Here is a 57,107-nt window from a genome sequence, read left to right on the forward strand (position 1 = left end):
GTGGCGAGGCTTTCCGCCATGATGCCGATCGCGATGGTGGAGAGCATCCACCCGATCGAGTTGGCCTCCGCAGTGAACGGCCGCACCGCGATCCGCTCGAGCGCGACGCCGAAGGCGCCGCCGGCGAGGATCGAGAGCCCGCAGGCGAGCCAGACCGGCATCCCGGCGTCGACGCCCATCACGGCGAGCACCGCGCCGATCATCAGCGTGTCGCCATGGGCGAAGTTCACCGCCTTCGCCGTCGACCACATGATGTGAAAGCCGAGCGCGACGAGGGCGTAGACGCCGCCGATGGCGAGTCCCGAGAGCGTGTACTGCAGGATTGTGGTCATGGGCCGTCGGTTGCCTGATCTGCGGCGGAGAGGCGAGCGGCGCCGGGAGCGGAGCCACTCGCGTCCGTGCGGTCCGGACGCGGGGGAGCGTCAGGTCCGAAGCCGTACGGAGAGGGCGGCGTCGCCGCCGCCCGCGCGTCTCAGTTGGTTTTGCCGTAGGGCGTCTGCTCGATCGGCAGCAGCTTGCCGTCCTGCCAGGCGGTCAGCTTGTAGTACTTGGGCAGGATGGCGTCCTGGCGCTCCGGATCGGAGGCGTCGAACGCCGGGTCGTAGGTCGCGACCAGGCCGTCGAGCTTCACCTGGTAGAGCGCTTCACGCACCTTCGCCCAGTCGTAGGCGCCGGCCTTCTCGATCGCCTGCGCGATGATGTAGACCGCGTCGTAGGCGTTGCCGACGCCGGACGCCATCTTCACCTCCGACGGATCCTTCAGGCCGTACTTCGCGGAGATCTTGTCCCAGAGCGCCTTCTTCTTCGGGTCCATGTCGCCCATGAAGGTGTAGGTCTGGACGACCTGGACGCCGTTCGCGAGCGGGCCGGCGAGCTCGCCGAGGTTGCCGGCGATGCCCCAGGCGCCGATGATCGTGGGCTTGTAGCCCACCTTGTCCATCGAGCGGACGATCTGGTTGCCTTCGCGATCGAGCGCCCAGAACAGCACGACGTCGGCGCCGGCGTCGCGGGCGCGGATCGCCTGGGGCGTCATGTCCTGGTCGTTCCAGTTGAAGGTCTCAGTGGCGACCAGCTCCTTGCCGGCGGCCTTCATCGCCGCCTGGACATCCGGCAGCGCGCCGTTGCCCCAGCCGGTGTTCTCGTAGAAGAACGCGATCTTGCCGGTCTTGGACTGCGCCGCCGCCTTTTCGACGAGGAAGCGCGCGACCCATTTGTCCTTGGCGGACACGCGGAACATGAAGTTCGGCGACCGCCCGTTCTCGATCGCCTTGGTGTTGGCGGCGAGCACGCCGACGAAGGGAATGCCGATCGTGTTCACCGGTTCGGCCTGCGCCACCGAGACCGTCGAGTGGTAGCCGCCGAGGATCGCGACGCACTTGTCCGCCAGGGCGATGCGGCGGGTGTTGTCGATGCCGCGCGGGGGCGCGCCGGCGTCGTCGTACTGGATCAGCTTGAGCGGCTGGCCCAGCACGCCGCCCTTGGCGTTGATCTCCTCGATCGCAGTCTCGGCGCCCATCTTGATCGCCGCGCCTCCGAAGGCGGCGGGACCCGTGGTGGCGACCGAGTTGCCGATGCAGGGCGCCTTCTGCGCGAGCGCCATGGCGGGCGTCAGCGCGACGGCCGCCGCCAGGCCAAGGCCGTAGGCGCGTGAAACGGTGGTCCTGCGCATGTCCGTGTGCTCCGCCCTCGCGAGAGCCTCCCGGCCGGAAGCTCTTCCTTGCGTACGGGCCGAGGTTCCCGGACCGCCAGCTGACATTCAAAGATCGATTTCCAATCCTCGGCATAGGATTAATCTATGGCTTAAAATCTAAGCAGTCTGCGAGGATCACGTTTCAGGATCAAACCACTGTTTTATATAAGTATATTTGTCATCTTCAGGCATATGTGATACGCATGAGCCAGCGGTGGGCGCGCCGAAAGTTTAAGCGGTCCAGACAAGGAGAGGCGGTCGTCGATGGATCTCCGGCAGCTTCGGTACTTCGTCCAGGTGGCCGAGATCGGCAACATCTCGCGCGCGGCGGAGGTGCTGAGGGTCGCCCAACCCTCGCTCAGCCAGCAGATCCGCAACCTCGAGGAGGAGCTCGGCGTCGACCTCCTGGTGCGCCACGCGCGGGGCGTCACACCCACCGAACTCGGCCAGCGGTTTTGGGATCGCGCGCGCCGGATCCTCGAAGAGGCGGACCGCGCCAAGGACGACCTGCGTTCGCTGGCCGAGAGCCCGAGCGGCCGGATTTCGGTCGGCCTGCCGACCTCGGCGGCGCGCGGCCTGGCGCTCCCGCTCTACCAGGCGGCGGCCGAGCGTCTGCCGAAGATCAGCCTGCATGTGGTCGAGGCCATGAGCGGCTATCTCGATGAGCTGATCCAGGCCGGACGCCTCGACGTCGCCCTGCTGTACGACCACAAGGCGTTCGAGAACGTCGCCTGGACCGAGATGATGGTCGAGGACCTCATGCTGTTCGCTCCCGCCGGACACCCGATCCTGCAGCAGGAGTCGATTCCGTTTGAGAGGCTGTTCGAGCTGCCGCTGGTGCTGCCGGGGAGGCCCAACGTGCTGCGCACCGTCATCGAGCAGCTCGCGGCGCGGCACGAGGTGACGCCGCGCGCTATCGACTGCGACAGCCTGCCGGCGATCGCCAAGATGGTGGTGAGCGCGGGCTTCTTCGCCGTGATGCCGAACTTCGCCTTCGCCGACGAACTCGCCCGCGGCGAACTGGAGACGGTCCGCATCGTCCGACCCACGCCGTCCTGGCGGCTGTCCGTCGTCGTGTCGAAGCGCACCCTGAACATGCGCGGCGCCGACCTCACCGCGCGCCTGATGGCGGACGTGATCGCCGATCTGGTGAAAAGCGGGGTCTGGAAGGCGCGCCTGACAAGCGCCGAGCGCTTGGCTGCGAAATGAGCGCTCAGGCGGTTCAGCGGCCGGCCGCGCTGCGGCTGGGCGCCTCGTCGTGCGCGGAACCTGCTCCTGGCGACAGCACGGACCGGAGCTTCGAGACCGCCGTGGCGATCTGGCGTTCGTCGAGTGAGGAGTATCCGAGCACCAGGGTGTCCTCCGCCGCCTCGCCGTTGAAGTCGAACGCCGCGCCGCTCGAAAGCGCATAGGCGCCGACGCCCGCCTCCCGCGCCATGACCTGGACCTCGCGCGCGCTCGGAAAGCCCCGCGGCAGGCGCCACGCCAGATGGAGGCCGCTGTCGGCGCCCGAGATCGTCGGGGCGTCGAACTGCTCGTTCAGCGCGGCGACGAGGGCGTCGCGTCGGGACTTGTACACCTGGCGAAGCCGGCGCAGGTGGCGGTCGAAGTGCCCTTCGTTGATGAAGACGGCGAGCGCCGCCTGCTCGAGCCAGGACTGGCCGTTGCTCATCCGCGCCTTCAGGAGCCGGGCGTCGTCCCACATCAGCCGCGGCGTCGCCGCGAAGCCGACGCGCAGCCCCGCGCCGACCGACTTCGAGAACGTCCCGACGTAGAACACGCGCCGGCTGCGGTCGAGGCCGGCGAGCGACGTCAGCGGCGGGCCGTCGTAGCGGAAGTCGCTGTCGTAATCGTCCTCGATGATGAAGCTGTCGGTCTCCTCCGCCCACCGCAGGAGCGCCAGGCGCCGCGCCAAGGTCATCAGCACGCCCGTCGGAAACTGGTGCGACGGCGTGACGTAGAGGAGGCTGCCCCGCGCCGCCGGCAGCCGATCGGTCTGGACGCCCTCCTCGTCCACCGGGATCGGGTGGATCGCCAGCGACGTGCTGCCGAAGAGCATCGAGGCGCCGAGATAGCAGGGGTTCTCGATGCACAGCTGCCGAGTGTGGGCCTGCAGCAGGTTCAGGACGAGGTTGAGCGCCTCCTGACCCCCGGCCGTGACGACGATCTGGTCCTCGGTCACCCTCATCCCGCGCGCCCGACCGAGATGGTCGGCGATCGCCCGGCGCAGCTCCGGGAGGCCCGCGGGATCGCAGTAGTCGGTGAGATAGCCGCCGCCGTCGCTCAGCAGCCGGTTGACGATGCGGCGCCACGTCTTCAGCGGGAACGACGCGACGTCCGAGCGGCCGACCCAGAAGTCGAGCGCAGGGCGATCGCCGCCGCCGCCGGGCGAACCGGCGAAGCAGAGCAGCGGCTCGCTCGACGCCTCCGGCGGCGGCCCATTGGGCTCGGCCCGCTGCGCGTTCCGGATCAGGATCAGCGCGTCCGGCGGAATCGAGGTGACGAAGACGCCCGCCGTCCCGCGCGCCTCGGCATAGCCTTCCGAAATCAGCCGCTCGTAGGCGATCAGCGCGGTGTTGCGCGAGATGCCGAACCGCTCGGCAAGCAGCCGGCTTGGCGGGAGCGCCATCCCAGCGCGAAGCCGACCGTCCAGGATCAGCGCGCGCACCTGCTCGCAGATCTGAGCCTGCAAGGATCTGCTGGAGCCGTGGTCCAGCGCGAGCGTCAGTTCCACGTGCGATCCGCCCGACCGTTGGCGCCATCGACGGCCCCCTGAGCCGCCGACTGTGAAAGCCAAGGGCGGCCTTGTCCATGGCGCCAATGGACGACCCCAAAGCCCCCTCGGAGCCCGCTTGGCGCCATCCAATCGGACGCGCTTGGTCCTTTCGCCGTCCAACTATTCGAGCTGTTCTAGTCTCAAAGCGTCATGCGACGGGGGCTGCGCCAGCGCCCGCGCGGAAGGCGCGACCGCCGGCGCTGGAGGGACAGGCATGAACGACCACGTGAAGTCGCTGACGTTTTACGGGGGCTGTCCGCACGATTGTCCGGACACCTGCTCGATGATCTTCGAGGTGGCGGACGGGAAGCTGCTTGGCGTCACCGGCAATCCCGAGCACCCGATGACCCGCGGCACGCTCTGCGTGAAGCTCAAGAACTACGAAGAGCGCCACTATCATCCTGACCGCCTGCTCTACCCGATGAAGCGGGTCGGCCCGAAGGGCTCGAAGCAGTTCGAGCGCATCACATGGGACGAGGCCCTCGACACGATCGTCTCGCGCTGGAAGGCCATCATCGACGAGCACGGCCCGCAGGCGATCGCGCCTTACAGCTACCTCGGCAACCAGGGCCTTATTCACGGGCTCAATGGCGGCGACGCCTTCTTCAACAGGCTCGGCGCGACGGTCATGGAGCGCACCTTCTGCGGCGAGGGCTCCTGCACCGCCTGGCTCATGACCGTGGGCCCGACCGCGGGCCTCGATCCCGAGAGCTACATCCACTCGAAGTACATCGTGATCTGGGCGTGCAACTCGATCAGCACCAACCTGCACCACTGGGCGATCGTGAAGGAGGCGCAGAAGCGCGGCGCCAAGGTCGTGGTGATCGACAGCTACGCCTCGCGCACCGCCAAGGCCGCGGACTGGCACATCGCCCCGAAGCCCGGCACCGACGGCGCGCTCGCCATGGCGCTGATCAATTCGATCATCGCGCAGGGGCGGGTCGACCAGGACTATGTCGACAACCACACGCTCGGCTACGACGAGTTGAAAGAGCGCGCGGCCTCCCGCACGCCGGAGTGGGCTGCGGGGATCACGGGCGTTCCGGCGGACGACATTCGCAAGCTCGCGTTTGAGCTCGCCACCGCCCAGCCGGCGGCGATCCGCATGGGCGTCGCGCTCGAACGGCACTACGGCGGCGGGCAGACCATCCGCGCGGTGACCTCGATCCCGGCGCTCACCGGCGCGTGGCGCCACGTTGGCGGCGGCGTCACGCAGTTCCCGGTCTGGGAGCACCCGTACAAGTTCGACGTGATCTGCCGGCCGGACCTGATCCCGGAAGGCACCCGCGTGGTCTCGAACCTCCACATCGGCCGGGCGCTGCTGGGCGAGGGCCTGTCGGACGGCCCGCCGATCATGTCGCTGATGTGCTGGAATTCGAACCCCGTCACCCAGGCGCCCGAGACCGACAAGATCGTCGAGGGCTTGATGCGCGAGGACCTGTTCCTGGTCTCCGCCGAGCACTTCATCTCGGACACCGCGTCTTACGCCGACATCCTGCTGCCAGCGTCGATGGGCGCCGAGATGGAGGACATGATCCTCTCCTGGGGCCACCTCTACCTGACCTACAACACCAAGTGCGCCGAGAGTCCTGGCGAGGCCATTCCAAACAACGAGATCTTCCGGCGTCTGGCGGCCCGGCTCGGCTTCGAGGAAGACAACTTCAAGTGGTCGGACAGCGAGTGCCTCGAACACTACGTCGACTGGTCGTCGCCGGCCTGCGACGGCGTCGACCTCGACTATCTGCGCAAGCACGGCTTCGCGCGGCTGAAGGTGGGCACACCGGACGACCGGGCGCCGCATAGGGAGGGCAACTTTCCGACGCCTTCGGGCAAATGCGAATTCAAGGTCGAGGGCGCCAAGAACTTCGTGGCCCCGCCGTTCCGCCAGATGTATCTCGACTTCCAGCCCGGCGAGGACCTGGACCCGCTGCCGGACTACGTCGGGGCTCGCGAGAGCGCGACCGCCGATCCCGAACTCGCGAAGCGCTTCCCGCTCAACATCGTGAGCCCGAAGAGCCATGCCTTCCTGAACTCCTGCTACGCCAACATGGCGGACAAGCAGCACGTCCAGGGCGAGCAGTTCGTCATGATCAGCCCCGCGGACGCCCAGGCGCGCGGCATCATCGAGGGCGCCCGGGTCACGGTCGCCAACGACCGCGGCGCCTTCAAGGGCGTGGCGCGCGTCACCGACGACGTGACGTCGGGGATCGTGGTGGCGACGCTCGGCTATTGGCGCCAGCTGAACGACGGCACGGTGAACTCGATCTCGTCGCACAAGTTCGGCGACATGGGGCATTCGCCGACGTTCTCCGACAATCTCGTCGAAGTCTCGCTCTCGAACTGACGATCGCGGGGGCGGCGCGCCGGTCGCGTCGCCCCCGCGCCCCTTCGGGGTTCAGACCGCCGAAAGGCTAGCGCGTCTCCGACGGCCAGCCGGCGAGCGCCAGTTCAACGACCTCGAGAAGCTGCTCGCGGGTGGCGCCCGCCTTGGCCTGGACCGACATGCCCTGCGAAAGGGTCATCACGAACCGCGCCAGCGCAGCCGGATCGGCGTCGTCCCGCAGATCGCCGTCGTCCTTCGCGCGGACGAACCGCTCCGCCAGAACGGCCTCGGCGCCGCGCCTACGGTCCGCCAGCCGGACGCGGATCGATTCCGCGTCGTCCGAACAGGCGAGCGCCCCGTTGATCCCGAGGCAACCCGCAGGGGTGCAGGCCCCCGTATGGACCTCCGCGGCGCCGCGCAGAGCCCGCCTCGCGACGTCGACCGAGCGCGCCTCCCGGAGAGCCGCCGGGAAGAACCCCATGAAAATCTGGTCGTAACGGTCGAGCGCCTTGAGGAACATCTCCTCCTTGTTGCCGAACGCGGCGTAGAGGCCGGGCCGCGCCACGCCCGTCGCCGCGGTGAGGTCGGCGTAGGACGCGCCCTCGAAGCCCTTCGCCCAGAAGACGCCCAGCGCGGCGTCCAGCGCCTTCTCAGTGTCGAACACGCGGCGGCGGCCCATCGATCCCGCTTTCTGTAACGCCCGTTATCTTACGCTTGACGGCCCACGCGGCAAACCATAACGGTCGGTATCGTACCGCACGGTATATTATTTCCAACTTGATAGCCGACTTCAGAGGATCCCTCCATGTCGAACGCACTCGAAGGCAAAATCGCCGTCGTCACCGGAGGCAGCACCGGTATTGGTTTTGGGATCGCCAAGCGCTTCCTGGCGGAGGGCGCGTCGGTGGTCATCACGGGACGGCGCCAGGCCGAGCTCGACGCTGCCGTCGCCGAACTCGGCTCCAAGGCCTCCGCGGTCCGCGCCGACGTCTCCGTCCTCGCCGACCTCGACGCTCTTTATGAGGAGGTCGGGAAGCGGCACGGCCGCATCGACGTCCTGGTCGCCAACGCCGGCGGCGGCAGCTTGATGAAGCTCGGCGAGATCACCGAGGAGCATTACGACCGGACCTTCGCCATCAACGTGAAGGGCGTTCTGTTCTCGGTCCAGAAGGCGCTGCCGCTGATGGAGACGGGCGGTTCGATCATCGTCACCGGCTCGACCACGTCGATCATGGGAACCGAGGCGTTCAGCGTCTACAGCGCGACGAAGGCGGCGGTCCGCAATTTCGTGCGGAGCTGGGTGCTCGATCTCAAGGGCCGGAACATTCGCGTCAACGTGCTCAGCCCCGGGCCGATCGTGACGCCCGCGTTGCTCGGAATCGCGGAGAAAGGTCAGGAGCAGGCCCTGCTTGACCATTTCGCTTCGCTGATCCCGCTCGGCCGGGTGGGCGATCCGGACGAGACGGGCAAGGTCGCGGTTTTCCTGGCCTCGGACGCCTCGAGCTTCGTGAACGGCGCCGAGCTGTTCGTCGACGGCGGCCTGGCCCAAATCTGATCGAGCGTCCGCAGACGCGCGCGGCCGCCTAGAACGCAGACGGCCGCGCCGCGGCGCGCGGCGACCTGGCGCGGGGCTTCGGCTTTCCCGCGCCGGAAGGGCCGGCCTGGGCCTTCGTCCCCAGCCAGATCACATGACGGCTCCCCTTGCCGGCGCGGTGCGCGCGCACGCGGTGCTCCTCGACCTTGAAGCCCGATTTGAACAACCGCGCGCCGAACGACTTGTCCGGCCCCTGCGACCACACCGCCAGCACGCCGCCCCCCTTCAAGGCCGCGCGGGCGTCGCCCAGCCCTTCGGGACCATAGAGGCCGTCGTTCGAGGCGTGCGTCAGGGCCTCCGGTCCGTTGTCGACGTCGAGCAGGATCGCGTCGTAGCCGCCCCGGTCCCCGCGCATCACCGCGGCGACGTCGTCCTGCACGATCGTCACCCGGGGATCGCTCAGGCTCGTCCCGAAGATCTCCGACATCGGCCCGCGCGCCCAGGCGATGACCGCCGGAACCAGCTCCGCCACGACGACCGACGCCCCGGGCGGCAGCGCGCCCAGCGCCGCGCCGAGGGTGAAGCCCATCCCGAGCCCGCCGATCAGCACGCGTGGCCGCGCCCGGTCCCTGATGCGCTCGCAGGCGAGCGTCGCCAGCGCCTTCTCCGAGCCGCTGAGGCGGCTGTTCATCAGCTCGATCTGGCCGATGCGGATCGAAAACTCGTCGCCGCGCCGAGCGAGCTTCAATTCGCCGCCGCCGCCAGGCACCTGCGCCGTGTCCAGATGGATCCAGGGGATCATGGCAGCCTCTTGGGTTCGGCGCGCGCGGCCCGCCGCGCTCGTCGTCGCGCCCCTTCGATTAGGTTCGAAGACCGTGCGCCGTCAAACCGCGCCGAGACCTGCAAGCCCGTCTGGACATTCGAATACGAAGGGCGAGACGCTCGTCATTCCCCGGTTTATCCGGGGAATCCAGACAAGATCGTCTCTCGCCTTGCGCCGAATGGCCTGGATGCCCCGGATAAACCGGGGCATGACGCGCGAAGGTTCGAGGCCGGATCCGAAGTGCAAACAGGCCGAAGATCAAAGCTCCGATCCGACGCCGGCGAGGCGCGATCCGCCCTGCCTGACGATTCAAGCGCTAGCCCGCCGCGGCGGCGATCACGACGAGCACTTCGGCCTGCGTCTCGCCCAGGCTGCGAACTTCGTGCCGTTCTTCGCCGGAGAAGTAGAGGCAATCGCCCCTGGCCATCAGGATCTCCTCGCCGCCGAGCTTCACCGCGACCCGTCCTGAGACCACGAAGATCATCTCTTCGCCGCCATGCGCCCAACGTGGTCCCCCAATCGCGCCGGGGGAATGGGCGGGGCGCATGAGGAAGGGCTCCATCATCTTGCTCGCCCGGCCCGGCGCGAGCGGCGTGAGGCCGAAGCTGCGGTCCGCCGGCCCATGGTCGCTCGCGCGCTGGAGCGTGTAGCGGACGTTGGGCGCGGCGTTGAGGTCGAACAGCTGGGCGATGTTGACCTCGAGGGCTCTCGCGACCCGCAGCAGGGCCGTGATCGAGGGCGTCTTCAGCCCTCGCTCCACCAGCGAAAGATACCCTCGCGTCAGCTCGCTCATGCCGGCGAGCCGATCGAGGGTGAGCCCTCTCTCCTGCCGCAGCGCACGCAGATTTGGACCCAGGCGGTCGCTTTCGGCCGTTTGCAGCACCAATCCTCCGATCGTCGTCCCCATCGGCTCGGACGACGTCCGTAGCACGTCGGCGATTTCAAGCGGAGCCTGCGGCGCTCCGTCCGGCCTCATTCCTACCCCGACAACGCGCTCCGACAGAAAACACACGGCGCGTAATTTTTGATGCGGTTTTTTCAGGCGCCAAACGCGCCCGAAATCCGCGAAATGAAGAAGAAGGCGGCGCCATGGCCGCGGGTGTCACAGGCGGCGCCTAAGGCCTGCGCAGAACCAACAGAATGACGGACCGAGGGCCTTTTGATTTCTGTCAGTAAACATGGTTCGCTCCCTGTGCGGCCCGCGATGGCCGGCCGCATCCAAGGGAGAGCAGCATGGCGCGCTCAATCCATCGTCGCGACCGAACCGGCGCGACCTCCACGGCGGCGACGGCGCCGTCCAGCTTAAGCAGACTTCATACCGCCCGACTCCGGCCTCTTCGATCGGCCGCCGGCATGGCGCCCGCCGACCGAAAGCGCCGTCCGTGATCCGCCGCATCGGGAGCGGACCCCGCCTCTCCGCCGCGACCGTCCATGGCGGCCTCGTCTATGTCTCCGGTCAGGTGCCGGACGATCTGAGCGTCGACGTCCTGGATCAGACCCGGCAGGTGCTCGGCAAGATCGACGCCATCCTCGCCGAGGCCGGGACCGACAAGAGCCGCATCCTGAGCGCCATGGTCTGGCTTCCGGCGATCGGCGATTTCGGGGCTTTCAACAGCGTGTGGGACGGCTGGGTCGCGCCCGGCGCCGCCCCGGCGCGGGCCTGCGTCGAAAGCCGCCTCGCCGATCCGGCCATCAAGGTCGAAGTCGGCTGCATCGCGGCCCTGCCCGCCGACTGATCTTTTTCGAAGCGTCACCCGCGCGTCGCGCGGCTTTGGCCTCCCGGCCGATCGACCGGGCGGCGCCGATCCCCTGCGGCCTGACGCCCCCATGAGCGGGGCGCAAGGAGCGCGGACCGGCCGATCCGACAGCCTGCAATCGAACGACGTCTCCACAACCCAATGGGGGTCATGATGACAGTTGCGGCGGACATCTCACAGGTGACGGCGGCCTCCGCCGGAGAAAAGCTTCCCGACGCCGAGCGGCGCAAGATCGTCTGGTCGAGCGTCATCGGCACGACCGTCGAATGGTACGACTTCCTGATCTACGGAACGGCGGCCGCGCTCGTCTTCAACAAGCTGTTCTTCCCGAGCTTCGACCCGGTGGTGGGCACCATCGCCGCCTTCGGCTCCTACGCCGTCGGCTTCGCGGCGCGCCCGCTCGGCGGCGTGGTCTTCGGCCACTTCGGCGACAAGCTCGGCCGCAAGGCGATGCTCTCGCTGACCCTCCTGATCATGGGCGTCGGCACCTTCCTGATCGGCTGCCTGCCGACCTACGAGCAGATCGGCATCTGGGCGCCCATCCTGCTGGTGGTTCTGCGCCTCGTGCAGGGGCTCGGCATTGGCGGCGAATGGGGCGGGGCGGTGCTGATGGTCGTCGAGAGCGTCCCAGACCGGAAGCGCGGCTTCTACGGCGCGTTGGTGCAGCTCGGCTATCCGCTCGGCGTGATCACGTCGATCGGCGCGTTCCGGATGACGGGCCTCATGTCCGACGAGGACTTCCTGTCCTGGGGCTGGCGCATCCCGTTCCTCGCCAGCGCCCTCCTCGTGGTCGTCGGCCTGTTCATCCGCCTTCGACTGCACGAGTCCCCGGCCTTCCGGCGCGTGAAGGAGCAGAACGTCGTCGCGAAGATGCCGATCGTGGAGATCCTCACCCAGCACACCCGCACCTTCGCCATGGCGGTGGGCCTGAAGGTCTCCGAGATCGCCTATGTCAGCATCGTCACGGTGTTCTCGATCTCCTACGTCACGTCAAAGCTCGGCCTGCCGCGCAGCGTCATCCTGAACGGCATCCTGATCGCGGCGATCATCGAACTCTTCACCCTGCCGCTGTTCGGCATGCTGGCCGATCGCTACGGGCGGAAGCCGATGTTCGTCTTCGCCTGCCTGTTCTCGATCGTCTTCGCCTTCCCGATGTTCAGCCTTCTGAACACCGGCGACCCCACCATCATCATGCTCACGGTGGCGGTCGCGCTGAGCCTGGGCCAGGGCGTGATGTTCGCGATCGGCGCGGCGTGGATGTCCGAGTTGTTCGACGCGCGGCTGCGCTACACCGGGGCCTCGCTCGGCTTCCAGGTCGGCGCGGCGCTCAGCGGCGGCTTCACGCCGATGATCGCCGCCGCGCTCCTCGCCTGGAGCGGCGCCACCTGGCCGATCTCCCTCTACCTGATCGCGCTCGCGCTGATCACGTTGACGGCCACGCTGCGCGCGCCAGAAACCGCGGGCGCGAAGATCGACTGAGGCCCCACGCGGCCGGCGCGATCGCGCGCGGCCGCGCTTCGACGATAAGCGGCGCCCTTGCATCCTCGGAAGCTGGGCGCCCGAGACCAAGGACCGAACGACGGTCTACGAAGGACATCCATCATGAACGACAGTCACCACAGCGCGCCGCCGGACGCAGGCTCCGCGGTGCCCGGGCCGGCGATGGTCGAGGCCTTCGCGCATGCGGCCGGATCGATCGCCCGCCAGGTCCCCGGAGGCGCGTCCGGCTTCAAGGGCGTGCTGCTGCACATCCATGTGGCGCCGGAAGCGAGTTTCGAGATGGAGGAGCTCGCGGAGGCCGAATGCGTGGCCGGCCGCGGGATCGTCGGCGACCGCTACTACGAGGGGACCGGCACCTATTCGCCGAAGCCCGACACCCGCGAGGTGACGCTGATCGAGCAGGAGGCGCTCGACGCGCTCGCGCGCAACGACCCGCCGCTTCAGGGCGGCGCGATCGCCCTCGCGCCCGGCGACCACCGGCGGAACCTCACCGTCCGCGGGGTCCCGCTCAATCACCTCGTCGGCCGCAGGTTTCGGGTGGGCGACGTGATCCTGCGCGGCGGCCGGCTCAACTTTCCCTGCAAGTACCTGGAAGAGTTGCTGGGGCTGCCGGTCTACCTGCCGCTCTACAACCGCTCGGGCCTCAACTGCGGGATCGAGCGCGGCGGCGTGATCCGCCCCGGCGACGCGATCGAGCTGCTGGACGACGACGGCGCATGACGGCGCGTGTCGTCATGAAGCTTCGGGTCGAGGCCGCGCGGCTCGCGACCCAGCAGGTTCTGCATCTCACGCTCGTCCATGCCAGCCGCCCCGAGCTGCCGGCCTGGGAGCCGGGCGCGCACGTCGACCTCCGCCTCCCCGACGGCCGGATCCGGCAGTACTCGCTGTGCGGCGACCCTGGGGACCGGCGGACGTACCAGATCGCGATCAAGCGCGAGGACGCCGGACGGGGAGCGTCACGCTGGGCCCACGACGCGCTGGTCGAGGGCGCGGTCGCGCACGTCTCGGCGCCCCGCAACAATTTTCCGATCCGCCAGGCTGCGCGCCATGTGTTCGTGCTCGGCGGCATCGGCGTGACGCCGGGGCTCCCCATGGCCCGCCGCCTCGCGGCCGAAGGCGCCGACGTCGCCGTGCACTTCTGCGCGCGGAGCGCCTCCGAGGCGCCGCTGCTCGCGGAGTTGTCCGCAGCCTGCGGGGACCGGCTGTCGACATGGTTCTCGGCCGAGGGCCGCCGCTTCGATCCGCGCGCCGTCGGCCCCTATTCGGAGGGCGCCTGCCTCTATGTCTGCGGCCCGCGACGGCTGCTCGACGCTGTGCGGGACGCGGCGGCCGCCCTGGGCTGGCCCGAGACCTCCGTCCACGCGGAAGCCTTCCAGGCGACGCTTGATGAAAACTTCAAACCGGAGCCGTTCGACGCGAAACTCGCCTCGACAGGCGCGACGCTGCACGTCCCCGCCGACCGTTCCCTGCTCGAGGTGCTGCGCGACCACGGGGTGACGATGCCGTCCTCCTGCGAGCTCGGCGTCTGTGGGTCCTGCGTCTGTGGATACAAGGACGGCGTGGTGATCCATCGCGACGCGGTGATCTCCGTCGCGGACCGTCAGGACAGGATCGCGCCCTGCGTGTCGCGCGCGCGCGTCTCGGTCACGCTCGACCTTTAGCCTGCGTACGACGCAGGACTGCGCCGTGAAACGAAGCAATTGACAACCAAACGAGGCTCGCAAAGTATCCACAAAATGGACTAAATGTCCACATTGTGAACAATGAGCCGCGCATGACCAATCCCAACGCCGCCGTCGCGTCGGATCCGATCGACCCGGAAACGTTGCGGCGGATGCCGTTCCAGAAGCCGCAGCCGCTCGGCATGATCCCGGACCTTGTGGTGCCGAGCGCCATCCCGGACGACGAGCGAATCTGGGTGCCTCAGGGCCCGAGCGTCTGGTTCCGCCCGCTCTGCCTCAATCGCTCGCAGGGCTACTGGGTCAATCTGCTGCGCGTCCGCAAGTCGGGCGTGCTCAGCCGCCACCGCCATCCCGGACCCGTCCACGGCTTCGTTCTGAAAGGCCGCTGGCGCTACCTCGAGCATGACTGGGAGGCGACCGAAGGCGGCTACGTGTTCGAGCCGCCGGGAGAGACCCACACGCTGGTGGTCGACGAGGGCGTCGAAGAGATGATCACGCTGTTTCAGGTCACCGGCTCGATGAACTACGTCGATCCCTGGGGCGCGACCACCGGCTACGAGGACGTCTTCACCAAGATCGAGCTCTGCCGGAAGCACTATGGCGAGATCGGACTTGGCGCGGACTACGTCGACCAGTTCATCCGGTGAAACGACCTTCCTTGCGGCCTGCGACGTCGCCGGCCACGGCTGACCGCGTCGCGATCGACGCGGCGTCCATCGCCCGAGCAACGGACGACACCCCCGCGCCTCTCAGGCGGTCGACCTCGCGGGGCGCCGCCGGCACGCCGGCGTGACGGTTCCGGCGGCCGAACACCTCCAGGCGACCTGCTGACGGCCGCCTTCAATCAACAAGAACTTGAGGAAACGCCGACATGACCGACGGCACGATCTCGTCCGCGGGCTACGCGTCGCCTGCCGGAAAGACCTCGCGGCTCGTCCGCATCCAGTGGATCGCCGTGGCGTTCCTGACGGTCGCTGGCATCATCAATTACCTCGACCGCAGTTCGCTCTCGATCGCGAACACCGCGATCCGCGAGGAAATGGGCCTGACGCCCACCGAAATGGGCCTGCTGCTGTCGGCCTTCTCGCTGTCCTACGCCTTCGCGCAATTGCCGATCGGCGCGCTGCTCGACCGCTTCGGCTCCCGCATCATGCTGGGAGCCGGCATGTTCTTCTGGTCGCTCGCGCAGATCGCGTGCGGCCTCGTCGGCAGCTTCCACCAGTTCCTGGTCGCCCGCGCCGTCCTGGGCGTCGGCGAGGCGCCCCAGTTCCCGGCGGGCGCGAAGGTGGTGAGCGAGTGGTTCAACGTGCGCGACCGCGGCACGCCGACCGGCATCTTCGTCGGCGCCTCAACGATCGGTCCCTGCATCGCGCCGCCGGTGCTGACCGCGCTGATGCTCGCCTTCGGCTGGCGCTGGATGTTCATCATCACCGGCCTGGTGGGCGTCATCGTCGCCGTCGGCTGGTATCTGCTCTACCGCAATCGCGCCGAGGTGGACCTCACCCGCGAAGAGACTGCGCATCTCGAAGAGGGCGTGGACATCGGCGGCGTCAACCGCTCGCTGACGTTCCGGGAGTGGCGCGGCCTGTTCGGATACGCCACCACCTGGGGCATGATCCTCGGGTTCATGGGCGTGATCTACATGGTGTGGCTCTACCTCACTTGGCTGCCGAGCTACCTTGAGCACGAGCGCGGCCTGTCGGTGGCGCGCACCGGCTGGGTGGTGGCGATCCCCTACCTGTTCGGCACGCTCGGAATGCTCTGCGCCGGACAGATCGCCGACCGGCTCTACCGGGCCGGCGCAGGCCTGATCGCGAGCCGCAAGTGGCCCGTCTGCGTCGGCCTGCTCGGCGGCGCCGCCTTCACCGTGCCCGCGGCCTTCACGCCGAGCGTCGCCATGGCGGTCGTGTTCCTGTGCTTCGCGATGTTCTTCATCAACATGGCGAGCGCGGCCTGCTGGATGATGGTGAGCGTGATCTCGCCCCAGCGGCAGGTGGCGTCGCTCGGGAGCATCCAGAACTTCGGCGGGTACTTCGCCGGCTCGTTCGCGCCGGTGATCACCGGCTGGATCGTGCAAACCACCGACAGCTACGTCAACGCCCTGCTGGCGAGCGCCGTCGTCGCGGGCGTCGCGGCCGTGGCCTACCTCGTGCTGGTACGGAAGCCTCTGCCCGGCGTCTCCTCCGCGGAGGCGTCGGCGTGACCGCGCCGCGGAGCGCCTGGGCGCCGGACCTGTTCGCCGGGAAGGTCGTCGTCGTCACGGGCGGCACGTCCGGCATCGGCCTCGGCGTCGCGGAAGCTCTGGCCGCCCTCGGCGCGAGCGTCCGCGTCGTCGGCTTCGGCGCGAGCGCGGTCGCGGCGAGCCCCGGCCTGGACCTGACGGCGCGGGAGCTCGACGTCACCGACGCCGCGGGCGTCGCGGACTTCGTCGAAGGGCTCGACCGGCTCGACGTGCTGGTCAACTGCGCCGGCGTGATCCGCCGCGCGGCCGAGCACGATCCGGAGGTGTTCGAGCAGGTGATCGCGATCAATTTGACGGGGACGATGCGGTTCTGCGCGCTGGCCCGGTCGCGGCTCGCGGCAAGCCGCGGCGCGATCGTCAACATGGCGTCGATGCTGAGCTTCTTTGGGGCCGGTCTCGCCCCGGCCTACAGCGCCAGCAAGGGCGGCGTGGCGCAGCTGACCAAGTCGCTCGCGATCGCCTACGCCCCCGACGGAATCCGCGTGAACGCGGTCGCGCCCGGCTGGATCGCGACCCCGTTGACGCAGGCGCTGCAGGACGATCCGGCCCGCGCCGGCGCGATCCTCGCCCGCACGCCGCTCGGCCGGTGGGGCGCTCCCTCCGACGTGGCGGAGGGGGTCGTGTTTCTCGCGAGCCCCGCCGCCGCCTTCGTCACCGGCGTCATTCTGCCGGTGGATGGCGGCTACCTCACCGCTTAAGACAGCAGACATGGAGACCGCGCCGCCGCCCGCCCCGCACGACCGGACCGAGGTGCCCGGCGCCGCCGCCTTCGGCAAGTTCATGCGGGCGGTGCAGGCGATCGCGGACGCGCCGGGCGAGCTGACCGTGGCCTCCCTCGCCCGGCAGACCGGCTTTCCCCGCCCGACCGCGCACCGCATCGTCGCCGCCCTGGTGGCCGAGGGCCTCGCGATCGAGGAGCCCCGCACCGGCCGGCTCGCGCTCGGGCCCCGGCTGATCAGCCTGGCGTTCCGAAGCTGGGACCGCTCAGACCTGCGCCGCGCCGCCCAAGAGCATCTGGTCGCCCTGCGCGACGCGCTGGACGAGACCATCCACCTCGCGATCCCGAGCGGCTCCGAGATGGTCTACATCGACAAGCTGGAGTCCCACCGCAACGTGCGGATGGCGTCGCGGATCGGAACCCGCGTCGCGCTCCATTCGAGCTCGGTCGGCAAGGCGTGGCTCGCGGCGCTGCCGGCCGAAGAGCGCGCCGCGGCGCGGCTGACGCTGGCGGCCCGGACCGCCCGCACCTTCACCGACCGCGCCGCCCTGATGGCCGATGTCGATGCGACGCGGGCGCGCGGCTATTCGCTCGACCTGCAGGAAAACGAACTCGACATCTGCTGCTACGGCGCCGCCATCGTCGGGCGCGACGGCCGCCCGGTCGGCTGCATCAGCGTCAGCCTGCCGCGGTACCGCTTCGAAGAGCAGCCCCCGCAGCCGATCGTCGCCGCGCTCCTCGACTGCGTCCGGAAGATCGCGAACGAGATCGCCTGAGGCCTCGCGCCATCCGCATCCTCAGTCCGCGGCGACCTTTCCGTCCGGCGTGACGCTAAAGGTTTTGGTCTCGCCGCCCTTCAAGACGCTGACCTGATAGGCGAGGCCGCCGTCCTTGCTCTCCACTTCCGCGCCGACGACGGCGCCTGCGCCCGCCTGCCCTTCCACGGCCGCAACAGCCTGGACCATCGAAAGTCTCACGCCGGCCAGCGCCGCGGGATCGATCGAGGAGACGTAGCTTTCGATCGCCTGCTCGGAGACGTTGACCACGGCGCCGTTGTTGGCGTCCACACGGTACTTCACGACCGTCTTGTCCGGCCGCATCACCGTCGCTTCGAGCGCGCCGCCGCCTGATGCGAAGGGCGTGAAGACGGCGCTGATCGCCTTGCCGCGCCCCTCCCGCTCCGCGATCTCGATGGCGTGCGGAAGCTTGAAGCGCACGTCCACATTTCCGGACGGCGCGCCCTGAACGCGGCTCGGACCCGGGCTCTGCGCCAGACCTGCAGTCGGGACAAGAAGCACGCTCGCGCAGATGGCGAGGCGACGGAGGTAGCGCTGGGGATGGTTCATCGGGCTCTTGGGGTGCTGGGCTTCGTCCGCCTTGCCAACCGCCGGCGGACGGGGTTGTTCCATGCCGCGACTAAGCCCCGGCCTGCGTGACCTCGTGTCGCCCGCCGGTTACCGACGCCTCCGCGTCGCCCTATGTGGCCGCGACGTGTGAAGACCCCCGCGTTCAGGAGGCGCTGCATGTCCGCCGCTATCCTCGGCAAGCTCGAGGCCCTACATCCCCTGCCCGACGACGACAGAGCGCTGCTGCACGCCGTCGTGGGGCGTGGGCGGCCGCTGAAGGCCGGCGACGACATCGTCCGCGAGGGCGAGCGGACCGACGTCGTGCACGTGATCCTCGAGGGTCACGGCTACCGCTATAAGACGCTGGCGGACGGGAAGCGCCAGATCATCGGCTATCTCGTGCCGGGCGACTTCTGCGACCTATATGGCTTTCTGCTCGACCGGATGGATCATGGCATGGCGACGCGGACCGCCTGCCGGATCGCGGAGCTGAGCGAGGAGCACATCCTCATGCTGACGTCGCGGCCGGCGCTCGCCCGCGCGCTCTGGTGGTCGGAGCTCGTGAACGCCTCGATCCTGCGGGAGTGGCTCGTGAACATGGGCCGCCGCACCCCGAGCGTCCGGGTGGCGCACATCCTGTGCGAGCTCCTCGTTCGGCTGCAGGTCGTGGGCGAGGCGACGAACGACAGCTTCCGGCTGGAGCTGTCGCAGGCGGAGCTCGGCGACACGGTCGGCCTCACCACCGTGTCGGTGAACCGCGCGTTGCAAAAGCTGCGCAGCGCGGGCCTCATCCAGCAGACGAACCGCGAGATCGCCATTCCCGACGTTGCGGCGCTCAAGGCCTTCGCCGACTTCGACCCCTCTTATCTCCACTTTCGTAAAGATCGTGACGAGTCAGCCGAAGGACGCGCGTGATGGAGTTCCGAGAGATCATGGTCGCAACGGACTCCGCCGACGAGGAAGGACGGCTCGTTCTGCATGAGGGTCGCCTCGTCGCCGTGATTGTCCGGCTCGACGATCCGAGCCACGGCCCGGCCAAAGGGCAGTGGAGCCTCGAAGCCGGCTTCAACGGCGTCGAGAGCACGAAGCCGCCGCTGTTCGCAAATCTGCAGGCGGCCGAGCGCTGGATCGCCTTACAGCTTGGGGATCGTATACGCGTATAACGGAATCCCGGGCCCCCCACTGTTTTTCGCGCGCCTTGGTCCTCCGTTCGGGATTCCGACGGAACACGCGGCCGTCCCAAGCGTCTGTCGAGTCCCCACGCGACAGACACGGGAGCCCCATGTGGCTAAGGAAAAAACCCTCGCGGACGCCTTCCACGAGACGCTGAAGGACGTGTACTACGCCGAGAAGCAATCGGTCCGCGCGCTGAAGACATCCGCCAAGGCGGCGCAGTCTTCGGAGCTGAAGGCGGCCTTCGAAAACCATCTCGAGGAGAGCCAGGAGCAGGTCGAACGCCTGACCCAGGTGTTCGAGATCATCGGCAAGCCCGCGCGCGCCAAGACCTGCGAAGCGATGTCCGGCATCACCTCCGAAATGGAGGAGGATCTCGAGGACTTCGGCGGCACCCAGGCCTCCGACGATGTGCTGATCGGCTGCGCGCAGGCGGTCGAGCATTACGAGATTGCCCGCTACGGCCTGCTGAAGACCTGGGCCGGCAAGCTCGGCTACGACGAAGCCGTGCCGCTGCTCGAAAAGACCCTCGCGGAAGAGAAGAAGGCGGACGAACTTTTGTCTAAGATCGCGCTCGGCCTCGATGTTTCGGGCGAGACTGCAGACAAGCCGGCCGGCGCCAAGTCTTCGACCAAGACCTCCGCCAAGGCCGCCTGAGCCCGTCGCCGAACTTTATTTTCCCTCGCCGCCAACCCGGCGGCGAGGAGCTCATTCATATTTGAAAGTCCCAACATGTTCATGCGAATCGATAAGCTTCAGGCTGAACTTCCGAAGCCGAAAAGGGCCGATCCGAACGCCGCTGCGGCGCTGCAGGAGTTGCTCGGCGGTAAATTTGGTGAAATGTCGACCCTGAATAACTATATGTACCAGAGCTTCAATTTTCGAAATAAATCGAAGGTGATGCCGTTCTACAGCCTCGTGGCCAGCATTACGGCCGAAGAGCTTGGGCACGTCGAGCTGGTCGCGAACGGAATCACGATGCTCGCGAACGGCCCTTCGCCCGAGAAGGAGCATAAGGGAGACATCTCACAGGCTCCGTTCGAGGACATGAAGGACATCCGCTCGGCGGCCTCCTTCCTGCACGCGGGCGGCGGCGCCATGCCGGTCGATTCCAACGGGCTGCCGTGGAACGGCACGTTCGTGTTCTCGACTGGAAATCTCGTGCTCGATCTGCTGCACAACTTCTTCCTCGAGTGCGGCGCGCGGATGCACAAGCTGCGCGTCTACGAGACCCTGTCGGATCCGACCGGCCGCGAAGTCTGCGGGTATCTGCTGGTGCGCGGCTCCGTTCATGCGCACGCCTACGCTCTCGCGCTGAAGAAGCTCACGGGCGTCGAGATGGAGAAGATGCTGCCGACGCCGAACATCGACCTGTCCAAGATCCCTGAGTCGCAGAAGTACCTCGACGAGGGCAGTCACCGGCGCCTCTACACCTGGGGCGAGGAGACCTACCGCGAGATGGAAGCGGTCTGGGGCGGCGGCGAGAAGGCTCTCCCGGGCGATCCGCCCGGCGATCTTGAGGTCGTTTCGGGCCATCCCGACGGCGGCAAGATCGATGAACTGAAGGGCGCGTCGTCCGCCTTCACGACCGACTACGACCCGTCCGAGATCTTCGAGATCGCGTCGAAGCTGCACGCGAAGCTCTGACATCTCGGCTCATGGGAGGGCGCCCGTTCCAGGGCGCCCTTTCGTCTTTCCTCGAGAGCCAGGACCCCCGTTTGCGCATCGCCATCATCGCCCACTTGAAGCATCCGATCCGCGAGCCGTTTGCGGGCGGGCTGGAGACGCACACCCATCTCCTGGCGAGAGGGCTTCGAAGGCGCGATCACGATGTGACCGTGTTCGCGTCGACGCGATCGGACAAAGCGCTCGGGCTCGAGGCGATCTGCGACGAGACCGCGTTGGAGGAAGTTGGCGTGGCGGAAGCGACCGACGTCGCGTTCTTTCGCGAGCACCACGCCTATCTCAGGCTGATGACAGACCTCGCCTCCCGCGACTTCGACATCATTCACAACAACGCCCTGCACTACCTGCCGGTCGCGATGGCCGACACCGTCGCGACGCCGATGGTGACGACGCTGCACACGCCGCCATTTTGTTGGCTCGAAAGCGGCGTGCGGCTGTGCCGCTCCCCCCGCGCCACCTTCGTCGCGGTGTCGGAGGCGCTGCGCCAGTTGTGGAAGCCGATCGCGCCGATCGAGGGCGTCGTGCTGAACGGCATCGACCTCGATCGGTTCGCCTTCCAGGCCGAGCCCGACCCCGACCCCTATTGGGTCTGGTCGGGTCGGATCGTTCCCGAAAAGGGCCTCCATTTCGCCATGGACGCCGCCCGGATCGCGGGCGCGCAGCTACGGATCGCTGGGCCGATCTCCAATCCCGACTATTTCGCCGCCGAGATCGCGCCGCGGCTCGGACGCAGCGCCATCCACCTCGGGCATCTTGAGCACGACCGCCTCGCCGCGGTGATCGGCGGGGCACGCGCGTTGCTGTTCACGCCGTGCTGGGAAGAGCCCTACGGTCTCGTCGCCGCCGAGTCGCTCGCATGCGGGACGCCGGTCGCGGCCTTCGCGCGCGGGGCGATCGCCGAGATCGTCGACCGGACATGCGGCGTGCTGGCGCGTCCGGACCACGCCGAGAGCCTCGCAGAGGCTGCGATCGCGGCCCAGCGGCTCGACCGGCGCGCCTGCCGCGACCGCGCCGAGCGGCACTGCGACGTCGACGTGATGATCGACGTTTACGAGCGCCTCTATAGCCGGCTCGCCGCTGCGCATGACCGGGCGCAACCTACGGCCCCGAACGCCCGGTCCGATCTGGCCGTCGCGGTATGACCACGGGTCACCTCGATCCGCGGCGCGTGGTCGTCTGCGTGCCGGCCCGCGACGAGGCCGAACGCCTGCCCCGGCTGATCGACGCCCTCGCGTCGCAGGACTGGCCGGAGCCGTTTCCGGTGGTCGTCGCGCTCAACAACACGACGGACGCGTCGCGCGAGGTTATGGACGGGCTGACGGCGCGGCTTCGCGGCCGGCTGGCTGTTCACGTCGACGAGACCGTCTTTCCCCCGGAGCTGGCCCATGCGGGCTCCGCCCGTCGCCGGGCGATGGATCTGGGACTGGCGATGCTGGGCAACGACGATGGCGTCCTCGTCACCACCGACGCCGACGCCTGTCCGCCGCCGCACTGGGTGTCCGCGAACGTCGCGGCGATCGAACGCGGCGTCGATCTCGTGGGCGGGGCGCTCGTGCTTGACGAGGCCGAGCCCGTGTCGACGCTTGTGCGCGCGCGGTGGGCGGCGCTCGCGGCCTATTGGGCGGAGGTCCGGCGCATCGAGGACGACTTCGACCCGCGGCCTTGGGACCCGCCGCCGCGGCACGGCGACAACACCGGCGGGAGCCTCGCCGTTACGGCCGCCGCTTACCGCGCGGCTGGCGGCGTGCCGTTGCGCCCCACGGGCGAGGACTGGGCCTTCGTGATGGCGGCGCAAGCGGCGGGAGCTCGGCTGTCGCACCCACCCGACGTCTGGGTTCGGGTTTCGCCGCGAACGGCCGGCCGCGCGAGCGGCGGCATGGCCGCGGCGATGGCGCAGCTCGGCGATCCTACGTCCCACGCCCTGCGCGCGCCCTCCTTCGACCTCTGGCGGGAGCGCGCGCTGTGGCGCCGCGGCCTCCGCAGCCGCGTCGGCGGAGACGCGCTGGTCGCGACCTTGGAGCCCGAGCTCCCGCCGATGCCGTGCGACCTCCGACTGGAGGCGCCTTCGCCCACGGAGGCCGCGGCGTGAGCGGAGCTCCCATCGGCTATTACGTCCATCATCAGGGCGAAGGCCACCGGCGCCGCGCGGCGGCCGTCGCCGCCTTGGCGCCCGGTCGCTTCACGATCATCGGGACGGGGGTCGCCGGCATGCGCGGCCCCTTCAACACGCTCGACATTCCCGACGACCGCCCGCAGGCTGACGGCTTCGACGGCCGCGACACCGCCGCCGAGCGCCCGGAGGCGCTGCATTACGCGCCCTATAATCACGATGGGGTCCGCGCCCGGGCTCTCGCCATCGCCGGCTGGATCGCGGACCGGCGCCCGGCGTTGATCGTGATCGACGTCTCCGTGGAGGTCGCCATGCTCGCCCGCCTGTGCGCCACGCCGACCGTTTACGTGCGGCTGGCCGGCGACCGGTCCGACCCGGCGCACCTCGACGCGTTCCGCGGCGCGCAGGCTCTGCTCGCGCCGTTCGACGAACGGCTGGAGGACCCGCGCACGCCGGACTGGGTGCGGGCCAAGACGCATTACTTCAGCGGGCTGGCCGGCGCTGCGGCGCCGGTCGAGACGGAGGACAACGTCGTCACAGTGGCCTTCGGGCGCGGAGGCTCGCGCGTCACGAGCGCCGACCTCGCGGCGGCCGCGGGCGCGACGCCGAGCCGGGAGTGGCGCGTCATCGGCCCGAGCGAGCCTCCGACGCCGTGCCCCGACAACCTCAACGTCCTCGGCTGGACCGACGAGCCGGAGCGCGCGATCGCCGCCGCGGGCGTTGTGGTGGGCGGCGCCGGCGACGGCGTCCTGGGAGCGGTCGCGGCCGCCGCGCGTCCCTTCGTCTGCGTGCCCGAAGAGCGGGCCTATGGCGAACAGGCGGCCAAGGCCGCGGCGCTCGAAGCGCTCGGCGCGGCCGTCGTTCGGCCGCGCTGGCCAAACGCCGAGGACTGGCCGGCGACGCTCGACGAGGCGCGGCGGCTGGACACACGGCGGATCGCCGGCCTGCACGACCCCGCGGGTCTCGCGAAAGCGGCGGCCTTCATCCTGGATCAGGCGACCTCATGACCAACCTTCCCGCCACCGCGCTGCGCTTCGCCCTGCTCGACGGGGCGCTCGCCGAACTCGGCGCGGCCTACGACGCGAAGGGCGTCTACCCGACCGAGAGCGCCGCGCTCCTGGTCCGGTCCGGGATGCACCGGACCTTCGCGCCCCCGGCCGCCGGCGGCGAGGTCTTTCGATCCCCCCAGGAGGAGAACCGGGCGCTGTTCGACTGCCTCCGGATGGTGGGGCGCGCGGACCTCAGCCTCGGACGGATATTCGAGGGCCACGTCAACGCCTTGAAGCTGTTCGCCTGGTACGGCTCGGACCGGCAGCACAAGCGCCTCGCGCGGGATCTCGCGGCCGGACGGCTGTTCGGCGTGTGGGCGACGGAGCCGCCCCCCGGCGTCACCCTCGCCAAGGACCCGTTCGGCTGGCGGCTCGAGGGCGCCAAGCGTTTCGCCACCGGGGCCGGCAGCCTCCACTACGCCATCGTCACGGCCCGACCCGACGACGGGCCGCGCCGGCTGGCGGTCGTGGCGGCGAACATCGCGGAACGCGCCGACCTGTCCGGCTGGACCATGCGCGGCATGCGCGCCACGGCGAGCGGCGCCTACGACGTCTCCGGCATGCGCCCCGCCGACGACGACCTGCTGGGCGATCCCGGCGTCTACGACCTCGAACCGCGCTTTACCGCCGGCGCGTGGCGGTTCCTCGCCGTGCAGCTCGGCGGCGTCGAGGCGCTGCTGACGGAGACCCGGAAGGCGCTGTCCGAGGCCGCCCGCGCGGACCCGCTGCAGCGCGCGAAGTTCGGAGAGGCCGTCGCCGCGACCCGCGGGGCGGGCCTCTGGGTGCGCGAGGCGGCGGACCGCGCGGCCGACGACCATCCCGACGCCAAGCCCTTCGTGCAGATGACCCGCGGCGTGGTCGAGCGCGCGGCGCTCGACGTGATGGAGATCTCCGCGCGTCTGATCGGCACGCGCAGCGCGGTCGAGGGCGGGCGGATCGACAAGATCATCCGCGACCTCAGTCTCTATCTCCGACAGGCCGGCCCGGACCACGCCCGCGACGAGGCCGCCAAGGCTTGGCTCGACCACGACGTCTGGGGCGAGGGCGACGAGCTGTGGTGACCGCCCCGCCGTCCGCCGCCCGGCTCAACCAAAGCCCTTGGGCCAAGGCCCGCTGGCTGGTGCTCGCGCCGCACGCCGACGACGAGACCATCGGCGCCGGCGCGCTCATCCGCGAGGCGGCGGAGGACGACCGGCTCGCCGGCGTCGCGTTTCTCACCGACGGCGCGGCTTCCCATGGCGACCGCGGCCCGCGGGATCTCGCCGCCATCCGTAGGGCCGAGGCGCGCCGCGCGCTCCGGCGGCTGACGCCCTTCGCGCCGCAGCCGATTTTTCTCGACTGGCCCGACGCCGCCCCGCCGGACGAGGGCGACCCGCGCTGGGCGGGCGCACTCGCGACGCTCGCCGCGCTCTGCCGCAGGAGCCGCATCGACGCCGTCGCGGTCACCAGCGGGCGGGACCCTCATTGTGACCACAAGGCCGCCTGCGCGCTGGCCTATGCGCTCGCCGCCGCCGCGCCCCGGCCGCTCCGCGTGTTCGAATACGTCGTGTGGGCGGAGGAGGCGATGCCGGCGAGCTACCGCGCGTTCCGCACCGAACCCGCGCCGGCCGGGCCGCGCGGGCTCGCCCTCGCCGCCCACCGCAGCCAGATGACGCCGCTCCACGGCGACGGCTTCCGGGTGCCCGAGCGTCTGCGCCGCATGGCGCCAGCCGACGTGCTGTACCTCCGGAGCTTGCGCCATGCGCCCTGAGACGTCTCTGCCGCCGGACTACTTTGAGGGCATGTTCAAGGCCGACCCCGACCCGTGGCGCTTCGAAACCAGCGCCTACGAACAGGCGAAGTACGACCGCACGATCGCGGCGCTCGCCAGCCGCCGCTACGACCGCGCGCTCGAGGTCGGCTGCGCCAACGGCGTGTTGACCCGCCGGCTGGCCGACCTGGCCGACGCGCTGGTCGCGCTCGACGTCAGCGACAGCGCGCTCGCTGGGGCCCGCGCCCGCTGCCAGGGCCTTGAAACCGTAAGCTTCCGCCGCGCGACCTTTCCCGCGGAGGCTCCCGCGGGGGTCTTCGACCTGATCCTCCTGTCCGAGGTCGTCTACTACTGGAGCGACGTGGACATCGTCCTGGCCGGCCGGCGGATCGACGCGGCTCTCGCCCCCGGCGGCGACGTGCTGCTGGTGCACTGGATCGGCGAGACCGACTACCCGCAGACCGGCGACGACGCGGTGGCGAAGCTCGCCGACGCCATCTCGGCTCCGCTCCAGGCTTTGCGGAGCGCGCGGACCGACCGCTACCGCCTCGACCTCTGGCGGCGGACGCCGTGAGCGGCCTCAGCGTTCTGACGCTGGCGCGCGGCCGCACGCCCCACCTGCTCAACCTGCTGGAAGGGCTTCGGCGCTCGCAGCGCCTCCCCCGCGAGCTGATCGTGGTCGACATGAACGACAGCCCGCTCGCCTTGCCGTCCGCACCGTTCCCGATCTCCGTGGCGCGCCTGCCCGGCAGGAGCCTACCGCTCGCCGCCGCCCGCAACCGCGCGGCGCGGCTGGCGACCGGCGACCGGCTGCTGTTCCTCGACGCCGACTGCATCCCCTCCGCGGGCCTGATCGACGCGATCGAGACCGCGCTCGACGAAGCCGACGCGCTGATCTGCCCCGAGGCGCTCTACCTCGGCCCCGACGACGCCCGCGGACCCTGGACGGAGGACGCGCTCCGCGCCGCCGGCCGCGCCCATCCGGTGCGCCCCTTTCCCTCGGAGGGCCTGCGGCCGGAGCCGAACCCCGGCCTGTTCTGGTCGCTCGCCTTCGGCGTGCGCCGCGCGACCTTCGAGGCGCTCGGCGGCTTCGACGAGACCTTCGTCGGCTACGGCGGCGAGGACACCGACTTCGGCCTCACGGCGCAGGCGGCCGGGACGCCGCTGCTGTTTCTCGGCGGCGCGCCGGTGTTCCACCAGCACCACCCGGTGAGCGACCCGCCGGTCGAGCACCTCGCCGACATCGTGCGCAACGCCGAGCTGTTCCACGCGAAGTGGAAGCGCTGGCCGATGGAGGGCTGGCTCGCCGCCTTCGAGGCGATGGGCCTCGTCGCGCGCCAAGGCGACAGGATCGTCGCGCGGCCGTCCGCGGCCGGCTGAGCCGGCCGGACGGCCCTCCGCTCAGGACGCCGCCGCGACCCTCCCTTCGGCGGCGAGGCGCGCGTACCAGCGCGTCGCCGCCTCGAGGTCCATCCGGGTGAGCCCATGGCTCGCCGGCAGGGTCTCGAGCGTCACCGCCGCGCCCGCCGCGCGCAGCTGCCGCTCCAGCAGGGCGGCGTGCGCGCGTGTCGCGATGGGGTCGAGCGCGCCCGACAGCATCAGCACGGGCGCCCCGTCGAGCTGCGCGGCGGGCGGCGCCGCCAGCGGCGGCATGGCCCGCAGCAGCCCGGCGCCGGCGAGCGTCCCGGGGTGCAGCAGCATCACGGCCGCGGCAATGTTGGCGCCGTTGGAGTAGCCGAGCGCGACCGGAGCGCCGATCCCATAGGCCTTGCGCGCTTCAGCGACGAAGCGGGCGAGGTCGGCCGCCCGGCGGCGCACGTCGTCCTCGTCGAACACGCCCTCGGCCAACCGGCGGAAGAACCGGGGGGCGCCGCGCTCCAGCACCTGACCGCGGGGCGACACCAGCGCCGCGCCCGGCGCGATCGCCTCGCCAAGGGGCACGAGATCGGTCTCGTCGCCGCCGGTGCCGTGCAGCAGCAGCAGCGGAGGAAGCCCGGGCCGCGTCGCGGGCCGGTGGACATGGGCGAACGAGAGGTCCTGCGCGCTCATGGCGTCGCTCCTTCGGTTCGAGTGAATACGATCAGTCGGCTTCGAACGGGTCGAGAGGCCAGGTTTTCCGCCGTCATGCCCGCCTGCGCGGACATGACGACGGCGGCGCTCATGCGAGCGCGGGGAGCCGCTCTTCGATCTTCGACCGCAGCGCCTCGAGGAAGGGCGGCAGTTTAAGCGCCTGGCCGAGCGTCTCCGCCGGCTCGTCGACCGCGAAGCCCGGCGCGTCGGTGGCGATCTCGAACAGCACCCCGCCCGGCTCGCGGAAGTAGATCGAGCGGAAGTAGTTGCGGTCCTTCTGCTCGGTCACGCCGAGGCCGTGCTCGTTCACCAGCTTGCGAGCCATCTCGGCCTGCGCGACGTCGTCCGCCGCCCGGAAGGCGACATGGTGGACGCCGCCGCGACCGGGGCGGCCGGGCAGGAAGTCGCCCGCCGCGTGCAGGTCGACGAAGCGGCCGTAGCCCTCGCCGCCGGCGTCGAAGCGGGTGACGCTGCCTTCGCGTCCGACTTCCGTCTGGCCGAACACATTGGTGAGGATCGCGGCCGTGGGCGCGGCGTCCCGAAGCAGCAGCGTCACGCCGTGGAAGCCGCGGATGGCGTGCTCGGCCGGAATCTTCGCCGCGCCCCAGCCCGGCTCGTTCTCGGCGCCTTCGACGCCGATGAGCGCGAGCGAAAGACCGTCGTGGTCCTTGAACGCGAGGGTGGTTTCGCCGAAGCGGACCACAGGCGCCTCATGGGAGACGGCGGCTTCCACGAAGCGCTGGGCCCAGAAGCCGATCGAGGACCGCGGCACGCGGAAGGCGGTTTGCGAGGTCTCGCCCACGCCCACCCGGCCGACGGCCGCGTGGTCCCAGGGGAAGAAGGTGAGGATCGAGCCCGGACGACCTGCGTCGTCGCCGTAATAGAGATGATAGGTGCCGGGATCGTCGAAGTTGACGGTCTTCTTGACGAGGCGAAGGCCGAGGACGTCCGTGTAGAACCGGACGTTGCGGGCGGCTGGACCGCTGACGGCGGTCACATGGTGCAGGGCGGAGGTCATCGGGTGAGCCTTTCGGGTCCGGCGGTTTGCGTTGGAACGAAAGTACGCACTCCTGTTAGGATCGAAATAGAAACGATCGAAACAGACTGTTTCCAGGATCGACCATGACGACTCTGCCGGATTTCGAAGCCTGGGCGATCTTCGCCCGCGTCGCGGCCCGCGGCTCCTTCGCCCGCGCCGCCGAGGAACTGGCGCTCTCCAAGGCCACGGTGTCGAAGGCCGTGGCGCGGCTCGAGGCGCGGCTCGCCACGCCCCTGCTCCACCGCACCACCCGCCGGCTGTCGCTGACGGAGGCCGGACGCGCCGCCGCCGATAGCGCCGAGCGCATCCTGAAGGCGGGCGAGGCCGCGGAGGCGGAGGCGGTCGCCGGCTCCGCCACGCCCCGCGGGCGGGTGCGGCTCGCGGTTCCGATGTCGTTCGGGATCGCCCATGTCGCGCCGGTGCTGCCGGCGTTCCTGGAGGCGCACCCGCAGGTCTCCGTCGACCTCCACCTCGCCGACGCCCAGGTTGACCTGATCGGCGACGGCTTCGACGTGGCGCTGCGCATCGCCGCGCTGGCGGATTCGCGGCTCAGGGCTCGGCGGCTCTGCGAGGTGCGACGGCTCGTGGTGGGCGCGCCGGCCTACTTCGCGCGCGCGGGGCGCCCGGAGCATCCGCGCGACCTCGAGGCCCACGCCTGCCTCGGCTACGCCTACCTGCCGGGGTGGGACCGCTGGCGGTTCGTCGACGCTTCCGGCGCGGAGGAGGCCGTGAACGTCTCCGGCCCCCTGCGCGCGAACAACGCCGACGCCCTGACCGCGAGCCTGCGCGCGGGCCTCGGCCTCGCGGTGCAGCCGGAGTTCATCGTCTACGACGACCTGGCGTCCGGCCGGCTGGAGGCCGCGCTGCCCGGCTGGTCGCCGCCCTCGATCGCTCTCCACGTGGTGACGCCGCCGGGCGCGTTCCGGCCGGCGCGGGTGACCGCGCTGATCGATTTTCTCGGCCGCCGGCTGACGGCCGCGCCCTGGGCGCAGGCGGCGCCCGCGTGACGAGGGCTGAACGCGGCAAAGCGCGCCTGCGCCGCCTCGGCATATGTGCTCTGGCGGCATAAATCCTATTATCTTGTGACCGCTATCGCGGCCCGCCGTCGGCGTCCATCTACGTCGCGCAGACACCGCGCCTTGTCGCGCTCCCTTCAAGAAAGACGACGCCATGGACCTTCAGCTCTCGGGCAAGACCGCTCTCGTCACCGGCGGCACCGCCGGCATCGGCCTCGCCATCGCGAAGCGTCTCGCCCAGGAAGGCGCGGCTGTCGTGATCCCCGGCCGGTCGGGCGCGAAGGTGGACGCAGCCGTCGCAGAGATCGGACGCGCGGCGCGGGGCGTCGAGGCCGACGTCGCGACCGCGAAGGGCGCGGAGGCGCTCCATGCCGCCGTTCCGGAAGTCGACATCCTCGTCAACACTCTCGGGATCTACGAGAGCAAGGAGTTCGCCGCGATCACCGACGACGACTGGCGTCGGTTTTTCGAGGTGAACGTGCTGAGCGGCGCACGGCTGTCGCGCCTCTACTTCCCCGGCATGCTCGCGCGGGACTGGGGCCGCGTGATCTTCGTGGCGAGCGAGTCGGCCGTCATGGTTCCCCCGGACATGATTCACTACGGCATGACCAAGACGGCGCAGCTTGCGATCTCTCGGGGCCTCGCCGGGCTCACCAAGGGCTCGAAGGTCACGGTGAACAGCGTGATGCCCGGACCCACCCGCTCCGAAGGGATCGTCGACTTCCTCAAGAGCGTCGCCTCCGATCCCGACAGCTCGGCCGAGGAGATCGAGAAGGAGTTCTTCGAGAAGGCCCGGCCTAGCTCGCTGATCCAGCGGATGATCGAGGCCGACGAGATCGCGACGCTCGTCGCTTATCTGGCGAGTCCGCTGTCGTCCGCCACCAATGGCGCGGCGCTGCGCGTCGACGGCGGCCTGACGCCCACCGTGGTGTAACGCCGACGGGCGCGCTTGGCGGCCCGCCCAAACCTCACACCGCATGCTCCGGCGCGAAGGCGCAGCGGCCCTGTTCGAGCTCGATCTGGATCGTCGGATGGGCGATCTGGAAGCGCTCGCGCAGTTCGGCGGCGATCGCGCGCATCGGCGCGTCGCCGGGGTGGCCGCCGGGCATGACGAGGTGGGCCGTCAGCGCCGTCTCGGTGGTGCTCATGGCCCAGATGTGGAGGTCGTGCACCTCGACGACGCCCGGCCGGGCGGCGAGGAAGACGCGCACCTGTTCCGGGTCGACGTTCGGGGGCGCGGCGTCGAGCGACATGGCGACGCTGTCGCGCAGCAGGCCCCAGGTCCCGATCAGGATCACCACGGCGACGCCGAGGCTGACCGTGGGGTCGATCCACTCCCAGCCGGTCGCCAGCACCGCGAGGCCTGCCACGATGACGGCCGCGGAGACCGCGGCGTCGGCCACCATGTGGAGGTAGGCGCCCTTGATGTTGATGTCGCCCTTGCGGCCCGACAGGAACAGCAGCGCCGTGCCGCCGTTCACGGCCACGCCGATCGCGGCGACGATCGTCACGGTGAGGCCCGCGACCGGCCGGGGCTCGGCGAAGCGCTCGACCGCCTCCCACACGATGAAGCCGACCGCGAACAGCAGGAACAGCGCGTTGAACAGCGCGGCGAGGATCGAGCTCGCCCGGAGGCCGTAGCTGAAGCGCGCGGACGGCGGCCTCTGCGACAGCACGGACGCGATCCAGGCGACGATCAGCCCCGCGACGTCGAACAGGTTGTGCGCCGCGTCCGCGACCAGCGCGAGCGAGCCGCTGGCGTAGCCGTAGAACGCCTCCACCGCCACGAAGGCCGTGTTGAGCCCGATCCCGAGCGCGAAGGCGCGGCCGAAGGAGGCCGGAGCGTGGGTGTGGCCGCCGGGACCATGGGCGTGGCCGGGGTGGGAGCCGGACCGGCCCTCGCGACCGCCGTCATGAGACGCGTGGTCGTGGGCATGGTCGTGCGAGTGGGGGTCGGTCATGGCTATGGGCCCTGCGGCGCCCGGACGCCGGCGCGATGTCAGCCCCTCGCTTAGCGCCTGACGCCGACGTAACGCTAGAACGGCCGATGTCGGGCCGGGTCGCCGAACGCGGCGGCGCTCCGGCGTCGGAGCATGACATGGAGCGCCGCGGCTTCCCGCCCCGCCCTGTCCGGGGTATCTCCCACCCTCCGCACGCATCCGCAGACAGGGTCCCCCATGCGCCTCACGTCTTCCGCCGCCGGCCTCTTCCCGATCGCGCCGACGCCCTTCACGGCCGACGGAGCGATCGACCACGGCTCGGTGGAGACGCTGATCGCGGGCTATCTCGCGGCAGGGGCGACCGGCGTCACGGTGCTCGGCATCATGGGCGAAGCGCCGAAGCTGGAGCCCGACGAGGCGCTCGACCTCACCAGCCGGTTCATCGACGGGATGCCGGGCCTGCCTGTGATCGTCGGGGTGTCGGCCCCCGGCTTCGCCGCCATGCGCTCGCTCGCCCGCGCCGTGATGCACCGCGGCGCGGCCGGCGTGATGATCGCGCCGCCGCCGTCGCTCCGCACCGACGACCAGATCGTCGGCTACTACGCCCAGGCCGTGGAGGCGGTCGGCGCGGACGTCCCCTTCGTCATCCAGGACTATCCCCTGACCCTGACGGTGCAGATGACCCCGAAGGTCATCCGCCGCATCGTCGAGGACAATCCCTCCTGCGTGATGCTGAAGCACGAGGACTGGCCGGGCCTGGAGAAGATCTCGATCCTGCGCGGCTTCCAGGCCGAGGGCTCGATGCGGCCGATCTCGATCCTGACCGGCAACGGCGGCCTGTTCCTCGACTTCGAGATGGAGCGCGGCGCCGACGGCGCGATGACCGGCTACGCCTTCCCCGAGATGCTGGCCGATGTCGCGCGCCTGCAGGCGGAGGGCCATCGCGACCAGGCCCACGACCTGTTCGACGCCCACCTGCCGCTGTTGCGCTACGAGCAGCAGCAGGGCGTGGGTCTGGCCGTGCGGAAGTACGTGATGATGCGGCGCGGCTTCATCGCCTCCGACGCCCAGCGCAAGCCGGGCGCGGCGCTCTCGGCCGCGGCGAAGGCGGAGGTGGACTACCTGCTCGCCCGCCTCGCCGCGAAGGACCCGCGCGCCGCGGTCTAAGCCCCCGCCGCTGGACCCGGCGCCGCGGCGGCCTACCATGACGGGGGGACGATCCCCTCCGCCGGAGGCCGCCATGGCCGGGACCATCACGACCGAGACGCCGGCTCCCGCGGAAGGCGACGCGCGCCCCGTCGCGGCGTTCGCCTCAGGACCGTGGCCGTTAACCCCGCTGCGCGCCGCGGTTAACCGCAACGTTCGCCTTCCAGAAACCCAATGTTTACCTCCGTTGCTCGCCGCGGCCGCGCTGCCCGCGCCGCAGGCGGCCGCGGCGCAGCGGCTCGCGCGGACGCTGGTGGAGGCGCTGCGGGCCAAGGGGCCCGGCGGCGGCGTGGCCGGTCTCGTGCAGGAGTACGACCTGTCGAGCCCCGAAGGCGTCGCCCTGATGTGCCTCGCCGAGGCGCTGCTGCGCATTCCCGACGCCGCCACCCGGGACGCGCTGATCCGCGACAAGATCGCGCCGGGCGACTGGCGCGCCCACCTCGGCCACAGCCCCTCGCTGTTCGTGAACGCGGCGACCTGGGGGCTGGTCGTCACCGGCCGGCTCGCAGCGCCTTCGACCGAGGAGGGTCTGGGCTCCGCGCTGACGCGGCTCGTCGCGCGCGGCGGCGAACCCCCGATCCGCAGGGGCGTCGACCTCGCCATGCGGATGATGGGGGAGCGCTACGTCACCGGCGAGACCATCGAGCGGGCGCTCGCCAACAGCCGCCGCATGGAGGCCCATGGCTTCCGCTACTCCTTCGACATGCTGGGCGAGGCGGCGATGACGGCGGCGGACGCCGACCGCTACTTCGCCGACTATCGCGAAGCGATCGACGCGATCGGCGCCGCTTCCGGGGGGCGCGGCGTCTACGACGGTCCCGGCGTGTCCATCAAGCTGTCCGCACTGCACCCGCGCTACGCCCGCAGCCAGCGCGACCGCGCGCTCTCGGAACTTCTCCCGCGCGTTCAAGAGCTTGCAGCCCGGGCCCGCGGCTTCGACGTCGGCCTCAACATCGACGCGGAGGAGGCGGATCGGCTCGACCTCTCGCTCGACGTGCTGGAGAGGCTTGCGGCTGATCCTGCGCTTCAGGGCTGGGACGGCCTCGGCTTCGTCGTCCAGGCCTATCAGAAGCGCGCGCCGTTCGTGCTCGACCTCGTCATCGATCTCGCCCGCCGCTCAGGGCGGCGTTTGATGGTGCGGCTGGTGAAGGGCGCCTACTGGGACAGCGAGATCAAGCGTGCGCAGGTCGACGGCCTCGACGACTTTCCCGTCTTCACCCGCAAGGTCCACACCGACGTCTCCTACCTCGCCTGCGCCGCCAAACTGCTCGCGGCGCGGGACGCCGTGTTCCCCCAGTTCGCCACCCACAACGCCCAGACGCTCGCCGCCATCCACGCCATGGCCGGGCCGGAGTTCCGCGTCGGCGACTACGAGTTCCAGTGCCTGCACGGCATGGGCGAGCCGCTCTACGAGGAGGTAGTGGGTCCCGACAAGCTCGGCCGCCCCTGCCGGATCTACGCCCCCGTCGGCGCCCACGAGACGCTGCTCGCCTATCTCGTCCGCCGTCTCCTGGAGAACGGCGCGAACTCCTCCTTCGTCCACCGCGTGGCCGATCCGGAGACGCCGGTCGACGCGCTGATCGCCGATCCGGTCGCGGAGGCGCGGCGCATCTCGCCCCTCGGCGCGCCGCATCCCGCCATTCGCCCGCCGCGCCAGCTCTTTCCCGACCGCCTGAGCAGCGCGGGTCTCGATCTGGCGGACGAACGGGTCCTGGCCGAGCTTTCGGCCGCTCTCAGCGCCGACGCCGAACGCCGCTGGCGCGCGGCCCCGCTCCTCGCGAGCGGAGAGGCCGAGGGGATCGGAGCGCCGGTGACCAACCCCGCCGACCGGCGCGACATTGTCGGCCATGTGGTCGAGGCTGACGCGTACGCGGTCGAACGAGCGCTCGTGGAAGCGGAACGCGCCGCCGCCGCATGGGCCCGGACTTCGGGCTCCGGGCGCGCCGCGCGTCTCGTCCGCGCGGCGGAGCTGTTGGAGAGTCGGCGGGACGCGCTGATGGGGCTGCTGATTCGCGAGGCCGGGAAGACCGCGGCCAATGCAGTCTCGGAGATCCGAGAGGCGGCGGATTTCCTGCGTTACTACGGCGGGCAGGCGCGGGCGTTCGATCCGGCGACCCATGTTCCTTGCGGCCCTGTCGCCTGCATCAGCCCGTGGAACTTTCCTCTCGCGATCTTCCTCGGGCAAGTCGCGGCGGCGCTCGCCGCGGGCAATGTCGTCCTGGCGAAGCCGGCCGAAGAGACCCCGCTGGTGGCCGCCGAGGCCGTTCGCATCCTGCGCGAGGCCGGCGTTCCCGCCGCCGCGGTCCAGCTGCTGCCGGGACGGGGCGAGGTCGGCGCGGCGCTCGTCGGCGATCCGCGCGTGCGCGGCGTGCTATTCACCGGCTCGACTGCGGTCGCGACATCGATCGCCAGGACGCTGGCCGAGCGGCTCAACCCCGAGGGAGCGCCGGTCCCGTTGGTCGCGGAGACCGGCGGCCAGAACGCGCTGGTCGCGGATTCCTCAGCTTTGCTCGAGCAGCTCACCGCCGACGTGCTCGCCTCCGCCTTCGACAGCGCAGGCCAGCGCTGTTCGGCGGCGCGCCTGCTGTGCCTGCAGGAGGACATCGCCGACCGCGCGCTCGCCATGCTGAAGGGCGCCATGGCGGAGCTGCGGGTCGGTCCGCCCGACCGGCTCGCGACCGACGTCGGGCCGGTGATCTCGGCGGAGGCGCGGGAGCGGATCGAGGCCCATGTGTCGGAGATGCGCGCGGCGGGGCGGCCGGTCCACCGGCTTGAGCTGCCGCACGCCTGCGCCAGAGGCGACTTCGTCGCGCCGACGCTGATCGAACTCGATGACGTCGGAGCGTTGACGGAGGAGGTGTTCGGCCCCGTGCTGCACGTCGTCCGCTTCGCGCCGGGCGGTCTCGCGCAGACAATTGAGGCGGTGAACGCCACCGGCTACGCGCTCACCTTCGGCGTCCACACGCGGATCGACGAACGGGCGGCGGAGGCCGCGGCCTTGAGCGCCGCCGGCAACGTCTACGTCAACCGCAACATCGTCGGCGCCGTGGTCGGGGTGCAGCCCTTCGGCGGCCACGGGCTCTCGGGAACCGGGCCGAAGGCCGGCGGGCCGCTGAGCCTCCGGCGCCTCCTTGCGGCCTGCCCCAAGGGCACGGGTTTGCCCAAGGGCGCGCCGGACCCCGCCGCGACGGCCTATGCAACGTGGCTGCGGGATATCGGCCAGGACGCCGCCGCGGCCGAGGTGGAGGACGCGATCGCGCGAAGCCCGCTCGGGGTCGAGATCGAACATCCCGGTCCGGTCGGCGAGCGGAACGTTTACAGCCTGAAGGGCCGCGGCGACGTGCTCTGCGCCGGACCAGACGAGCGAGCTCAGCTGGTCCAGATCGGCGCAGCGCTGGCCGCTGGCGCCCGCGCGATCATTCTCAAGCCGCGTCCGTCGGGTCTCCCCGCCAGTCTCGCGGTTCGCATCGTGAGTGACGCCAGTCTGAACGCCGTCTTCGCCGCCCTGTTCGACGGCGACGGGGACGCGCTTGCGGAGCTGAACCGCGCGCTCTCGAAACGTCCCGGTCCGATTGTCCAGGTCCACGTGCCCCGGCTCGACCCAACCACCGGCTGGCGCGCCTACTCCACCGAGTTCCTGCTCGCGGAGCGCAGCCTCAGCGTCAACACCGCGGCTGCGGGCGGGAACGCCAGCTTGATGGCGCTGGCGTAAGCGCCGGGCCGTTCATCCGCCGCGCGGCGTGGCATAGGCGGAGCGCGCGCGGGCGACGTGACGGCCGTGCGCCTTGGCGCCCACCAGCTCGCCGTCGCGCACCACCGGGCGCCCGCGCACGATCGTCGTCACCGGCCAACCCTTCACGGCGATCCCCTCGTAGGGGGTGTAGTCCGAGCCGTGGTGCAGGCCGCTCTGGCTGATCGTGACCTCGCGCTCCGGGTCCCAGATCGCGATGTCGGCGTCCATGCCGATCGCGATCGAGCCCTTCGTCGTCAGGCCGTACATGCGGGCGTGATTGGTCGCCGACAGCGCCACGAACTGCTGGAGCGTGATGCGCCCCTTGCCCACCCCCTCCGAAAACAGGATCGGCAGGCGGGTCTCGATCCCCGGGATGCCGTTCGGCACCCAGCGGAAGCTGGTGCGGCCCTTTGGGTTCAGCTTGCCGGCGGGGTCGTCGTAGCGGAAGGGACAGTGATCGGAGGAGAACACGTCGAACACGCCCTGCTGCAGTCCCTCCCAGCAGGCCTGCTGATGCGCCGCATCCCTTGGCGGAGGGCTGCAGACGTACTTCGCGCCCTCCATGTTCAGCCCGTCCATGTCCTTCTCGGTCAACACGAGGTACTGCGGGCAGGTCTCGCCGTAGACCTTGAGCCCCCGCCGGCGGGCCCGCGCAATCTCCTCCATCGCCTCGCGGTTCGAGACGTGGACGATGACGACCGGCACGTCGACGATCTCGGCCAGGCTGATCGCCCGGTGGGTCGCTTCGCGCTCCACCGGGACAGGCCGCGAGGGGCCGTGGAAGAACGGCGCGGTCTTACCCGCCCGCTCCAGCCGGTCCGCGAGGAAGCGGATCGCGTCGTAGTTCTCGGCGTGGACCATGACGAGCGCGCCGGTCTCGCGCGCGGTCGCCATCACCTCCAGCATCTCGCGGTCGTTCAGCGCGAGGCCCTCGTAGGTCATGAAGACCTTGAACGAGGTGTAGCCGTCCGCGATCAGCGCCGGCAGGTCCTGGCCGAGCGTCTGGGCGTTCGGCTCCGAGACGATCAAGTGAAAGCTGACGTCGACGTAGGCCTGGCCTTCCGCCTTCGCATGGTAGGCCGCGAGCGTGGTCCTGAGCGGCGTCCCGCGCTCCTGCAACACGAAGGGCATCACCGCGGTGTTGCCGCCGAAGGCCGCGGATCGGGTCGCGCTCTCGAAGTCGTCGGCCATCACGATGCCCTCGCCGCTCGGCTGGGCGATGTGGACGTGGCTGTCGATGCCGCCCGGCAGCACGAGCTTGTCCGAAGCGTCGATCACATCCTTCGCCTCGCCGAGGGCGAGCCCGAGCGCGACAATCGTTCCGTCGCGCACGCCGACGTCGGCGCGGAACGTGTCCGCCGCCGTCGCGACCACGCCGCCCTTGATGATGAGATCGAGCATGGGCTCTCCTGTTGCGGCTTCGAAGGTTACGCGCCCGATCGCCGCCCGGAGGTCGCGCCGGCGGGGCCCAAACACGCAGGCAAGCTTCGTGCTCGGACCGGTCCGCGCCACCGCGCGGCCGACCGTGGCGACGCCGTTGTCCAGCGAGGATCTGACCTGCGGCGTAGGCCATGGCGTTTCAAGTAAAAAAAGGCTATGAGGCAGCCAATCCCATCATCGTCCACGGACGCTGCGGGCCGTGACGTGCGGCCCCTTCCGCCGCGCGCCCATCGAAAGCGACCCCCCTTGACCATGCCGTTCGCCGCCTCTCCGCTCGCGCAGGCTCTCGCCGAGCGCGGCTACGTCGACCTCACCCCCGTGCAGCACGCCGTGCTGGCCGACGCGGTGCGCGGTCGCGATCTTTTGGTTTCGGCGCAGACGGGTTCGGGCAAGACGGTGGCTTACGGCCTCGCGCTAGGCGACACGTTGCTGGACGACGCGGGCGCCATCAGCGCCGCGGGCGCGCCGGTCGCCCTGGTCGTCGCCCCCACCCGTGAACTCGCCTTGCAGGTCGAGCGTGAGCTGCGCTGGCTCTACGCCAAGACGGGCGCCCGCGTCGTCGCCTGCGTCGGCGGCATGGACCCGCGCGCCGAGCGCCGCCGGCTCGAGCTCGGGTGCCACATCGTCGTCGGCACGCCCGGCCGCCTGCTCGACCACATCCAGCGCCGCGCGCTGGTGCTCGACGGCCTGAAGGCGGTCGTGCTCGACGAGGCCGACGAGATGCTCGACCTCGGCTTCCGCGAGGACCTCGAGGCGATCCTCGAGTCGGCGCCGGCCGAGCGCCGCACGCTGCTGTTCTCGGCGACGATCCCGTCCGACATCGTGGCGATCGCCCGCCGCTTCCAGCGCGACGCCGCCCGCGTCGAGACCGCAGGCCCCGAGCGCGGCCACGCCGACATCGAGCACCGCGCCGTGCGCGTGCTGCCGCGCGAGATCGGCCCCGCCGTCGTCAACCTGCTGCGTCAAGCCGACGCGCCCGCCGCGATCGTGTTCTGCGCCACCCGCGAGGCGGTGCGCCGCCTGCACGCCACGCTGTCCGAGCGCGGCTTCCCCGCCGTGCTGATGTCGGGCGAGCTCAGCCAGAACGAGCGCAACCGCGCCCTCCAGGAGCTGCGCGACGGCCGCGCCCGCGTCTGCGTCGCGACCGACGTCGCCGCCCGCGGCATCGACCTGCCCAGCATCACGCTCGTCATCCACGCCGACCTGCCGCACGACGCCGAAGTCTTCCAGCACCGCTCCGGCCGCACCGGCCGCGCGGGCCGCAAGGGCGTCAGCGTTCTGCTGGTGCCGCCGTCGCGCCGCCGCAAGGCCGAGACCATGATGGTCGACGCCGGCGTGGTCCCGACCTGGAGCGCCGCGCCCACCGCCGAGGAGATCCACGCCCTCGACCAGAAGCGCCTGCTCGCCGACCCGGCGCTCACGGAACAGCCGACCCCCGAGGACATCGCCCTCGCGCACATGCTGATGGCGCACAAGTCGCAGGAAGAGATCGCGGTCGCGCTCGCCCGCCTGCACCGCGCCCGCCTGCCCGCCCCCGAGGACGTGACCGACCCCGGCGAGCGCCAGGCGCCCCCGCGCGAGCGCCTGCGCGACAACGGCCGCCCGGCCTACGATCCCGTGCGCTCCGACCGCGAGCCGGCGTCCGAGCGTCGCGGCCCGTTCGGCGAAGGCGTGTGGTTCCGCCTCGCTGTCGGCCGTCGCCAGAACGCCGATCCGAAGTGGCTGCTGCCGCTGATCTGCCGTCGCGGCGGCGTCACCCGCGACGACATCGGAGCGATCCGCATCTTCGACGCCGAGACCAAGGTCGAGATCGCCGTCGGCGCCGCGGAGAGCTTTGCGGCCCAGGCCCTTGGGGCCGAGAAGAACGACGTGGCGATCACGCGCGCCCAGCTTTCGGGACCCCGCCCCGACGTCGAGACCCCGCGCGAGCCGCGTCCGGCGAAGCCCTACGGGCATGCTCCGAAGCACGCCGCGCCGCGTCCCCGCGGCGCCTCCGACCATCCGCGCGGCCCCTCGGACCACCGCCGCGCCGAGGTCCCGGCCGGCAAGCCCCAGAAGCGCTTCGCAAAGGGCAACCGCGCCGGCGCGCCGGGCGGCCACGGCACGCGCTGAACGCGCCACGAACCCAGCGGCGGCGCGTCGCGCGCCGCCCTCAGGCGCCTCGATCGAGATCAGATGGCGCCCAAAATCAGAGCGCGACAGCGTCGCGACGCCCGCGATGGGCGTCGACGATGCGCTTGAGGTAACCGACGAAGGCGTCGCGCTCGTCGGCGTCCAGCGCGGCCACCGTCTCCTCGTGGGCGCGCCGCGCGGCGTCCTCCATCTCGGCCAGCAGCTCCTCCCCCGCCGGCGTCATCCGGCAGACCTGCGCGCGCCGGTCCGCGGGCGACGTCACGCGCTGCACGAGCCCGCGCGCCTCCAAGCGTTTCAACGCTCCGGTGGTCGTCGTGCGGTCGAGCGCGACGGCGCGCGCGAGCGTCGTCTGGTCCGCGGTTTCGCAATCCGCCAGCGCGCACAGCAGGCTGTACTGCAGCGGCGTCAGGCGTGACGCGGCGCAGCGTTCGCTGAAAAGGCTCACGTGAATCTGATGCAGCCGCCGCGCCAGGAAGCCCGGGCGCTCCATCAGCGGCCAATTTTCATTGGACGTGTCTGATACGACGTCGTTTTTCGCCATTCGATCCTCGACTTGCCCGCGCCGCGGGACGGCCTCCGGTTCACCGAGCCCTGCATCTGGCATGCCGCGTGCATGAGATTGCGAAGCATACTTCGCTTTTTCAGGCGCGCCATGATCCGGCGCGAGCGTTCGAGGAGGACACCATGGTCGAACCGACGGGATACGATCTGCTGCTGAAGGGCGGCCGGGTCATCTGCCCGGCGACCGGCGTCGACGGCGTCCGCGACGTGGCCATCCGGGGCGGCCGCATAGCCGCGGTGGCGGACGCGATCCTGCCGACCAGCGCGGCCCAGACCGTCGACGTCGCCGGCAAGCTCGTGCTCCCGGGCCTGATCGACACCCACGGCCACATCTACCAGTACGTCACCGGCCGCTTCGGCCTCGACCCCGACATGGTGGGCGTGCGTTCCGGCGTCACCACCGTGGTCGACCAGGGCGGCCCGTCCTGCATGACGCTGCCGGGCTTCCGCCATTTCATCGCGGAGCGCTCCGAGACCAACGTGCTCTGCTTCCTGTCCGCCTATCTCGTCGGCGGCCTCGAAGGCCATTTCTATCCCAACCTCTACAGCCCCGACGGCGTCGACATCGACGCGACGGTGCGCTCGGCGGTCGCCAACCGGGACCTGGTGCGCGGCATCAAGGGCCACGCCGAAATCGGCGGCTTCGCCCGCTGGGGCATCAAGGTCATGGAAATGGCGGCGGAGATCGCCCGCCGGGCCGAGGTTCCGCTCTACGTGCACTTCGGCCAGCTCTGGGGCCTGCCGGAAAGCGGCGCCAACGGCGAGGACGCCGACACCATCCTCGAGCGCGTCATTCCGCTGCTGAAGGAAGGCGACGTGCTCGCCCATCCCTTCACCCGTCACCCCGGCGGCTTCGTGAATGCGGAAGGCGAACTGCACCACGTCCTGCAGGCGGCGATCGACCGCGGCCTGACGGTCGACGTCGGCCACGGCAGCCACTTCTCCTACCGCCTGGCCAAGATGGCGCTCGCCGCCGGCGTCGTGCCGCACACGCTGGGCGCCGACATGCACGGCTACAACACCCAGGTGCCCGAGATCCCCGCCCCCGCCGGCACGCCGGAGGAGCACGCGGACGACGAGAACCATCCGTTCAAGGGCCAGGCGCGCTTCAGCCTCACCCAGGCGATGAGCTCGATGATGACGCTCGGTCTGCCGCTCGACTACGTGGTGAAGATGGTCACGACCCACCCGGCGAAGATGCTCGGGATGGAGGACAGCCTCGGTTCGCTCGCCGTCGGGCGCGTCGCCGACGTGTCGGTGCTGGACGACGTGCGCGGCCGGTTCGTGCTGCGCGACAACGAGGATTACCGCGTCATCGCCGAGCGCCTGCTCCAGCCGTCCTTCTGCCTCCGCGCCGGCAAGCGCTTCGACGCCGACAGCCCGATCCTCCCGCAGGCGATCGCGGCGTGATCGCCGCCCCGGCCCCCGCTCCGCAGGACGTCTGGGACACGCTGTCCCAGGACCAGCGCGACGCGGCCTACAACAACAACGCGGCCGTGCCGACCAGCGCGGCGTGGGTCGCGGCGCGCGACGTCGCGGCGCCCGCTTTCCGCGCGGCGCATCCCGCCAAGCTCGACGTCGCCTACGGCCCGAAGCCCCGCCAAGCCTTCGACCTCTACCCCGCGGCTGATCCCGACGCGCCCTGCCTCGTCTTCATTCACGGCGGCTACTGGCAGAAGAACTCGCGCGAGGTCTTCGCGCATTACGCCCAGGGCGCGCTCGACGCCGGCTGGGCGGTCGCGATGCCGAGCCACACGCTGGCGCCCGACGCGAGCCTCACCGAGATCGTCGCCGAACTCGGCGCCGCGCTCGACTGGCTCGCCCGCGACGGCCGCACCCTCGGCGTCGGCGGCCGCATCGTGCTTTCCGGCTGGTCGGCCGGCGGGCACCTCGTCGCCATGCTGCTCGGTCATTCCGCGGTCGCCGCCGGCCTCGCGATCTCCGGCGTCTACGAGCTTGAGCCGATCCGCGACACCTTCCTCAACGCCGCGCTGAAGCTCACCGACGAGGAGATCGCGACGCTGTCGCCGCTCCGCCTGCCGGTGACGCGGAAACCGCTCGCGATCGCCTACGGCACGGCCGAGGTGCCGGCGCTCATCCACGACTCGTTGGCGCTGCACGCCAAGCGGACCGAGGCCGGCGCGCCGGGCGCGCTGATCCCGATCGAAGGCGCCGACCATTTTTCCATCCTCGACGGCCTGCTGAGCGCCGACGGCGTTCTGGTGAAGGCCGCGCAGGACGTGCTCGCCGAGGCCACGCCGTGAGCGGCGGCCGCGCGCCTCTGGCCGAAGGCGTCGGCGCGCGGCTGCCGCGCAAGGAAGACGACCGCCTGATGCGCGGGCGGGGCGAGTATGTCGGCGACATCCGCATCGTCGGCATGCAGGACGTCGCCTTTGTCCGCAGCCCGCTGGCGCACGCCCGCATCCGCGCGATCCACGTGCCGGAGGACTGCCGCGGCCGGGTGTTCACCGCCGCCGACCTCGACGGGGTGAAGCCGATCCGCGCCGTGTCGGGACTCCCCGGCTTCAAAGTCTCCGAGCAGCCGCCGCTCGCCGTCGATAAGGTCCGGCAGGTCGGAGAACTGCTCGCGATCTGCGTCGCGCCGACGCGCGCCGAGGCCGAGGATCTCGCCGCGCGCGTGACGCTCGACCTCGAAGAGCTGCCGGCGTTGCACGACATGCTGGCCGCCCGCGAGCCCGGCGCCGCGCTCGTGCACGAGCACTGGGGCGACAACGTCTACCTCGAGACCAACGTGAACATCGGGATCGAGGCCGCGTTCGACGCGCCGATCAAGGTCTCGCGCACAATCTCCACCGGTCGCCAATGCATGGCGCCGATTGAAGGTCGTGGCGCGGTCATCCATCTCGACCACCGGCTCGACCAGCTCGTGGTCCACACCGCCAGCCAGATGCCGCACATCGTGCGCACCGGCCTGTCCGAGTGCCTCGGGCTGGAGCAAGGCCGCGTCCGCATCGTCTCGCCCGACGTCGGCGGCGGCTTCGGCTACAAGGCGATCTTGCTCGCGGAAGAGGTCTGCCTTGGCTGGCTGGCGCTCCGCTGCGGCCATCCCGTGCGCTGGCTGGAGGACCGCCGGGAGCACCTGACCGCCAACGCGAACTGCCGCGAGCATCACTACGACATCACGGTCTACGCCGAGCGCGACGGGACCATCCGCGGCGTGGACTGCGAGGCGACGGTCGATAGCGGCGCCTACTCGGCCTACCCCTTCTCCGCCTGTCTCGAGGCCGCGCAGGTCGCGAGCATCCTGCCGGGTCCCTACGACTTTCCGGCCTACCGCTGCCGCACCTGGTCGGTCGCCACCAACAAGTGCCCGATCCTGCCCTACCGCGGGGTGGCGCGCACCGGCGTCTGCTTCGCGCTGGAGTTGGCGCTCGACGCCGTCGCGGCCGAAGCCGGGCTCACGCCCGAGGCGGTGCGGCTGAAGAACCTCGTGCGGCCCGAGCGGATGCCGTTCGACAACATCACCAACAAGCACTTCGACAGCGGCGACTATCCGGAGGCGCTGATCCGCGCGGTGGCTGAGATCGACGCCGCCGGCGTGCGCGCGCGGCAGGCCGCGGGCGAGGCGGACGGCCGGCGCATCGGCCTTGGGCTCTCGATCTACTGCGAGCAGGCCGCCCACGGCACCTCGGTCTACTCCGGCTGGGGCATTCCCATGGTGCCCGGCCACGAGCAGGCGGCCGCCCGCCTGACGCCCGACGGCGGACTTGAGCTCCGGATCGGCGCCCACTCGCACGGCCAGGGGCTCGAAACCACGCTCGCGCAAGTCGCGCACGAGGTGCTGGGCGTTCCCGTCGCCCGCACCCGGCTCGTCCACGGCGACACCGCGCTGACGCCCTACTCAACCGGCAGCTGGGGCTCCCGGGTCATGGTGATGGCCGGCGGCGCGGTCGCGACCGCCTGCGCGGAACTGGCCGAGCGCGCCCGCCTGATCGGCGCCCATCTGCTGCAGGCCGACCCTTCGGACGTGCGCTTCGAGGCCGGCCGCGTCGTCGGGCCCGCGGGCGACGTAGGCCTGCCTGAGATCGCCCGCGTCTGGTACCTGCGGCCGCAGGACCTACCCGCCGACGTCAACCCGGGAGGCCTCGAGGTCACCGCCGGCTACAAGCCGCAGCGCGACAGCGGCACCTTCAGCTATGCGGCCCACGCCGTCGTCCTCGCGGTCGATTCCCAACTCGGCGAGGTCGAGATCCTCGACTACGTCATCGTCGAGGACGGCGGCGTGCTCGTGAACCCGATGGTCGTGGACGGCCAGATCTTCGGCGGCCTCGCGCAGGGGATCGGCACTGCCCTTCTGGAGGAGATGCCGTTCGATGAGGCGGGGCAGCCGCTCGCCTCCACGCTCGCGGACTACCTGCTGCCGGGCGCCTGCGAGGTCCCCGCCCCGCGCGTGGATCACATGGAGACCCCCTCCCCTTACACCCGCTTCGGCGTGAAGGGCATCGGCGAAGGCGGAGCGATCGCCCCGCCGGCCGCGATCGTCAACGCAATCAACGACGCGCTCCGTCCCCTGAACGCCCAGGTTCTCCGTTCGCCCGCGACGCCGCGGCGCATCGTCGAGGCGGTGCTCGCCGCCCGCGGCGCGCCCGCAATGACGAGGGACGCGGCATGAAGCCCGCCCGCTTCGCCCTCGAGCGGCCACGCGATCTCGCCGCAGCGCTCGCTCTGCTCGCTCAGGCGAAGGGCGCCGCCAAGGTGATGGCCGGCGGCCAGTCGCTCGGGCCGATGCTGAACCTGCGGCTGGCCGAGCCCGAGCTCATCGTCGACGTGTCCGGCGTCGCGGAGCTGCGCCACGCCGGCCGCGACGGCGACGCCGTCGTCTACGGCGCTTGCGTCACGCACGCCGACATCGAGGACGGCCGCGCGCCGGACGTCGGGCCGAACGTCATGGCGCGGGTCGCGTCCGGCATCGCCTATCGCGCCGTGCGAAACCGCGGCACCCTCGGCGGAAGCCTCGCCCATGCCGACCCCGCCGCCGACTGGCTGTCGTCGCTGTCCGCGCTTGGGGCGGAGGTGGAGGTCGCGGGTCCCGCCGGGCGCCGGCGGCTGGCGCTTCCGGCCTTCGTGACCGGCGCGCTGTCCACCGCGCTCGAAGCCGACGAAATTTTGGTCGCCGTGCGCGTTCCCGTCATGAACCCGTCGTCGCGGTTCGGCTACGTGAAGCACTGCCGCAAGGTCGGCGAGTTCGCTCACGCGATCGGCGCCGTGCTGATCGACCCTGAGACCGCAACAGGACGCGCCGTCTTCGGCGCCGTCGAGGCGCCCCCCGTCGTCGTCGAAGACGCGCGCGTCCTGTTCGGCGGCCGCATCCCCCCCGGCTTCGCCGACGATTTCGACGTCGCCGCCGCCGACGACACGCTGGCCCGCGCCGGCATGACGGACGCCGTCGACCGCCACATCCACGTCGAAGTGCTCCGCCGCGCCGCGCTTCAGGCCCACGCGCTCTCGGGCTCGCCTCTTCGTCCCGACGTCAGGAGCGCCGCGTGAACGCGCCCGTCCGCCCGCCGCGCGTCAACGTCGCGCTCGCCGTCAACGGCCGCGCGGTCGCGGTCGAGGTCGAGCCGCGCACGCATCTGGCCGACGCGCTGCGCGAAGAGCTGAACCTCGCAGGCACCCACCTCGGCTGCGAGCACGGCGTCTGCGGCGCCTGCACCGTGCTGCTCGACGGCGAGCCCGCCCGGGCCTGCCTGAGCTTCGCCGCCGCCTGCGAAGGCGCCGACGTCACCACCATCGAGGGCCTCGACGACGACGAGATCGCGACCGAGCTGCGCGCCGCCTTCACCCGCGAGCACGCCTTGCAGTGCGGCTTCTGCACGCCCGGCATGATCGTCGCCGCCCGGGACCTGGTGCTGCGCCTGCCCGAGCCGGACGAGCGCCGCATCCGGCTCGGTCTCGCCGGCAATCTCTGCCGCTGCACCGGCTACGTCGGCATCGTGCGGGCGATCCAGAGCGTCATTTCCGCCCGTCGCGCGCGGGGCTTGGGTCCGACCGCCGGCGAGCGCGGGCTCGGCCCCGTCGGGGCCCGGACGGGATCGTCGGGCGCGAGCGCCCAAAGCGCAGCGACCGCCGAAACGACGGTCGCGCAGGCGCCGGCGTCAGCCGAGATCCCAGCGGATTTCCGTCCCGCGCACAGCCTCGATCAGAGCTTCGAGGTCGGCTTTCCGCCGGACCAGGTGTTCGCCTTCTTCGGACGCGTGGAGGAAGTCGCGGCCTGCCTGCCCGGCGCCGTCGTGACTTCCGTCCCCTCGCCGGAGCGGGTCGAGGGCGGCATGCGGGTCAAGCTCGGGCCGATCTCCGCCACCTTCCGCGGCGCGGCCGATGTGCGCCGCGACGAGGCGGCCCGAGCGGGCCGGATCCGCGGCGCGGGCGCCGACGGCCGCTCCGGCGCGCAGGGCGAAGTGCGCTACCGGGTCAACGCGGGGTCAACGCCCGGTTCATCGCAGGTGAACCTGACCGTCGGCTACGCCCTGAAGGGCCCGCTCGCCCAGTTCGGCCGCCCCGGCCTCGTGCGCGACGTCGCCGCCCGCCTCGTCGCCGAGTTCGCGGCCAACCTCGAAGCCCGGCTCGCCGGACGTCCCGCCGGGGCCGACGCCGCGGCGCCCGCTCTCAATCCTCTGCGGCTCGCGTTCGACCTCGCCCGAGGCCGGATCGCCGCATGGCTCCGCCGCGTGGCCCGCAAGGGCGACGCATCCACCCCCCGTTCCTGACAGGAGACGGCGATGTCGACGACCACACGCCTTGCCTCGCTTGCCGCATTGACCCTCGCGCTGATGGCGGGCCCGGCCTTCGCCGCCGACACCATCAAGATCGGCGTCAACGAGCCGCTGACGGGCGCCTTCGCCGCCTCCGGCACCTACGTCGTGAACGGCGCAAAGATCGCGGCGGACGAGATCAACGCCAAGGGCGGCGTGCTCGGCAAGAAGATCGAGCTCGTGATCGAGGACAACAAGTCAAACCCGACCGAGGCGGCCGCCGTCGCCGAGAAGCTCATCACCAGCGACAAGACGCCGGTGCTGATGGGCGCCTGGGGCTCCAGCCTGACGCTCGCCGTCATGCCGAAGCTCGAGGAGTACGAGGTGCCGATGCTGGTCGAGACCTCCTCCTCCGGCAAGATCACCACCTCGGGCAACCCCTTCGTGTTCCGCATCTCGCCGCCGTCGGCGCTCGAGGCCGCGTCCTTCGCGCCGATGGTCAAGAAGATCGGGCTGAAGAAGGTCGACTTCCTCGTCATCAACAACGACTGGGGCCGCGGCGCGGCCGGCGACTTCTCGAAGATGCTGAAGGCCGAAGGCGTCGAGGTCGGTCTGACCGAGACCATGGACCAGGCCGCGCAGGACATGAGCGCCCAGCTTTCCAAGCTGAAGAGCTCCGACGCCGACACCATCATGATGACGACCTCGGTCGACCAGCTCACCCTGCTGTTCAAGCAGATGGCGGCGCTCGGCATCAAGAAGCGCGTCATCACCACCGGCGGCTCGCAGAACCCGGACCAGATCATCGCGCAGGCGGGCGCCGCGGCGGAGGGCACCATGCACCTCACGACCTTCCTGCCCTGGGCGCCCGAGAAGACCCCGGACCCGGCGGCCACCAAATACTTCCTCGGCGAATGGAAGGCCCGCGGACATCAGTTCGCCGGCGCGACCGAGAGCTTCCGCGGCTACGACGGCATTCGCTCCATCGCCGCCGCGATCGAGAAGGCCGGCTCGGCCGAGCCCGCCGCGATCACCAAGGCCTTCTGGGACGTGAAGATGACCGGCCTCAACGGCCCGATCGCCTTCGCCAAGTCCGGCCCCGAGGGCAAGGAAAGCGGCCAGAGCAAGCCCACCGTCTACCTCATCAAGATCGCCGACGGCGCGGTCAGCGAAGTCGCGCTTTAGCTGAAAATTGGCCGGCAGCCCCTCATCCGGGGGCTGGCGCCCCCGACCTCTCCCCGCTGGGGAGGGGTGCCCGCGCCCGGCTCAAAGCGCCCGAAACCGCGCCGCAGCCCACCCTTCCCCGGCGGGGTGGGCGCGCAGCGACGGGTGAGGGGCCTCCCCGGCCCCCGCATGCCCCGAAGCCTCCCCACCGGAGACGCCCCGTGGACCAACTGCTGCAACACCTCGTCAACGCGCTCGTGCTCGGCGGCACCTACGCGCTGCTGGGGATCGGCCTCACGCTGATCTTCGGCATCATGAACGTGGTGAACTTCACCCACGGCGCGCTCTACACCGTCGGCGCCTACGCCATGTACATCGCGGCCGTCGGCCTCGGGATGAACTTCTTCGTGGCGCTGCCGGTCGCGGTTGTCGCCGGCCTCGCGCTCGGCGCGCTGATCGAGTTCACGCTGCTCCGGCCGCTCCGGGGCGCGGACATCGACACCACCATGCTCGTGATGATCGGCGCCGGCATCGTGCTGCAGTCCGGCGCGCTCTGGACCTTCGGCGGAGTCGCGAAGGCCGTGCCCTCCCCGTTCCCGGACGCGCCGCTGCAGATCCTCGGCGCCTCGGTGTCGTGGCTCCGCATCTTCGTTTTCCTGGCGGCGCTCACGCTGATCGTCTCGGCCTACGCGCTGATCAACGGCACCCGGCTCGGCCGCGCCATGCGCGCCACCTTCCAGGATCACGACACCGCGGCGCTGATGGGCGTCAACGTCTCGCTGATCTACACCGCGACCTTCGCGCTGGGCTCGAGCCTCGCCGCCGCGGCCGGCGCGCTGCTGGGGCCGGTCTACGTGGTTTTCCCGCAGATGGGCGACCTCGCGGCCGTGAAGGCCTTCGCCATCGTCATCCTCGGCGGCCTCGGCTCGATCACGGGCGCGACCATCGGCGGCTTCGCGCTGGCGCTCGCCGAGGAGTTCGGCGCCGGCTACGTCTCCTCCGGCTACCGCGACGCCATGGGCTTCCTGATCATCATCGCGGTGCTGCTGGTGAAGCCGACCGGCCTGTTCGCCCGCGCGGAGCGCATCGGATGACCCGGCTTCTCCCGCTCGCCCTGCTCGTCGTCCTCGCCCTGCTGCCGCTCGGGCTCAAGGACCCCTATCTCCTCAACGCGCTGATCACGACGGGCATCTTCACCATCGGCGCCATGAGCCTGAACCTGCTGCTCGGCTACACCGGCCAGCTGAGTCTCGGGCACATCGCCTTCTTCGGGATCGGCGCCTACGTCAGCGCGCTGACCTCGCTCGGCTTCGACGTCGGCCTGCCCTTCGGTCTGCGCGTCACACACGAGGGCTGGCCGCCGGCGGCGGGCTTCCTGCTCGCCGTGCTTATCTCCGGGCTCTGCGGCTACGTCGTCGGCCGGCTCTCGTTCCGGGTGCGCGGGGCCTACTTCGTCATCGTGACGATCTCGTTCGCCGAGGTGGTCCGGCTTGTCGCGCTGAACTGGATCGAGCTGACTCAAGGCCCGCTCGCGCTGACCTCGATCCCGTTCATGACGCTCGGGCTTCCCGGCCTTGGCGAAATGACCTTCAAGACGAAGATCCAGAACTACTACCTCGTGCTGGCGGTCGCGACGCTGAGCTACCTGCTGATCGCGCGGCTCGTCGGCTCCCGCTTCGGCCGCGCCATGCGCGGGCTGAAGGAGAACGAGCCGCTCGCGCTTTCGGTCGGCGTCGACGCCACCCGCACGCTCACCATCGCCGCCACCGTCTCGGCCGCCATGGCGGGCGCCGCCGGCAGCCTCTACGCCCACTACATCCGCATCATCGACCCGGACGTGTTCCTGTTCTCCTACACGGTGACCATGGTCATCATGGTGGTGGCGGGCGGCAAGGGCACGCTGATCGGCCCCGTGATCGGCGGCCTGATCTTCGGCCTGCTGCCGGTGGCGCTCAGGCCCGTGATGGCGCCTGAGGCGCAGTGGATCGTCTACGGCGCCACGCTGATCGTCATCCTGTTCGTCATGCCGCGCGGCATCGCCCCGGCGCTCGCCGCGCTCGGGCTGCCGAAGCGCGCGCCCGCGGCGCCGAAGCCTGAACCCGCGAGGGCCTCGTCATGAGCGCGGACCCCATTCTCCGGATCGACCACGTCGGCGTGCGCTTCGGCGGCCTGGTCGCCATCGCCGACCTGCACTTCGACGTGGCCAAAGGCGAGATCGTCAGCCTGATCGGGCCGAACGGCGCAGGCAAGACCACGGCGTTCAACGTGATGACGGGCTTTCTCAAGCCCTCGCAGGGGCGGGTGCTGTTCAAGGGCGAGGACCTGTCGCGCCTGAAGCCCCACGAGATCTCGCGCGCCGGCCTCGCTCGCACCTTCCAGCGCACCAGCGTGTTCGCCGCCGACACCGTGTTCGACAACGTGCTGATCGGCCTGCACCGCCACGCCGAGCCTCCGCTGCTCGACCGCGTCGTGCCGGCGCGGCGCCGCGCCGACGAGGCCCGCCTGCAGGCGCGGGCGCGGGAGATCCTCGAGCTGGTGGGCCTGGCCTCCCGCGCCGACGATCTCGCCGGCTCGCTCGCCTATGGCGAACAGCGGCTTGTGGGCGTCGCGCTCGCGCTCGCGACCGAGCCGACCATGCTGCTGCTGGACGAGCCGGTCTCCGGCATGAACGCCTCGGAGACGCAGGTGTTCGTGCGCCTCATCCGCCGCATCCGCGACGAGGGCGTCACCATCCTGCTCGTGGAGCACGACATGCCGATGGTGATGGAGGTCTCCGACCGCATCGTCTGCCTGAACTACGGCCGGCTGATCGCCGAAGGCCCGCCGGCCGCGATCCGCGCCCACCCGGCGGTGATCGAGGCCTATCTCGGCAAGGGCGGCGCGGCCCGCGAACTCGCGGCGGAGGTGCAGGGCTGATGCTCGAGATCCAGGACCTCGTCTGCGGCTACGGCCAGGTCTCCGCTCTGAAGGGCGTCTCCTTCAGCGTGGGCCAGGGCCAGCTGGTGGCGCTCGTCGGCGCGAACGGCGCCGGCAAGTCCACCACGCTGCGCGCGATCTCGGGGCTGGTCCCGGCCCGCGCCGGCGCCATCCGCCTCGACGGCGAGGACGTGACCAAGGCCGACCCGCGCGCGATGCTGCGGCTCGGCGTGTCGCATTGCCCGGAGGGGCGGCGGGTGTTCCCGCACATGACGGTTGCGGACAATCTCGCGATGGGGGCCTACCTCCGCCGCGACGCGGCCGGCGTGCGCGCCGACCTCGACCGCATCTATGGCGACTTCCCGCGCCTCCGCGAGCGGCGTGCGCAGATGGCGGGCACGCTGTCCGGCGGCGAGCAGCAGATGCTGGCGATCGGCCGCGCGCTGATGGCGCGGCCCCGGCTGGTGCTGTTCGACGAGCCCTCGCTCGGGCTCGCGCCCAACATCGTGGAGCAGATGTTCTCGATCATCGGGGCGGTGCGAAACGCTGGCGTGACCGTGCTGCTCGTGGAGCAGAACGCCTTCGCGGCGCTTGAGCTCTGCGACCACGCCTACCTGCTGGAGGCCGGCCGCGTCGCCATGTCCGGCAAGGGCGCCGACCTCATCGCCGACCCGCACGTGCGGGCGGCCTATCTCGGCGGGTGAGGCTTAAGAACGCTCTCCCCGCGTGGTTCCTCGCGAGCGTCTGTAGCGAACTCGAGTCATACCCGGCGAAGCCGGGTATCCACGCCTTGGGCGTCGAGCGCCTCGCCAAAGTCGTGGAACCCCGCGCCAAGGCGCAGGCATGAGGGGCGGATCACCCGATCCCGCGGAACGTCAGCAGGCGGTGGCCGACGTAGCTCGTCGCGGCGCCGATCCCGATAGCGGCGGCGTGGGCGATGGGCTCGACCCAGAGCGTCCAGCCGATCGCCGGCGCGAGCCAGTGCACGAAGGCGAGCGCCAGCAGCCAGACCTCGACCGCGCCGACGGCGTTGACGAGGATGAACTTCCAGAGCTGGGAGCGGGCGTCGCCGCCGTGCGCCTCGAACACGAACAGGCGGTAGAGGAAGAAGCCGACCACCATGCCGACGCCGTAGGCGACGAGCACCGCGGCCGAGAACGGCATGATCTCGTTGAGCGGGAAGCGGGCCGCCCAGTTCACGAAGGCCGCGAAGCCGCCCGCGAGCAGGAAGCGGCCGATGCGGCGGAGCTCCGCGGGGCTCATGCGGGCGCGGAGGGCAGGAGGAAGCGCGGCGACCAGGCTGTCCATCGCGCCCTCACCACAACCAGCCGTGGGGCGCGACCGCGGCGACGAAGGCCAAGGCCATGATGGCGCCGAGCGCGATGCTCGCCTTGTCGCGCACGGCGAAGGCGACGGGGTCGTCGTGGAGCTCGTCGCGGCCGGACAGCACCCAGATCCGCCCGAGCCACAGGAACAGCACGCTCGGGAACACCCAGAGCGCGGCCGGCGTCTTGTACATGCCGGCCGGGAACGCCTCGTTGAAGATGTAGAGCACCATGACGAGCACCGCGGACATGCCCGTCGCGGTGCCCATGGCGATCAGGAAGGGCACGTCGGCCGCGACGTAGCCGCGGCCGCTCGCCTTGGCCGCCCCGGCCTGCGCCACGCGCGCCATCTCTGTGTGGCGCTTGGCGAAGGACAGCGAGGCGAAGATGAACATCGAGAACACCAAGAGCCACGGCGACGGCGGCACCGCGACCAGCGCGACGCCGATGACGAGCCGGAGCGTGAACAGCGCGGCGAGCGTAAACACGTCCACCACCGCGAGTCGCTTCAGCCGGAACGAGTAGGCGAGCGTGACCACGAGGTAGGCGGCGAGGCTCGCGAACACCGCCCCGCCCATCAGCGCGCCGCCGGCCAGCGCCGCGACGATCGCGAGCGGCGCCGCGACGAGGCCCGCCGCGATCGGCAGGCGGCCGCTGGCGAAGGCGCGATCCTTCTTGGACCAGTGCTTGCGGTCGTCCTCGATGTCCCAGAGGTCGTTCAGCAGATAGGTGCCGGAGGCGAGCACGCCGAGTAGGACGAAGCCGATCAGCGCCTCGCTCCAGGCCACGAGGTCGAGCGCCTTGCCGCCGAGCACCAGCGGCACGAAGACGAGCGCGTTCTTGGCCCATTGGTGGACCCGGGCGGCCTTGAGCACGGTCCTGGCTCCGAGCTTGGGGCGGGGCAGCACGGCGAGCGGCGTGCGGATCGCCTCGGCGGCCTTCCGCACGCCAGGCTTCGCCTCGACGATGACGTTCTCGGCTGCGGCGCGCCAGACCGCGAGGTCCGCGCGGTGGTCGCCGGCGTAGGCGAAGCCGCCGGGGAAGCGGCTCGCGAGCACGCGCGCCTTGGCGTCGCCCTTGAGGTTGGTGGCGCCGTCGCTTGCGATCACGCCGTCGACGAAGCGGAAGCGGCGGGCGAGCTTCGCCGCCACCATGGCGTCCGAGGCGGTGGCGAGATGGATCTCGCGGCCGCGGGCGTGCTCGGCCTCGATGAAGGCGAGCAGCTCCTCGTTCAGCGGCAGGGCGTCGACGTCGAGATCGACGCGTTCGGCGAGCCGGCGCTTGAGGACCGCGCGCCCCTGCAGAAGCCAGAGCACGAGAAAGACGATGCGGAGCGGATTGCCGCGCAGATAGGCGAGCGCGGACTCCGCCAGCAGGTCGCCGCGCACCAGCGTGCCGTCGACGTCCACGGCGAGCGGCGGCAGGTCCCCGGCCGGAGCCCGTCTTGCGCCATCGGACCGAGGCATGCTGGCGAGCGTCATGCGCATCCTCCGCGTTGCGGCTCCGGCGCCACGGCGGCCGGAGATTTGCACGGCTTTCGCCGCCCCTCGGCGGCATCCGCAATCTCTCGTATCGCAATCGGGTTAAGAACCGCCCTATGTCCGCCGTGTTCGAGGGCTTGTCTCCCGCGCGTTTCCGAATGCGTCTGACTTGCGTCTCGCGGCGCTCAATGACATCTGCTCACGGCTAATATGTCCCGACCCCACGAGACGGCCCCCGCTCCCGAGACGCCCGCGCTCGGCGCCGCGTCCTCAGCCGCGCCGCCGCCGATGGCGCCCGACGCCGTCGACGCCATGCGCGACGACGGCGCGACGCCGCTCGGCTTCCCGCGGCTGCGCGCCTGGGCGGCCACCGTGCCCTGGCGCACGGTCGGCGCCATCGCCTCGGTCGTGCTGTTCAGCGTCGTGCTCTACGTGCTGCACGGCCTCGTGGAGGAGGTGAAGCTCGACGACGTGCGCGCGGCCATCGCCGCGAAGCCCTGGAGCACGCTCGGGATCGCCCTCGCGGCCACCGCGGCGAGCTATGTCGCGCTCACCGGCTACGACTGGTTCGGCATCGTCCACATCAAGCGGCGCGACGTCGGCTACCCCGTGGCGGCGCTCGCCTCCTTCACCGGCTACGCGCTGAGCTACACCATCGGCTTCCAGATCGTGGTCGCGGGCGCCGTGCGCTACCGGATCTACGCCGGGGCGGGGCTCGGGGCGGCGGAGGTCGCGGCGATCACCGCGATCTCGGCGCTGACCCTCTGGCTGGGCATCTTCTTCACGCTCGCGCTCGGCCTCGTCACCGAGGCGCAGGACGTCGCGCGGCTGGACGGCATGTCGCCCAGCCTGAACATGGCGATCGGGATCGCGATCATCATCGCGCTCGTCGTCTATCTCGTCTGGATCGGCCGCCGCGAGCGCGCCGTGACCGTCGAGGGCTACCGCCTCGCGCTGCCGGGCGTGAAGTCGACCGCGGCGCAGATCGTGATCGGGCTCGTCGACCTGCTCGGCGCCGCCTTCGCGCTCTGGGTGCTGCTGCCGGCCGACGCGGTCATCGCCTTCCCAACCTTCGCCGCCCTGTTCGTGGTGGCGATGACGCTCGGCATGCTGAGCCACGCCCCCGGGGGCGCCGGCGTCATCGAGGCGACCGTGCTGCTGGCTCTGCCCAACCTGCCGGCCGACGCGGTGCTGGCGAGCCTGCTGCTCTGGCGCGTCGTCTACTACCTCATCCCCTTCACCATCGCGCTCTGCCTGCTCGGCGCCTCCGAGCTCGCCCGCCGCAAGGGCCATTTCCAGCGCGCCGGCGCCATGCTCGCCGTCGTGATGCGGCCGGTCGCGCCGATCGTGCTGGGCGCCGCCGTGTTCCTCGGCGGCATCGTCCTGCTGGTCTCCGGCGCGCTGCCGGCCGAGACCGACCGCCTCCATCTGATCCGCGGGATCGTGCCCCTTCCCTTCGTCGAGGGCTCGCACCTGCTCGCGAGCGTCGTCGGCGTGGTGCTGCTCGTGGTGGCGCGCGGGCTCCTGCGACGGCTCGACAGCGCCTACCGCGTGGCGCAGGTGCTGCTCTCGGCCGGCCTCGTGTTCTCCCTGATCAAGGGCGTGGACGTGGAGGAGGCGCTGGTGCTCGGCGGCGTGCTGGCGCTGCTCACCGTGAACCGCCGCGCGTTCTACCGCCGCGCCTCGCTCTGGAGCCAGGATCTCGCCCCGGCCTGGCTCGCGGCGGTCGCGATCGTGCTGGCGGGCTCGATCTGGCTCGGCTTCTTCGCCTACCGCAACGTCGAGTACTCGAACGACCTGTGGTGGGACTTCGCCTACCGCGGCGACGCCCCGCGCTTCCTCCGGGCCTCTCTCGCCGCCTGCGTGGCGGCGCTCGCCATCGGCCTGCACGCGCTGCTGCACCGCCAGTCGACGCCGAAGGCGGGCGCGGGCGAACCGGCGGAGCGCCTCGCGGCGATCGTCGCGACGAGCGCCCGCGCGGACGCCAATCTCGCCTTCCTCGGCGACAAGCGGTTCCTGTTCTCCGACACCGGCGACGCCTTCATCATGTACCAGGTGCAGGGCCGGAGCTGGGTCGCCATGGGCGATCCCGTAGGGCCGGCAGAACGCGTCTCGGAGCTTGTCTGGGCGTTCCGGGAGCTCGCGGATCAGCACAGCGGCTGGCCGGTGTTCTACCAGGCGAGCGTTGCGCGCCTGCCGAGCTATCTTGAT

General features: G+C 70.7%; 52 protein-coding genes (2 of these 52 cut by a window edge). 38 read left to right on the forward strand and 14 right to left on the reverse strand.

Annotated features, from left to right (window positions below; translation table 11 throughout):
- Positions 1-332 carry the 5' end (the start) of a branched-chain amino acid ABC transporter permease gene (locus tag METY_RS10295; protein WP_103121294.1) on the reverse strand. The gene continues 544 nt to the left of window position 1, outside the view, so the window shows 332 of its 876 coding nt (coding positions 1-332); the start codon lies at positions 330-332; the stop codon falls past the left edge of the window.
- A gap of 140 nt (positions 333-472) precedes the next feature.
- Entirely contained in the window at positions 473-1,669 is a 1,197-nt protein-coding gene (locus METY_RS10300) for an ABC transporter substrate-binding protein (protein ID WP_103121295.1), read from the reverse strand.
- 285 nt (positions 1,670-1,954) lie between these two features.
- On the opposite strand from METY_RS10300, the gene METY_RS10305 reads away from it, so the two are divergent.
- Positions 1,955-2,899 (forward strand): LysR family transcriptional regulator, encoded by a 945-nt coding sequence (locus METY_RS10305; RefSeq protein WP_103121296.1) that lies wholly within the window; start codon positions 1,955-1,957, stop codon positions 2,897-2,899.
- Between the two features lie 13 nt (positions 2,900-2,912).
- Here METY_RS10305 and pdxR read toward each other — a convergent pair whose 3' ends face one another.
- Entirely contained in the window at positions 2,913-4,424 is a 1,512-nt protein-coding gene (gene pdxR, locus METY_RS10310) for a MocR-like pyridoxine biosynthesis transcription factor PdxR (protein ID WP_160147341.1), read from the reverse strand.
- Between the two features lie 256 nt (positions 4,425-4,680).
- On the opposite strand from pdxR, the gene METY_RS10315 reads away from it, so the two are divergent.
- Positions 4,681-6,810, forward strand: coding sequence for a molybdopterin-containing oxidoreductase family protein (locus tag METY_RS10315; protein WP_103121298.1), 2,130 nt, complete (start codon positions 4,681-4,683; stop codon positions 6,808-6,810).
- Between the two features lie 67 nt (positions 6,811-6,877).
- Here the strand turns inward: METY_RS10315 and METY_RS10320 are convergent, their stop codons facing one another.
- Entirely contained in the window at positions 6,878-7,468 is a 591-nt protein-coding gene (locus tag METY_RS10320; RefSeq protein ID WP_103121299.1) for a TetR/AcrR family transcriptional regulator, read from the reverse strand.
- 126 nt (positions 7,469-7,594) lie between these two features.
- Between METY_RS10320 and METY_RS10325 the strand changes: the two genes are divergently transcribed.
- Positions 7,595-8,344: an SDR family NAD(P)-dependent oxidoreductase gene (locus tag METY_RS10325; protein ID WP_103121300.1), complete on the forward strand. Its 750-nt coding sequence runs from the start codon at positions 7,595-7,597 to the stop codon at positions 8,342-8,344.
- A 28-nt stretch (positions 8,345-8,372) separates the two neighbouring features.
- Here the strand turns inward: METY_RS10325 and METY_RS10330 are convergent, their stop codons facing one another.
- Complete coding sequence (locus tag METY_RS10330; protein ID WP_103121301.1) at positions 8,373-9,125, reverse strand: spermidine synthase; 753 nt, start codon at positions 9,123-9,125, stop codon at positions 8,373-8,375.
- A 337-nt stretch (positions 9,126-9,462) separates the two neighbouring features.
- Positions 9,463-10,029 carry a helix-turn-helix domain-containing protein gene (locus tag METY_RS10335; RefSeq protein ID WP_200819650.1) on the reverse strand — a complete coding sequence of 189 codons (567 nt, stop codon included), beginning with the start codon at positions 10,027-10,029 and terminating at the stop codon, positions 9,463-9,465.
- 499 nt (positions 10,030-10,528) lie between these two features.
- Between METY_RS10335 and METY_RS10340 the strand changes: the two genes are divergently transcribed.
- From METY_RS10340 to METY_RS10375, 8 genes are all read left to right on the forward strand, one after another.
- On the forward strand, positions 10,529-10,882 hold the full coding sequence (locus METY_RS10340; protein ID WP_103121356.1) for a RidA family protein: 354 nt from the start codon (positions 10,529-10,531) through the stop codon (positions 10,880-10,882).
- Positions 10,883-11,056: 174 nt separating this feature from the next.
- Complete coding sequence (locus METY_RS10345) at positions 11,057-12,382, forward strand: MFS transporter (RefSeq protein ID WP_103121357.1); 1,326 nt, start codon at positions 11,057-11,059, stop codon at positions 12,380-12,382.
- A gap of 123 nt (positions 12,383-12,505) precedes the next feature.
- On the forward strand, positions 12,506-13,123 hold the full coding sequence (locus METY_RS10350; RefSeq protein ID WP_103121302.1) for an MOSC domain-containing protein: 618 nt from the start codon (positions 12,506-12,508) through the stop codon (positions 13,121-13,123).
- The gene (locus METY_RS10355; protein WP_103121303.1) at positions 13,120-14,064 is read left to right on the forward strand and encodes a PDR/VanB family oxidoreductase; all 945 of its coding nucleotides are present in this window, start codon (positions 13,120-13,122) and stop codon (positions 14,062-14,064) included. The genes METY_RS10350 and METY_RS10355 overlap by 4 nt, the downstream gene beginning before the upstream one ends.
- 113 nt (positions 14,065-14,177) lie before the next feature.
- On the forward strand, positions 14,178-14,732 hold the full coding sequence (locus tag METY_RS10360; protein ID WP_103121304.1) for a 2,4'-dihydroxyacetophenone dioxygenase family protein: 555 nt from the start codon (positions 14,178-14,180) through the stop codon (positions 14,730-14,732).
- Between the two features lie 224 nt (positions 14,733-14,956).
- The gene (locus METY_RS10365) at positions 14,957-16,288 is read left to right on the forward strand and encodes an MFS transporter (protein ID WP_244593597.1); all 1,332 of its coding nucleotides are present in this window, start codon (positions 14,957-14,959) and stop codon (positions 16,286-16,288) included.
- Entirely contained in the window at positions 16,285-17,025 is a 741-nt protein-coding gene (locus METY_RS10370) for an SDR family NAD(P)-dependent oxidoreductase (RefSeq protein ID WP_103121305.1), read from the forward strand. Before METY_RS10365 ends, METY_RS10370 begins: the two co-directional genes overlap by 4 nt.
- A gap of 10 nt (positions 17,026-17,035) precedes the next feature.
- Entirely contained in the window at positions 17,036-17,821 is a 786-nt protein-coding gene (locus METY_RS10375; RefSeq protein WP_103121306.1) for an IclR family transcriptional regulator, read from the forward strand.
- 21 nt (positions 17,822-17,842) lie between these two features.
- Here the strand turns inward: METY_RS10375 and METY_RS10380 are convergent, their stop codons facing one another.
- Positions 17,843-18,454 (reverse strand): PepSY domain-containing protein, encoded by a 612-nt coding sequence (locus METY_RS10380; protein WP_103121307.1) that lies wholly within the window; start codon positions 18,452-18,454, stop codon positions 17,843-17,845.
- A gap of 114 nt (positions 18,455-18,568) precedes the next feature.
- Here METY_RS10380 and METY_RS10385 point away from each other — a divergent pair, with 114 nt between their 5' ends.
- The 11 genes from METY_RS10385 to METY_RS10435 all read left to right on the forward strand — a co-directional run bounded on the left by METY_RS10385 (position 18,569) and on the right by METY_RS10435 (position 27,539).
- Complete coding sequence (locus METY_RS10385; RefSeq protein ID WP_160147342.1) at positions 18,569-19,306, forward strand: Crp/Fnr family transcriptional regulator; 738 nt, start codon at positions 18,569-18,571, stop codon at positions 19,304-19,306.
- The gene (locus tag METY_RS10390; RefSeq protein WP_103121309.1) at positions 19,306-19,554 is read left to right on the forward strand and encodes a hypothetical protein; all 249 of its coding nucleotides are present in this window, start codon (positions 19,306-19,308) and stop codon (positions 19,552-19,554) included. Before METY_RS10385 ends, METY_RS10390 begins: the two co-directional genes overlap by 1 nt.
- A gap of 121 nt (positions 19,555-19,675) precedes the next feature.
- The gene (locus METY_RS10395) at positions 19,676-20,221 is read left to right on the forward strand and encodes a YciE/YciF ferroxidase family protein (RefSeq protein ID WP_103121310.1); all 546 of its coding nucleotides are present in this window, start codon (positions 19,676-19,678) and stop codon (positions 20,219-20,221) included.
- Between the two features lie 75 nt (positions 20,222-20,296).
- Complete coding sequence (locus METY_RS10400) at positions 20,297-21,211, forward strand: manganese catalase family protein (protein ID WP_103121311.1); 915 nt, start codon at positions 20,297-20,299, stop codon at positions 21,209-21,211.
- A gap of 71 nt (positions 21,212-21,282) precedes the next feature.
- Positions 21,283-22,392: a glycosyltransferase family 4 protein gene (locus METY_RS10405; RefSeq protein WP_103121359.1), complete on the forward strand. Its 1,110-nt coding sequence runs from the start codon at positions 21,283-21,285 to the stop codon at positions 22,390-22,392.
- A complete protein-coding gene (locus METY_RS10410) occupies positions 22,389-23,339 on the forward strand; it encodes a glycosyltransferase (RefSeq protein ID WP_103121312.1) in 951 nt (316 codons plus the stop codon). The genes METY_RS10405 and METY_RS10410 overlap by 4 nt, the downstream gene beginning before the upstream one ends.
- A complete protein-coding gene (locus METY_RS10415) occupies positions 23,336-24,367 on the forward strand; it encodes a glycosyltransferase (protein WP_103121313.1) in 1,032 nt (343 codons plus the stop codon). The genes METY_RS10410 and METY_RS10415 overlap by 4 nt, the downstream gene beginning before the upstream one ends.
- Positions 24,364-25,470: an acyl-CoA dehydrogenase family protein gene (locus METY_RS10420; protein WP_103121314.1), complete on the forward strand. Its 1,107-nt coding sequence runs from the start codon at positions 24,364-24,366 to the stop codon at positions 25,468-25,470. The genes METY_RS10415 and METY_RS10420 overlap by 4 nt, the downstream gene beginning before the upstream one ends.
- Entirely contained in the window at positions 25,467-26,159 is a 693-nt protein-coding gene (locus METY_RS10425) for a PIG-L deacetylase family protein (protein WP_244593598.1), read from the forward strand. The genes METY_RS10420 and METY_RS10425 overlap by 4 nt, the downstream gene beginning before the upstream one ends.
- On the forward strand, positions 26,149-26,733 hold the full coding sequence (locus METY_RS10430) for a class I SAM-dependent DNA methyltransferase (protein WP_103121316.1): 585 nt from the start codon (positions 26,149-26,151) through the stop codon (positions 26,731-26,733). Before METY_RS10425 ends, METY_RS10430 begins: the two co-directional genes overlap by 11 nt.
- Complete coding sequence (locus tag METY_RS10435) at positions 26,730-27,539, forward strand: glycosyltransferase family 2 protein (RefSeq protein ID WP_103121317.1); 810 nt, start codon at positions 26,730-26,732, stop codon at positions 27,537-27,539. The genes METY_RS10430 and METY_RS10435 overlap by 4 nt, the downstream gene beginning before the upstream one ends.
- A gap of 21 nt (positions 27,540-27,560) precedes the next feature.
- Here METY_RS10435 and METY_RS10440 read toward each other — a convergent pair whose 3' ends face one another.
- Together METY_RS10440 and METY_RS10445 are read right to left on the reverse strand one after the other, a co-directional pair.
- A complete protein-coding gene (locus METY_RS10440; RefSeq protein ID WP_103121318.1) occupies positions 27,561-28,208 on the reverse strand; it encodes an alpha/beta hydrolase in 648 nt (215 codons plus the stop codon).
- 109 nt (positions 28,209-28,317) lie between these two features.
- Positions 28,318-29,247 carry a ring-cleaving dioxygenase gene (locus tag METY_RS10445; RefSeq protein WP_103121319.1) on the reverse strand — a complete coding sequence of 310 codons (930 nt, stop codon included), beginning with the start codon at positions 29,245-29,247 and terminating at the stop codon, positions 28,318-28,320.
- A gap of 104 nt (positions 29,248-29,351) precedes the next feature.
- Between METY_RS10445 and METY_RS10450 the strand changes: the two genes are divergently transcribed.
- Positions 29,352-30,275, forward strand: coding sequence for a LysR family transcriptional regulator (locus METY_RS10450; RefSeq protein WP_103121320.1), 924 nt, complete (start codon positions 29,352-29,354; stop codon positions 30,273-30,275).
- A gap of 163 nt (positions 30,276-30,438) precedes the next feature.
- The gene (locus tag METY_RS10455; RefSeq protein WP_103121321.1) at positions 30,439-31,218 is read left to right on the forward strand and encodes an SDR family NAD(P)-dependent oxidoreductase; all 780 of its coding nucleotides are present in this window, start codon (positions 30,439-30,441) and stop codon (positions 31,216-31,218) included.
- Positions 31,219-31,252: 34 nt separating this feature from the next.
- On the opposite strand, the gene METY_RS10460 is transcribed toward METY_RS10455, so the two are convergent.
- Positions 31,253-32,245 (reverse strand): cation diffusion facilitator family transporter, encoded by a 993-nt coding sequence (locus tag METY_RS10460; RefSeq protein ID WP_103121322.1) that lies wholly within the window; start codon positions 32,243-32,245, stop codon positions 31,253-31,255.
- A 216-nt stretch (positions 32,246-32,461) separates the two neighbouring features.
- Between METY_RS10460 and METY_RS10465 the strand changes: the two genes are divergently transcribed.
- Both METY_RS10465 and putA read left to right on the forward strand, forming a co-directional pair.
- Complete coding sequence (locus METY_RS10465) at positions 32,462-33,391, forward strand: dihydrodipicolinate synthase family protein (protein WP_103121323.1); 930 nt, start codon at positions 32,462-32,464, stop codon at positions 33,389-33,391.
- 73 nt (positions 33,392-33,464) lie between these two features.
- The gene (gene putA, locus METY_RS10470) at positions 33,465-37,142 is read left to right on the forward strand and encodes a trifunctional transcriptional regulator/proline dehydrogenase/L-glutamate gamma-semialdehyde dehydrogenase (RefSeq protein WP_103121324.1); all 3,678 of its coding nucleotides are present in this window, start codon (positions 33,465-33,467) and stop codon (positions 37,140-37,142) included.
- A 12-nt stretch (positions 37,143-37,154) separates the two neighbouring features.
- On the opposite strand, the gene hydA is transcribed toward putA, so the two are convergent.
- Positions 37,155-38,564 carry a dihydropyrimidinase gene (gene hydA / locus METY_RS10475; protein WP_103121325.1) on the reverse strand — a complete coding sequence of 470 codons (1,410 nt, stop codon included), beginning with the start codon at positions 38,562-38,564 and terminating at the stop codon, positions 37,155-37,157.
- Between the two features lie 291 nt (positions 38,565-38,855).
- Here hydA and METY_RS10480 point away from each other — a divergent pair, with 291 nt between their 5' ends.
- Positions 38,856-40,715 (forward strand): DEAD/DEAH box helicase, encoded by a 1,860-nt coding sequence (locus METY_RS10480; RefSeq protein WP_103121326.1) that lies wholly within the window; start codon positions 38,856-38,858, stop codon positions 40,713-40,715.
- Between the two features lie 76 nt (positions 40,716-40,791).
- Here METY_RS10480 and METY_RS10485 read toward each other — a convergent pair whose 3' ends face one another.
- Positions 40,792-41,277, reverse strand: a complete 486-nt coding sequence (locus tag METY_RS10485; RefSeq protein ID WP_244593599.1) for a MarR family winged helix-turn-helix transcriptional regulator — start codon at positions 41,275-41,277, stop codon at positions 40,792-40,794.
- 143 nt (positions 41,278-41,420) lie between these two features.
- Here METY_RS10485 and METY_RS10490 point away from each other — a divergent pair, with 143 nt between their 5' ends.
- The 10 genes from METY_RS10490 (at position 41,421) to METY_RS10535 (ending at position 52,794) form a co-directional block, all read left to right on the forward strand.
- On the forward strand, positions 41,421-42,707 hold the full coding sequence (locus METY_RS10490) for an amidohydrolase/deacetylase family metallohydrolase (protein ID WP_103121327.1): 1,287 nt from the start codon (positions 41,421-41,423) through the stop codon (positions 42,705-42,707).
- Complete coding sequence (locus METY_RS10495) at positions 42,704-43,561, forward strand: alpha/beta hydrolase (protein ID WP_103121328.1); 858 nt, start codon at positions 42,704-42,706, stop codon at positions 43,559-43,561. The genes METY_RS10490 and METY_RS10495 overlap by 4 nt, the downstream gene beginning before the upstream one ends.
- 68 nt (positions 43,562-43,629) lie before the next feature.
- Positions 43,630-45,930, forward strand: coding sequence for a xanthine dehydrogenase family protein molybdopterin-binding subunit (locus tag METY_RS10500; protein ID WP_244593602.1), 2,301 nt, complete (start codon positions 43,630-43,632; stop codon positions 45,928-45,930).
- On the forward strand, positions 45,927-46,805 hold the full coding sequence (locus METY_RS10505) for an FAD binding domain-containing protein (protein WP_103121330.1): 879 nt from the start codon (positions 45,927-45,929) through the stop codon (positions 46,803-46,805). Before METY_RS10500 ends, METY_RS10505 begins: the two co-directional genes overlap by 4 nt.
- Entirely contained in the window at positions 46,802-48,025 is a 1,224-nt protein-coding gene (locus METY_RS10510; protein WP_103121331.1) for a xanthine dehydrogenase family Fe-S subunit, read from the forward strand. The genes METY_RS10505 and METY_RS10510 overlap by 4 nt, the downstream gene beginning before the upstream one ends.
- A gap of 12 nt (positions 48,026-48,037) precedes the next feature.
- Complete coding sequence (locus tag METY_RS10515) at positions 48,038-49,195, forward strand: ABC transporter substrate-binding protein (protein WP_103121332.1); 1,158 nt, start codon at positions 48,038-48,040, stop codon at positions 49,193-49,195.
- 200 nt (positions 49,196-49,395) lie between these two features.
- A complete protein-coding gene (locus tag METY_RS10520) occupies positions 49,396-50,268 on the forward strand; it encodes a branched-chain amino acid ABC transporter permease (protein ID WP_020187557.1) in 873 nt (290 codons plus the stop codon).
- Positions 50,265-51,293 (forward strand): branched-chain amino acid ABC transporter permease, encoded by a 1,029-nt coding sequence (locus METY_RS10525; protein WP_103121333.1) that lies wholly within the window; start codon positions 50,265-50,267, stop codon positions 51,291-51,293. Before METY_RS10520 ends, METY_RS10525 begins: the two co-directional genes overlap by 4 nt.
- Positions 51,290-52,090, forward strand: coding sequence for an ABC transporter ATP-binding protein (locus tag METY_RS10530; protein ID WP_103121334.1), 801 nt, complete (start codon positions 51,290-51,292; stop codon positions 52,088-52,090). The genes METY_RS10525 and METY_RS10530 overlap by 4 nt, the downstream gene beginning before the upstream one ends.
- The gene (locus METY_RS10535; RefSeq protein ID WP_103121335.1) at positions 52,090-52,794 is read left to right on the forward strand and encodes an ABC transporter ATP-binding protein; all 705 of its coding nucleotides are present in this window, start codon (positions 52,090-52,092) and stop codon (positions 52,792-52,794) included. The genes METY_RS10530 and METY_RS10535 overlap by 1 nt, the downstream gene beginning before the upstream one ends.
- Positions 52,795-52,945: 151 nt before the next feature.
- Here METY_RS10535 and METY_RS10540 read toward each other — a convergent pair whose 3' ends face one another.
- Entirely contained in the window at positions 52,946-53,398 is a 453-nt protein-coding gene (locus tag METY_RS10540) for a GtrA family protein (RefSeq protein ID WP_103121336.1), read from the reverse strand.
- Positions 53,399-53,405: 7 nt separating this feature from the next.
- Complete coding sequence (locus METY_RS10545) at positions 53,406-54,896, reverse strand: UbiA family prenyltransferase (RefSeq protein WP_103121337.1); 1,491 nt, start codon at positions 54,894-54,896, stop codon at positions 53,406-53,408.
- 210 nt (positions 54,897-55,106) lie between these two features.
- Between METY_RS10545 and mprF the strand changes: the two genes are divergently transcribed.
- Positions 55,107-57,107, forward strand: the 5' portion of a protein-coding gene (gene mprF, locus METY_RS10550) for a bifunctional lysylphosphatidylglycerol flippase/synthetase MprF (RefSeq protein WP_244593600.1). Its footprint extends 741 nt past the window's final position; the window shows 2,001 of its 2,742 coding nt (coding positions 1-2,001); it begins with the start codon at positions 55,107-55,109; the stop codon falls past the right edge of the window.

The sequence above is a fragment of the Methylopila sp. Yamaguchi genome (genome assembly GCF_002897035.1).
In the GTDB taxonomy this organism is placed as follows: Bacteria; Pseudomonadota; Alphaproteobacteria; order Rhizobiales; family Methylopilaceae; genus Methylopila.

Coding starts and splice junctions, on each gene's coding strand:
- METY_RS10530 (WP_103121334.1), top strand. CDS start 51,290: ATGAGCGCGGACCCCATTCTCCGGATCGACCACGTCGGCGTGCGCTTC.
- METY_RS10490 (WP_103121327.1), top strand. CDS start 41,421: ATGGTCGAACCGACGGGATACGATCTGCTGCTGAAGGGCGGCCGGGTC.
- METY_RS10540 (WP_103121336.1), bottom strand. CDS start 53,398: ATGGACAGCCTGGTCGCCGCGCTTCCTCCTGCCCTCCGCGCCCGCATG.
- METY_RS10545 (WP_103121337.1), bottom strand. CDS start 54,896: ATGACGCTCGCCAGCATGCCTCGGTCCGATGGCGCAAGACGGGCTCCG.
- METY_RS10430 (WP_103121316.1), top strand. CDS start 26,149: ATGCGCCCTGAGACGTCTCTGCCGCCGGACTACTTTGAGGGCATGTTC.
- METY_RS10440 (WP_103121318.1), bottom strand. CDS start 28,208: ATGAGCGCGCAGGACCTCTCGTTCGCCCATGTCCACCGGCCCGCGACG.
- METY_RS10505 (WP_103121330.1), top strand. CDS start 45,927: ATGAAGCCCGCCCGCTTCGCCCTCGAGCGGCCACGCGATCTCGCCGCA.
- METY_RS10455 (WP_103121321.1), top strand. CDS start 30,439: ATGGACCTTCAGCTCTCGGGCAAGACCGCTCTCGTCACCGGCGGCACC.
- METY_RS10360 (WP_103121304.1), top strand. CDS start 14,178: ATGACCAATCCCAACGCCGCCGTCGCGTCGGATCCGATCGACCCGGAA.
- METY_RS10480 (WP_103121326.1), top strand. CDS start 38,856: ATGCCGTTCGCCGCCTCTCCGCTCGCGCAGGCTCTCGCCGAGCGCGGC.
- METY_RS10305 (WP_103121296.1), top strand. CDS start 1,955: ATGGATCTCCGGCAGCTTCGGTACTTCGTCCAGGTGGCCGAGATCGGC.
- METY_RS10460 (WP_103121322.1), bottom strand. CDS start 32,245: ATGACCGACCCCCACTCGCACGACCATGCCCACGACCACGCGTCTCAT.
- METY_RS10420 (WP_103121314.1), top strand. CDS start 24,364: ATGACCAACCTTCCCGCCACCGCGCTGCGCTTCGCCCTGCTCGACGGG.
- METY_RS10300 (WP_103121295.1), bottom strand. CDS start 1,669: ATGCGCAGGACCACCGTTTCACGCGCCTACGGCCTTGGCCTGGCGGCG.
- METY_RS10390 (WP_103121309.1), top strand. CDS start 19,306: ATGGAGTTCCGAGAGATCATGGTCGCAACGGACTCCGCCGACGAGGAA.
- METY_RS10380 (WP_103121307.1), bottom strand. CDS start 18,454: ATGGAACAACCCCGTCCGCCGGCGGTTGGCAAGGCGGACGAAGCCCAG.
- METY_RS10400 (WP_103121311.1), top strand. CDS start 20,297: ATGTTCATGCGAATCGATAAGCTTCAGGCTGAACTTCCGAAGCCGAAA.
- METY_RS10350 (WP_103121302.1), top strand. CDS start 12,506: ATGAACGACAGTCACCACAGCGCGCCGCCGGACGCAGGCTCCGCGGTG.
- METY_RS10375 (WP_103121306.1), top strand. CDS start 17,036: ATGGAGACCGCGCCGCCGCCCGCCCCGCACGACCGGACCGAGGTGCCC.
- METY_RS10500 (WP_244593602.1), top strand. CDS start 43,630: ATGCGCGGGCGGGGCGAGTATGTCGGCGACATCCGCATCGTCGGCATG.
- METY_RS10315 (WP_103121298.1), top strand. CDS start 4,681: ATGAACGACCACGTGAAGTCGCTGACGTTTTACGGGGGCTGTCCGCAC.
- METY_RS10365 (WP_244593597.1), top strand. CDS start 14,957: ATGACCGACGGCACGATCTCGTCCGCGGGCTACGCGTCGCCTGCCGGA.
- METY_RS10485 (WP_244593599.1), bottom strand. CDS start 41,277: ATGGCGAAAAACGACGTCGTATCAGACACGTCCAATGAAAATTGGCCG.
- METY_RS10410 (WP_103121312.1), top strand. CDS start 22,389: ATGACCACGGGTCACCTCGATCCGCGGCGCGTGGTCGTCTGCGTGCCG.
- METY_RS10345 (WP_103121357.1), top strand. CDS start 11,057: ATGACAGTTGCGGCGGACATCTCACAGGTGACGGCGGCCTCCGCCGGA.
- METY_RS10355 (WP_103121303.1), top strand. CDS start 13,120: ATGACGGCGCGTGTCGTCATGAAGCTTCGGGTCGAGGCCGCGCGGCTC.
- METY_RS10330 (WP_103121301.1), bottom strand. CDS start 9,125: ATGATCCCCTGGATCCATCTGGACACGGCGCAGGTGCCTGGCGGCGGC.
- hydA (WP_103121325.1), bottom strand. CDS start 38,564: ATGCTCGATCTCATCATCAAGGGCGGCGTGGTCGCGACGGCGGCGGAC.
- METY_RS10450 (WP_103121320.1), top strand. CDS start 29,352: ATGACGACTCTGCCGGATTTCGAAGCCTGGGCGATCTTCGCCCGCGTC.
- METY_RS10320 (WP_103121299.1), bottom strand. CDS start 7,468: ATGGGCCGCCGCCGCGTGTTCGACACTGAGAAGGCGCTGGACGCCGCG.
- METY_RS10465 (WP_103121323.1), top strand. CDS start 32,462: ATGCGCCTCACGTCTTCCGCCGCCGGCCTCTTCCCGATCGCGCCGACG.
- METY_RS10515 (WP_103121332.1), top strand. CDS start 48,038: ATGTCGACGACCACACGCCTTGCCTCGCTTGCCGCATTGACCCTCGCG.
- METY_RS10385 (WP_160147342.1), top strand. CDS start 18,569: ATGTCCGCCGCTATCCTCGGCAAGCTCGAGGCCCTACATCCCCTGCCC.
- putA (WP_103121324.1), top strand. CDS start 33,465: ATGGCCGGGACCATCACGACCGAGACGCCGGCTCCCGCGGAAGGCGAC.
- METY_RS10325 (WP_103121300.1), top strand. CDS start 7,595: ATGTCGAACGCACTCGAAGGCAAAATCGCCGTCGTCACCGGAGGCAGC.
- METY_RS10445 (WP_103121319.1), bottom strand. CDS start 29,247: ATGACCTCCGCCCTGCACCATGTGACCGCCGTCAGCGGTCCAGCCGCC.
- METY_RS10535 (WP_103121335.1), top strand. CDS start 52,090: ATGCTCGAGATCCAGGACCTCGTCTGCGGCTACGGCCAGGTCTCCGCT.
- METY_RS10525 (WP_103121333.1), top strand. CDS start 50,265: ATGACCCGGCTTCTCCCGCTCGCCCTGCTCGTCGTCCTCGCCCTGCTG.